The 57,671-nt window shown below is 45.2% G+C and carries 43 protein-coding genes (2 of these 43 running past the window's edge); 17 read left to right on the top strand and 26 right to left on the bottom strand.

The features are described from left to right. Positions 1-1,168, top strand: partial view of a HAMP domain-containing sensor histidine kinase gene (locus tag MHI25_RS04840; RefSeq protein ID WP_340395063.1) — the 3' portion only. Its footprint begins 248 nt before the window's first position; the window shows 1,168 of its 1,416 coding nt (coding positions 249-1,416); the start codon falls outside the window, past its left edge; its stop codon occupies positions 1,166-1,168. Between the two features lie 69 nt (positions 1,169-1,237). Beyond that, a complete protein-coding gene (locus tag MHI25_RS04835; protein WP_340395062.1) occupies positions 1,238-1,732 on the top strand; it encodes a hypothetical protein in 495 nt (164 codons plus the stop codon). Positions 1,733-1,828: 96 nt separating this feature from the next. On the opposite strand, the gene MHI25_RS04830 is transcribed toward MHI25_RS04835, so the two are convergent. Continuing rightward, positions 1,829-2,896 (bottom strand): copper amine oxidase N-terminal domain-containing protein, encoded by a 1,068-nt coding sequence (locus MHI25_RS04830; protein ID WP_340395061.1) that lies wholly within the window; start codon positions 2,894-2,896, stop codon positions 1,829-1,831. 170 nt (positions 2,897-3,066) lie between these two features. Here MHI25_RS04830 and MHI25_RS04825 point away from each other — a divergent pair, with 170 nt between their 5' ends. Next, the gene (locus MHI25_RS04825; protein WP_340395060.1) at positions 3,067-4,527 is read left to right on the top strand and encodes an amidase family protein; all 1,461 of its coding nucleotides are present in this window, start codon (positions 3,067-3,069) and stop codon (positions 4,525-4,527) included. A gap of 2 nt (positions 4,528-4,529) precedes the next feature. Here the strand turns inward: MHI25_RS04825 and MHI25_RS04820 are convergent, their stop codons facing one another. Together MHI25_RS04820 and MHI25_RS04815 are read right to left on the bottom strand one after the other, a co-directional pair. Continuing rightward, positions 4,530-4,853 carry a YciI family protein gene (locus MHI25_RS04820; protein WP_051491142.1) on the bottom strand — a complete coding sequence of 108 codons (324 nt, stop codon included), beginning with the start codon at positions 4,851-4,853 and terminating at the stop codon, positions 4,530-4,532. Between the two features lie 102 nt (positions 4,854-4,955). Further along, the gene (locus MHI25_RS04815; RefSeq protein ID WP_036680784.1) at positions 4,956-5,513 is read right to left on the bottom strand and encodes a DUF1273 domain-containing protein; all 558 of its coding nucleotides are present in this window, start codon (positions 5,511-5,513) and stop codon (positions 4,956-4,958) included. 199 nt (positions 5,514-5,712) lie between these two features. Here MHI25_RS04815 and MHI25_RS04810 point away from each other — a divergent pair, with 199 nt between their 5' ends. Beyond that, positions 5,713-6,396, top strand: a complete 684-nt coding sequence (locus MHI25_RS04810; protein WP_340395059.1) for a hypothetical protein — start codon at positions 5,713-5,715, stop codon at positions 6,394-6,396. A 100-nt stretch (positions 6,397-6,496) separates the two neighbouring features. Here the strand turns inward: MHI25_RS04810 and MHI25_RS04805 are convergent, their stop codons facing one another. Further along, on the bottom strand, positions 6,497-8,527 hold the full coding sequence (locus tag MHI25_RS04805; RefSeq protein WP_340395058.1) for a beta-galactosidase: 2,031 nt from the start codon (positions 8,525-8,527) through the stop codon (positions 6,497-6,499). Positions 8,528-8,646: 119 nt separating this feature from the next. Here MHI25_RS04805 and MHI25_RS04800 point away from each other — a divergent pair, with 119 nt between their 5' ends. Beyond that, positions 8,647-9,480: an AraC family transcriptional regulator gene (locus tag MHI25_RS04800; protein ID WP_254848824.1), complete on the top strand. Its 834-nt coding sequence runs from the start codon at positions 8,647-8,649 to the stop codon at positions 9,478-9,480. An 843-nt stretch (positions 9,481-10,323) separates the two neighbouring features. Here MHI25_RS04800 and MHI25_RS04795 read toward each other — a convergent pair. From MHI25_RS04795 to MHI25_RS04780, 4 genes are all read right to left on the bottom strand, one after another. Then, positions 10,324-12,315 carry a beta-galactosidase gene (locus MHI25_RS04795; protein ID WP_340395057.1) on the bottom strand — a complete coding sequence of 664 codons (1,992 nt, stop codon included), beginning with the start codon at positions 12,313-12,315 and terminating at the stop codon, positions 10,324-10,326. Between the two features lie 138 nt (positions 12,316-12,453). Further along, positions 12,454-13,755, bottom strand: coding sequence for an extracellular solute-binding protein (locus MHI25_RS04790; protein ID WP_094902687.1), 1,302 nt, complete (start codon positions 13,753-13,755; stop codon positions 12,454-12,456). A gap of 61 nt (positions 13,756-13,816) precedes the next feature. Then, positions 13,817-14,650, bottom strand: a complete 834-nt coding sequence (locus tag MHI25_RS04785; protein WP_036680774.1) for a carbohydrate ABC transporter permease — start codon at positions 14,648-14,650, stop codon at positions 13,817-13,819. Next, positions 14,650-15,531: a sugar ABC transporter permease gene (locus MHI25_RS04780; RefSeq protein ID WP_036680772.1), complete on the bottom strand. Its 882-nt coding sequence runs from the start codon at positions 15,529-15,531 to the stop codon at positions 14,650-14,652. Before MHI25_RS04780 ends, MHI25_RS04785 begins: the two co-directional genes overlap by 1 nt. A 136-nt stretch (positions 15,532-15,667) precedes the next feature. Between MHI25_RS04780 and MHI25_RS04775 the strand changes: the two genes are divergently transcribed. Beyond that, on the top strand, positions 15,668-17,488 hold the full coding sequence (locus MHI25_RS04775) for a sensor histidine kinase (protein WP_076129607.1): 1,821 nt from the start codon (positions 15,668-15,670) through the stop codon (positions 17,486-17,488). Continuing rightward, positions 17,485-19,146 carry a helix-turn-helix domain-containing protein gene (locus MHI25_RS04770; protein ID WP_340395056.1) on the top strand — a complete coding sequence of 554 codons (1,662 nt, stop codon included), beginning with the start codon at positions 17,485-17,487 and terminating at the stop codon, positions 19,144-19,146. Before MHI25_RS04775 ends, MHI25_RS04770 begins: the two co-directional genes overlap by 4 nt. Here the strand turns inward: MHI25_RS04770 and MHI25_RS04765 are convergent, their stop codons facing one another. Then, the gene (locus MHI25_RS04765) at positions 19,147-20,316 is read right to left on the bottom strand and encodes a GDSL-type esterase/lipase family protein (RefSeq protein WP_340393385.1); all 1,170 of its coding nucleotides are present in this window, start codon (positions 20,314-20,316) and stop codon (positions 19,147-19,149) included. 124 nt (positions 20,317-20,440) lie between these two features. Further along, a complete protein-coding gene (gene yicI, locus MHI25_RS04760) occupies positions 20,441-22,762 on the bottom strand; it encodes an alpha-xylosidase (RefSeq protein ID WP_038568831.1) in 2,322 nt (773 codons plus the stop codon). A 127-nt stretch (positions 22,763-22,889) separates the two neighbouring features. Between yicI and MHI25_RS04755 the strand changes: the two genes are divergently transcribed. The 3 genes from MHI25_RS04755 to MHI25_RS04745 all read left to right on the top strand — a co-directional run bounded on the left by MHI25_RS04755 (position 22,890) and on the right by MHI25_RS04745 (position 25,737). Further along, positions 22,890-23,780, top strand: coding sequence for an AraC family transcriptional regulator (locus tag MHI25_RS04755; protein ID WP_076129611.1), 891 nt, complete (start codon positions 22,890-22,892; stop codon positions 23,778-23,780). A 73-nt stretch (positions 23,781-23,853) separates the two neighbouring features. Further along, positions 23,854-24,741, top strand: a complete 888-nt coding sequence (locus tag MHI25_RS04750) for a helix-turn-helix transcriptional regulator (RefSeq protein ID WP_076302813.1) — start codon at positions 23,854-23,856, stop codon at positions 24,739-24,741. A 174-nt stretch (positions 24,742-24,915) separates the two neighbouring features. Continuing rightward, the gene (locus tag MHI25_RS04745; protein WP_280753470.1) at positions 24,916-25,737 is read left to right on the top strand and encodes a hypothetical protein; all 822 of its coding nucleotides are present in this window, start codon (positions 24,916-24,918) and stop codon (positions 25,735-25,737) included. 98 nt (positions 25,738-25,835) lie between these two features. On the opposite strand, the gene MHI25_RS04740 is transcribed toward MHI25_RS04745, so the two are convergent. From MHI25_RS04740 to MHI25_RS04715, 6 genes are all read right to left on the bottom strand, one after another. Next, positions 25,836-27,905: a class I SAM-dependent methyltransferase gene (locus MHI25_RS04740; protein ID WP_340395055.1), complete on the bottom strand. Its 2,070-nt coding sequence runs from the start codon at positions 27,903-27,905 to the stop codon at positions 25,836-25,838. Between the two features lie 129 nt (positions 27,906-28,034). Further along, positions 28,035-28,910: a radical SAM/SPASM domain-containing protein gene (locus tag MHI25_RS04735; RefSeq protein ID WP_076282120.1), complete on the bottom strand. Its 876-nt coding sequence runs from the start codon at positions 28,908-28,910 to the stop codon at positions 28,035-28,037. Between the two features lie 22 nt (positions 28,911-28,932). After that, positions 28,933-29,919, bottom strand: a complete 987-nt coding sequence (locus MHI25_RS04730) for a Gfo/Idh/MocA family oxidoreductase (protein ID WP_038568824.1) — start codon at positions 29,917-29,919, stop codon at positions 28,933-28,935. Between the two features lie 251 nt (positions 29,920-30,170). Next, on the bottom strand, positions 30,171-30,944 hold the full coding sequence (locus MHI25_RS04725; protein ID WP_036680744.1) for a glucose 1-dehydrogenase: 774 nt from the start codon (positions 30,942-30,944) through the stop codon (positions 30,171-30,173). A 77-nt stretch (positions 30,945-31,021) separates the two neighbouring features. Then, a complete protein-coding gene (locus MHI25_RS04720; protein WP_340395054.1) occupies positions 31,022-31,834 on the bottom strand; it encodes an acetoacetate decarboxylase family protein in 813 nt (270 codons plus the stop codon). A gap of 29 nt (positions 31,835-31,863) precedes the next feature. Beyond that, positions 31,864-33,804 (bottom strand): NAD(P)/FAD-dependent oxidoreductase, encoded by a 1,941-nt coding sequence (locus tag MHI25_RS04715; RefSeq protein ID WP_340395053.1) that lies wholly within the window; start codon positions 33,802-33,804, stop codon positions 31,864-31,866. A gap of 121 nt (positions 33,805-33,925) precedes the next feature. On the opposite strand from MHI25_RS04715, the gene MHI25_RS04710 reads away from it, so the two are divergent. Next, entirely contained in the window at positions 33,926-35,200 is a 1,275-nt protein-coding gene (locus tag MHI25_RS04710; RefSeq protein WP_076194388.1) for a helix-turn-helix domain-containing protein, read from the top strand. A gap of 87 nt (positions 35,201-35,287) precedes the next feature. On the opposite strand, the gene thrC is transcribed toward MHI25_RS04710, so the two are convergent. The 5 genes from thrC to MHI25_RS04685 form a co-directional block, all read right to left on the bottom strand. Next, the gene (gene thrC / locus MHI25_RS04705) at positions 35,288-36,679 is read right to left on the bottom strand and encodes a threonine synthase (protein ID WP_076276806.1); all 1,392 of its coding nucleotides are present in this window, start codon (positions 36,677-36,679) and stop codon (positions 35,288-35,290) included. 248 nt (positions 36,680-36,927) lie between these two features. Further along, the gene (locus MHI25_RS04700; RefSeq protein WP_076302808.1) at positions 36,928-37,431 is read right to left on the bottom strand and encodes a CYTH domain-containing protein; all 504 of its coding nucleotides are present in this window, start codon (positions 37,429-37,431) and stop codon (positions 36,928-36,930) included. 1,724 nt (positions 37,432-39,155) lie between these two features. After that, entirely contained in the window at positions 39,156-40,121 is a 966-nt protein-coding gene (locus MHI25_RS04695) for an alpha/beta hydrolase (protein ID WP_339282125.1), read from the bottom strand. Positions 40,122-40,446: 325 nt separating this feature from the next. Further along, positions 40,447-42,600 (bottom strand): alpha-galactosidase, encoded by a 2,154-nt coding sequence (locus tag MHI25_RS04690; protein ID WP_339171516.1) that lies wholly within the window; start codon positions 42,598-42,600, stop codon positions 40,447-40,449. A gap of 25 nt (positions 42,601-42,625) precedes the next feature. Beyond that, positions 42,626-45,178 carry a glycoside hydrolase family 2 protein gene (locus MHI25_RS04685; RefSeq protein ID WP_339189646.1) on the bottom strand — a complete coding sequence of 851 codons (2,553 nt, stop codon included), beginning with the start codon at positions 45,176-45,178 and terminating at the stop codon, positions 42,626-42,628. Positions 45,179-45,490: 312 nt separating this feature from the next. Between MHI25_RS04685 and MHI25_RS04680 the strand changes: the two genes are divergently transcribed. From MHI25_RS04680 to MHI25_RS04655, 6 genes are all read left to right on the top strand, one after another. Then, complete coding sequence (locus MHI25_RS04680) at positions 45,491-46,837, top strand: extracellular solute-binding protein (RefSeq protein WP_076130663.1); 1,347 nt, start codon at positions 45,491-45,493, stop codon at positions 46,835-46,837. A gap of 107 nt (positions 46,838-46,944) precedes the next feature. After that, complete coding sequence (locus MHI25_RS04675) at positions 46,945-47,838, top strand: sugar ABC transporter permease (protein ID WP_076105422.1); 894 nt, start codon at positions 46,945-46,947, stop codon at positions 47,836-47,838. A gap of 2 nt (positions 47,839-47,840) precedes the next feature. After that, complete coding sequence (locus MHI25_RS04670) at positions 47,841-48,674, top strand: carbohydrate ABC transporter permease (RefSeq protein ID WP_076130664.1); 834 nt, start codon at positions 47,841-47,843, stop codon at positions 48,672-48,674. A 35-nt stretch (positions 48,675-48,709) separates the two neighbouring features. Continuing rightward, positions 48,710-50,542: a sensor histidine kinase gene (locus MHI25_RS04665; protein WP_312149584.1), complete on the top strand. Its 1,833-nt coding sequence runs from the start codon at positions 48,710-48,712 to the stop codon at positions 50,540-50,542. Positions 50,543-50,559: 17 nt separating this feature from the next. Beyond that, positions 50,560-52,059 carry a response regulator gene (locus tag MHI25_RS04660; RefSeq protein WP_340395052.1) on the top strand — a complete coding sequence of 500 codons (1,500 nt, stop codon included), beginning with the start codon at positions 50,560-50,562 and terminating at the stop codon, positions 52,057-52,059. After that, positions 52,031-52,810, top strand: a complete 780-nt coding sequence (locus tag MHI25_RS04655) for a fused MFS/spermidine synthase (protein WP_081387266.1) — start codon at positions 52,031-52,033, stop codon at positions 52,808-52,810. Before MHI25_RS04660 ends, MHI25_RS04655 begins: the two co-directional genes overlap by 29 nt. 87 nt (positions 52,811-52,897) lie before the next feature. On the opposite strand, the gene MHI25_RS04650 is transcribed toward MHI25_RS04655, so the two are convergent. The 5 genes from MHI25_RS04650 to MHI25_RS04630 form a co-directional block, all read right to left on the bottom strand. Beyond that, positions 52,898-53,785, bottom strand: coding sequence for a sugar phosphate isomerase/epimerase family protein (locus MHI25_RS04650; protein WP_076194375.1), 888 nt, complete (start codon positions 53,783-53,785; stop codon positions 52,898-52,900). A gap of 36 nt (positions 53,786-53,821) precedes the next feature. Beyond that, positions 53,822-54,844, bottom strand: coding sequence for a LacI family DNA-binding transcriptional regulator (locus MHI25_RS04645; protein WP_036686912.1), 1,023 nt, complete (start codon positions 54,842-54,844; stop codon positions 53,822-53,824). A 68-nt stretch (positions 54,845-54,912) separates the two neighbouring features. After that, positions 54,913-56,490, bottom strand: a complete 1,578-nt coding sequence (locus MHI25_RS04640; RefSeq protein ID WP_076105428.1) for a DUF3502 domain-containing protein — start codon at positions 56,488-56,490, stop codon at positions 54,913-54,915. An 80-nt stretch (positions 56,491-56,570) separates the two neighbouring features. Then, complete coding sequence (locus MHI25_RS04635) at positions 56,571-57,467, bottom strand: carbohydrate ABC transporter permease (protein ID WP_076105429.1); 897 nt, start codon at positions 57,465-57,467, stop codon at positions 56,571-56,573. Positions 57,468-57,495: 28 nt separating this feature from the next. After that, on the bottom strand, positions 57,496-57,671 hold the end of the coding sequence (locus MHI25_RS04630; RefSeq protein WP_305953532.1) for an ABC transporter permease subunit. The gene runs 769 nt beyond the window's last position; the window shows 176 of its 945 coding nt (coding positions 770-945); the start codon falls outside the window, past its right edge; it ends in the stop codon at positions 57,496-57,498.

Below are 57,671 nucleotides of genomic sequence, written 5' to 3'. Positions count from 1 at the left end.
CCGGAAGCGGTTTTTCAAGTTAACCATAGAGATGTGCGTGATCATTACTGATCAACAAGGTCAAATGCTATTCTCCCTGCCACCTCTAACTGACAAGGAAATGAGATATAAGCTAAATGATAGCCTGAACGACTCCCGCAGTCCTGAGTTTAAGGCTGCTGTGGCTCCCATAAATTCGGATGACAAAACACTGGGACAGGTTATTGTCCTGCAATCCAAAAAATCGCTGCGGCATATTCCACAGGAGGAGATCATATTTTTCTCCATACTGCTGCTGTTTCTAATCATCTTAAGTTGGCTAACCATTTACCTCTTATCTCGTAAACTGGCAAAACCCATTCAGAAGGTAGTCGAGGCTGCGGCTCAAATCAGCCATGGCCGTTATGATATCGTTCTAGATAAGGATGCTAAAGAGCGGGAAATTCATGAGCTGATGATGTCTTTTGAAGAGATGGCAGGCAAGTTACAGCAATTTGAGCAGTCTCGAGCCGTAATGCTGGCCGGAGTCTCCCATGAGTTGAAAACACCCGTAACTTCTATTAAAGGCTTGGTGCATGCTGTACGCGAAGGGGTCGTTGAAGGTGATGAAGCTGCGGAATTTCTGGATATTGCCCTGCTGGAGACTGGACGGTTGCAGCGAATGGTAGCCGACCTTCTGGATTACAATGCCCTGACTGCAGGAATGGTTTCTGTTCGTCACGACCGACTGGATGCCGTACCACTACTATCAGAAATCGTATATCAATGGAAACTGACACAGGCGGAAGATGTTGCTGAACCCGTGCTTCATATGCCGATTAATCCCTTATTTTTGCGTGGGGACTCCCTTCGTATCCAGCAGATAATCGTCAATCTACTTAATAACAGTGTACAAGCCAAAGCTCCGGATCGAAAGGTGCAGCTTACAATAGAACTGCTGGATCAGCAAGGTCATGGCTTTGCCGAAATCCGTGTTCAAGATAATGGGCTTGGCATCTCATCCAATCATAGTGAGCATGTCTTCGAAGCCTTCTTCCGGGGCAGCGATAAGCAGAGCACACTGCGTGGTCTGGGACTCGGCCTAACCTTCAGCCGTCTGTTGGCCGAATCTATGAACGGAAGCCTCGTGCTTGAGGAGCACTCAGACAAAGGCTGCACCTTCGTGCTGTCTCTGCCGCTTGATGATTAAAAAATAGTCTGCGATCCATCGACATGGTATAATCATGTGCACAATCACACCGAAAACCGGAGGCTGTATATGCTTACTTTTGAACAAAAATTAGCGATTCTCGACTCTTACCCCCAGCTGGAACGCAAAAACGTATCCCTTGGGCGCGTGAACTATCACTATGAGGAAAGCCAGCATGATAAGAAAACCGTGGCTTTTCACCTGCATCCAAATGGTAATGGCTATGTGTTCGCAGGCTTACTGCGGGGCTACGAGACAGACGATAAGGGCTTCGTGAATATTCGCGACTACTCGGAATTCGAGCTGCGTAATTTGCTGGATGCCTCCATCACCTCACTGTCTATTTACATTCCTGATGCTCCTGTAGCCAGCAAAAGAAAGAAAAAGGCTGCGGCAACTGCCGATACACTCTGGACTAATGATGAGGGCCAAACCCTAACCCTAAAGCTTGAGGATGATTTATGGTATGTCTATGCCGACCTCAATCTGGAGATGGCGTTTGAAACGCTTGAGGAAGCTAAAGAATATTTAGCGGAAGAGGGATTTACAGCAGCGCAGGAGTAATTGTCAGACTTTAATCTACACACTCACAACAAAAGAGGTGTCTGAGCAGCCATTTATTTTGGCCGTTCGGACACCTCTTTTCTAATAAAACGATCCTTAATATACAGGTTCCGTATATATGTAACTATAAATACCCAAATCGAGCTCAGAAACCACTTCATAATCTAGTTGGAATTCTATAGTCTTATTTGATAGACCTCCTACAAAATAACTGCCCTCCACAACCAACCTATCCTTCCCTCCAACTGGGGCGACCAAGATCAGCTGTTCAGCTTTATTGGCTGGGATCACAAAGTTTTGCAGCCCACCCGTCTGATCTTGAATATATTTACGGACAGACACGAGGTTACTGCCTAATTCCGAGAGGCCGGAATTGTTGTTCCGCCATACATCAAGCGCATCTTGTTGGGATTGGTTGGAACTGACACACGCCTGATTAACTGAAAATTCCGGGATTTTATATATATTCCCGCCAATATTATCGATAACTACTTTATGGGTTACTTCCGTACAATTTTCAATTTTCAGAGTCGGCATGGGGTCCTTTTCCTTTGAGAATGTCTTTATGATTTTTTGATCACCGGACTTAAAATTTATTGAGATGTCTTTATTATCCATGTTAGAAAATTCGAGCAAGCTATACAACTGATTATTTTTAATTCCGTAGTGCTTTACGATTATAACAAACCTGTTTCTCTCATCTGATAACGATTTTGATTGCTCTTGGCTTCCTACTGAAATTGTTCTGTTGACCGGGGCAATAAGCTTCTCCTCGGCAACTGGTGAGGTTATGTAAATAGATTTTGTACCTTCATCCCAAGTGACACTACTACCCAACACTTCGCTAATAAATCTTAAAGGGACTAGTGTATTATTTTGAAAATTGATACCCTTAATGTTAATATCCCCTTTAACCGCTGAGACCGACTTCGCATGATTATCCCATTTAATAGTTGCGCCTAAAGCTTCAAAGATCGCCCGCATAGGTACGTATGTAACTCCATCTTTCAGTATAGGACTTACATAAAAATGTAATTGCTTACCGTCCAAATAACATTTGAGATCACTGTCTTCCGCAAAGGCTTGACTTGAAGATAAAACAGCAAAACTTATCATCACCACAAAAAAAGTGATAATTTTTGAAGCAAAGTTGTGGTTTTCCATGTTCTTAATTTAGCTCCTAATCTAGAAAAATAAAAAAATTACAATGCAGACCTGAATATATCAAATGGCCAATCAAAATGTAAGTCTAAAAAGAAAACTACCAACGACACCCAAATTATGGTTAGATGAAGGAGAAGCCATATCCTAGAGGGAAAGAAGCGTGAACGCATATGAGTTTTGAAATCGTAGAGGCCACCATACCGGACATCCAAGCTGCATTAGAAGCCGGAGAAATTACGTCAAAACAACTAGTTCTCATGTATTATGAACGCATTGCTGATCACGACAAAAACGGCCTGACGATTAACTCTGTACTGGAGATTAATCCTGATGCGTTGTTTATCGCAGAATCTCTGGATGTGGAACGGGCAATTATTGGCCCACGCGGCCCCCTGCACGGGATACCTGTGTTATTGAAAGATAACATCAATACTGGGGACAAAATGCATACAAGTGCGGGTTCGCTGGCTTTGGCGAATTCTTTTGCTGGGGAAGATGCGTTTATAGTTACCAAGCTGCGTGAAGCCGGCGCCATTATTATGGGTAAAGCCAATATGACCGAATTCGCCAATTTTATGACGAACGGCATGCCCTCCGGCTATAGCTCCCGTGGCGGGCAAGTCCTTAACCCCTACAATATTTCTACGCCAACCGGCGGCTCTAGTGCGGGTTCAGCAGTAGCTGTCGCTTGTAATTTCTGTACGGTCTCTGTTGGCACAGAAACTTCGGGATCGATTCTTAATCCCGGTAATTTGGGCTCCATCATCGGCATTAAGCCAACCGTGGGGCTGCTCAGCCGTTCAGGAATCCTGCCGCTCTCCAATACACAAGACACCGCAGGCCCTATGGCTAGAACCATTCATGATGCCGTGTTACTGCTAAACGCCATGCTGGGCAAGGATCAACGTGATGCAGCTATGGGAACAAATACAGGTAGAATCCACGAGGATTATACTGTATTCCTTGATCCGAATGGTTTGCAGGGCGCTCGAATTGGGATACCACGTGATTATTATTTTGAGGAGCTCACAGATGAGCAGCTTGCTTTGTTCAACGCTTCCGTCGACAGGATGAGAGAGCTTGGAGCGACCATCATTGATCCTGCGGATATTAAGACCGCCCGGGAAATTAGTTACTCTTCGGTGGTATTAAACGAATTCAAAACAGCACTGAATGCTTATTTGTCTCATTTGGGCCCCGGAGCACCTATGCGAACCTTGAAGGATATTATTGATTTTAATCATGCACACCCTGTGGAGACTTTGAGATTTGGTCAAGCTACATTAATAGATGCGGAATATACCTCCTCCGGCACACAAAGCGAAGCTCAATATTTACGCCATCGTGCGACTGACCTGAAGCTGTGCAAGGAAGAAGGGATCGATGCCACTATGAAAGAATACAATCTGGATGCCCTGCTGTTCCCTGCCGATTTTGGCGCCAGAATTACTTCCAGAGCAGGATATCCGTCCATCGTCGTTCCTTCTGGATACACGTCGGCCGGCGCTCCCTTTGGTGTAACCTTCTCAGCAAAAGCTTATCAGGAGCCTACGCTTATCAAGCTAGCCTATGCCTATGAGCAGCATTACAAAGTGCGAAAAGCACCTTCGCTAAAAAGCTTCATTGATTAAACCTATTCCTGGAGCGGAACAATACCTAAATGCCTGTTTCCCTCATGGGACAGACTCCATGTACGCACTTCATAGCTACGAATACCAGACAGCACGTAAGGATCTTTTTCGGCAAGGAGAACGGCTTCTTCGCGTGAGTTCGCTCTTACAATAACCATACCGCCAGGACAATCACTAAAGGGACCACACAGCACTAATTGTCCTTTACGGTCCAGCTCTTGTAAATGCTTAACATGACCACGAATAATCTCCATGTCTCTACGGTCTTGATTCGTCGGGCTAAGCAAAATAACATAACAAATATCTGCTTGATTGACCTCACTCATCCTATTCTCCGCCTCTCGTTCAAATAGAAATTAAAGCCCGTAACGGTGATTTCCCAATGCCGATTCGGGCTTTTTTATTTCGCGATGTCTTCGTTCGCAGCTTTATTCATAATCTCGCTGATTTTCTTCATCGGCAATATTTTGAATCTCATCAGAATGAATAAGAAACAGCTCGTAGTCCCCCTCTGCATGCAGCTTCAGCGCTCGTTCTTTAAAAAACTTCGGGCTGCCTTCCGCCGCATCCTCATCATAAAAGAGCAATATCCCGTCACTTTTGCGGAACAACAAGTCATCTCTGGCCCTGAACTGCCAGCTGCCGTCATAAGGGGCATTACTGACCGCCCTGCAAAAGTCCGCACCCGCAATAATACGTCGGTATTCCTCCTGCTTCTCTTCCTTCCACTTCTCTTCCTGTCCAGTATGCGCCGTAATGATCCCCAATTTCAATTCAGGATATTGAGTCTTGAGTTCACATACCACCTCACAAGCCCAAAGATCGACACCATACTGGCCGGGGGTAATAATCCATTCGACGCCTTCTTCAATTAGCGGCTTTAATCTGTTAGACAGCGCCTTTTTGATATAAGGAATTCCCGGATGCTTATTGTCAAAAATACCGAGCTCATGCGCACGGTAGCCTGTTACGAGTAAATTCTTCATGTACTGCCTCTTTCCTGAACGTTGGTTATCTCTTACCATGACTTACCTTTGTAGAGTTTTATCCCACTTATATGATTATTATATAGCATTTACATGATCTATTTCTTTAGGCAAACTTTCAGCTGATCTTAAGCAACCTTTCAGAACCGTCTGATATATTTCTCCTAATCAATCTAAAACTATTAAGGAGAGAAAATAAATGAAGAAATTAATACCGATTATGATCTCAGGAAGTCTACTCGCTTCTCTACTATTGGCTGGCTGCAGCACCAATTCGGAGTCCGAAGGAACAGCTGTTACTAATAACCAAGCGAACACGGCACCCGCAGATAACACTGAGGCACAGCAATCTCAAGGAAACGGCAATCAACAAAACGGCAGACCCGACATGTCCATGAATTTCGGCAAGATTAAGAGTATTAGCGACAACACAATTACAATCTATACGTCAGAAATGCCTTCCCCGCCCGCACAAGGCACTGGAGATACGGCTGGAGCCGATATGCAGAACGGCCAGGCTGGTACTCCACCGGAAAGACCCGAAGGTGATCAAGGCTCAGAAAACGGTACACCTCCAGAGGGGGGAATACCGGAAGGTGGAGCCCCTGACGGCGGTGGACAAGGTGGTGGACCACAGGGCGGCGGGATGCAGCAAACCTTCTCCGAGGAAACCACAGATATTACAATTGATGCTGATACCAAAATTGTAACGGTTACCTTCGACAATGGCACGCGTCAGGAGAACACGATCAGCTTAGCTGACCTGAAATCTGATGACATTATCCAATATACGCTTAAATCAGATTCCACTGTGGCGGAGAGCATTACCTTAAGCAGCGGAAACCCAATGGGGATGGCTGAAGGCAAAAAGAGCAGCGACTGAACCACCAAAAAATAACAGAAAAAATCCCCACCTACGATCAGCTTCAAAAAAGCGTTTTGTAGTGGGGATTTCAAATTTATATAGGTTAGACGAGACTCAACTATTTTTTGTCCGACAAAATCAATACTCCACGACCCGGTACAACTGCTGAACCACTGATTACATTACCTGTCAGTAGATCAGTACGCTCAGCTGGCCCAATATCCGCGCTTAAATCCCTGGCAGTGTGGTTCAGTAAGAACAAGTAAGATACGCCATCCTTCACACGTTGAACAGATTCGATACCTTCCGGTGCAGTTACCAGCGGCTGAATGTTCTTTTCGGCACATAGATTCGCTAGGAATCCTTGTAGGAATCCAGCTTCTGGGCTAGTCGCCACATAATAAGCTTTACCTTCGCCAAATTTATTCACAGTCAACGCAGGCATTCCTTTATAGAAATCAGAACCGTACTCTGCTAAAACTTCTGCCCCTTCGGCATGGATCAGATCGCAGAGCAGATCACATTTATAAGAACCACTCAAGCTACCCCACGTTTTATCCAGCACGAGTTCATTGCTCATACCTGGCAGTAATGCATCGATTTCCTCTGCCCAAATTCCAAGCACTTTACGCAATTCGCCTGGATAACCTCCAACCGTCACGAGGTCGTTCTCATTAACAATACCGCTGAAATAAGTTGTAATGAATGTGCCGCCCGCTTTTACAAAAGCTTCAACCTTCTCTGCAAAACCTGGTTTGACCATGTACATTACGGGTGCGATAACAATTTCATACTTGGACAGGTTCTCTTCGATCCCGATCATGTCGGCTTCGATATTTTGCTGATACAGCGCATCATAATATTTGTGGACTTCATTCACGTAATCCAAAGCAACCGACGGACCGCTTGAGAGATCAAGCGCCCAACGATTTTCCCAATCGTAGATAATCCCTACTTTAGCTGCACTGCGCGCATCCAGTAGTTGATCTCCAAGCTGCTCGAGCTCTTTACCCAGCTCAGCACATTCACGGAATACCCGTGTGTGTTCATGACCCACATGCTCAATTACCGCTCCATGATACTTTTCACAAGCCCCTATCGAACGACGCAGTTGGAAGAACAACACAGTATCTGCACCACGCGCCACAGCCTGGTAACTCCATAGACGCATAACGCCTGGACGTTTCAAAGAGTTGTACGGTTGCCAGTTCTGCTGGCTCGGTGTTTGCTCCATCAGCATGAATGGTTGGCCATTTTTTAATCCACGCATAAGGTCATGTGTCATTGCTGTAAAGCTGACCGGTGTGTCCAGTGAAGGATAGTTGTCCCAAGAAATTACATCCATATGCTTGGCCCACTCAAAATAATCCAGTTCCGGATAAAAGCCCATCAGGTTCGTTGTAACAGGTACGTTGGCGCTGTGTTCTTTGATCGCTTCGTATTCGATTTTGTAACATTCGAGCAAGCTATAAGACATAAAACGGCGATAGTCCAACGAGATTCCTTGGAAGTTAGTACGGTTACCGTTCCATTCTTCACTCAGCTCATTTGGCACCACAATTTCTTCCCAATCATAAAACGTATGTCCCCAAAAGCGTGTATTCCAAGCCTTGTTCAAAGCATCCAGCGAACCATAACGCTCCTTCAACCAGACACGGAAGGCAGCAGCGGACTGTTCGGAATAATCATAGCCACCATATTCATTAGAAATATGCCAAGCTACCAGTGCCGGATGATCCTTGTAGCGTTCTGCCAGCTTACCAGCCAGCTTCGCTGCATACTTGCGGTAAACTGAACTGTTCGGATTGGAGTTATGACGTCCGCCGAACTTACGTTTTCTGCCCTGCACATCGACACGGGTCACTTCAGGATAACGATGAGCCATCCAAGCTGGATGTGCTCCTGTTCCTGTAGCTAGACATACATAAGTTCCATTTTTATATAGTCTATCCATTAATTCATCCAATGAGGAGAAATCATAAGTATCTTCGGAAGGTTGGATTAAAGCCCAGGAAAACACATTAATTGTGGCAACATCAATTCCCGCCAGCTTGAACATCCGTTCATCCTCAGCCCATACTGGCGCATCCCATTGCTCCGGATTGTAATCTCCACCGTACCAAATTTTAGGTAATTTATCGTTAATCACACTTCGCACACCCTTTATAGTATAATTATATATCTATTGTAAATGGTTAAGGTTGCCCTTTAAATATAAAATAATATCTCATACATATAAGAATATAGAACTAACAGGAGAGGATAACATTGTCCGAAATCATGCATCGCAGGATCGTATTCGTCCATGAAGGTGGACAGCACTTGCCAATCACTTTAGACAGTATGGGGCACAATCATGATCAGGAAAAAGTATCCCGCCCCGATGGTTATGACACGTATCATTGGCTTCAAACCTCAGAAGGTGAAGGGATCATCCATTTTGACAATAAAACCTTTTCCCTGCCCGAAGGCAGCGGCGTATTACTACTTCCTTATACACCCCATCGTTATGAGGCTTCCACTAAAAACTGGGGTACCTATTATCTAACGTTTGGTGGCGATTCGGCACACTCTATTTTGGAGACCCTTGGGATGAATAGTAATTCTTTTTACCGTTGGGAAAATGAAGCGCCTCTCCCCAATTTGCTGAAGGAAATGCTGGATCGTCATGATGCCTATCAGGATATGTTTGGTCTCGGCGCCTCCACAGATGCTTATCGTTTTTTGCTTACTTTGAGTAAATATGGCCAGCTTCAAAATAATACGGCGATTTCCCGCAATGTAGATAAGCTGCAGCCACTGCTAAAATGGATGGACAGCCATTATGGCGATCCTGATCTTGGACTGAACGATCTAGCCGATGAACTAGGCGTATCTGGGCGCTATCTTAACAACCTATTCGTCCAAACTTTCGGACTCTCGCCTTATGCCTATTTCGTACGGTTACGCATCCGCAAAAGCAAAGAAATGCTCGTAAGCCAACCCGATCTTACGGTAAAAGCTATCTCCCAGCTAGTCGGCTTCCGCGATGTCAGCCATTATGTAGCCACATTTCGCAAGCAATCCGGGACTACGCCGGAGCAATTTAGACGCCTGCATTAAACATGCCCCGCCTACTGTGGAAAAATTGCTCGCTGGGAATATGCGGCTAGAACGTAGTAAGAGTATGGTATGCGCTACTATTGTGTAGAAATGGGCGGTACGGTGAAGTGCGGTACGGTACGGTGGCTGGGTGCATTTGGCTGCGAGTGTACGGCACCTCTGAGATGGATCGTGCAGATCTGCTCATGGTGGAGTCCTTGTGAAAATCTGCTATGTTGGGGTGCAGCTCTCTTCAGTCAGTATGAGTAAGTCAGACGAAATAATTGCACTTTGTACACTTAAAATAGCCTGCACGGCAGAAATTATCCATATAAGTGTATTCTGTGCAACTATATTCTCGGAATATGGCCTTGCAGCGGGATAAGCCAATTTTCAGCTGCACAAAGTGCAACTAAAACCAATTAAATACTCCAACACTTCAAATAAGTGTACGAAGTGCAACTATTTTCTGTTGTGCTTCTGTTGAAGTTTCTGCATGCCCTACTCCACTCATTTTTTACTCCACACTTCCACTTACTTCACTATTCCTACTCCACACATCCCTCACTCCATCTTCACCAACCTTCACTTCACCCTACTCCACACATTCCCCACTCCATCTTCACCAACCTTCACTTCACCCTACTCCACACATCCCATATTCCATCTTCACCAACCTCACTTCACCCTACTCCACACATCCCATATTCCATCTTCACCAACCTTCACTTCACCTTACTCCACACATCCCTCACTCCATCTTCACCAACCTCACTTCACCCTACTCCACACATTCCCCACTCCACTTTCCCCTCTCCTGCCACACTCCCAAACCCACTCCAAAATCTCTTTACTCAAAACCACTCAAATCTCCAGCACCTCTACGCCATACGGCTCGAGCTGGAGCTCTCCAGATCGAATCTTATTATCCAGCAGGCTACTGTATTCTTGTGGCAACGGAACAATCACGGACTCGCGGCTCAGATTAAGCAGGAACAAGAAGCTTCCCTGATCTCCAGTCCGCACGGAGGCTTGTACTCCGTTTGGCAATCCTTCAAAGCGTAACAACCCTTTTTCCTTAGCCAGGTTCTCCAATAGAACTGTCCAGTATTGCTCATCCGCATGGGTTCCAAAGTAATAAACCTGACCTTTGCCGAAGGAATTAACAGTTACAGCGGGTGTGCCGCGATAGAAATCATCACCATACCAGGCAATTGGCTGAGCCACTACAGGTCGGAGGATGTCGCACCACTGCGTACATTCATATGGGTTACCCTCCGCATCCACGATGACATGTGTTTCAACGCCAATCGGATCATACTCCAGCACTTCAACGCCGGTACAATAGCTCAGCTGCCCAGGCAGCGGTTGCATGACTGCGATGTTGTTTATATTTTTGACGCCACTACGGTTGGTGATCAGTAAGGTCCCGCCAGCGAGGGCAAAATCCTCCAGATTACGTACGATCTCCTCATCCAGCAAATATAAATTTGGAGCGATTACTACTTTGTATCCATCAAGCGGTTGTCTGAGGTCGATAACATCGCAGCCCATGCCAAGCTTGGTCACCGCCCGGTGAATCTGCTTAATGTTCTCATAATAATCAAAGCCCTCTGCCTGCGGCTGAATATCCAGCGCAGCCTTCTCTTCATGAGAATGGAGGATAGCCACTTCGTTTTTCAGCATCGTTCCTTGGAGCTTGTCGCTCAGCCCATTAACCTCATGACATAGCTGCGTGAACTCCGCTAATCTGCGTCCGGGAACATTGCTGTGATCAATCAGCCCGTGCCAGAATTGTTCTGCTCCTGAAGTTGCACTTCTCCAGCGAAAATGAACAACAGTATCCGCACCTCTAGCAATCGCCTGCCATGCATAGGCACGAATTAGTCCCGGATAAGGGGTTCGCCACATCGGCATCCAACAACCCGGAGATCCACTCAGCTGCTCCATGATCCAGAAGTTTTGGCGTTTGATGCCACGGGTTACGTCCAATGAAAGTGCTCCGCTATAAGGCGTTGTCTCTTGTTTGGTTGGCGAAGTATTCGGATAATAATCAAACGCAGCCACGTCCAGATCTGCACCCACTGCGTACATATCGAGACGCTGCGGATAGCTGTGAAAGTTATGGGTTATGAAATGCTCTGGACAAATCATACGCAAAATATTGATCTGCGCTGTCTGAAACGATACCACCGAATCCCACTGAAACCGCTGAAAGTCCAGCAGAAAAGATGGATTCTGATGAGGTGATCCGCCCAACGGCACGGTAAGCTCATTCCAATCGCTGTACTCCCCGCTCCAAACAACGGTTCCCCATTCTGCATTGACCTCAGCCAGTGTTCCGTATTTAGCTTGTACCCATGCTCGAAAAGCAGTATTACAAGCGTCACAATGACAATCCAACATGCCAAATTCATTATCAGTCTGCCAGCCTATGACGGCCGGGTGTTCACTGTAACGTTCGGCAAGACGCAGAATAATACGGCTGCCATACTCACGCAGTGATGTGCTGTTATAGCAGCGGTGTCCACGTACCCCCGGGTGAAAGGTCTCTCCATTAGCAAACACCGGAAGCACATCCGGAAATTTCGTCGTTAACCATCTTGGCGGTGTAGCTGTTGGCGTACCCATCACAACCTGCAGATCATATTGATGAAAAAGGTCCAGCGCACGGTCCAGCCACTCAAACTGGTAATTCCCCTCAGTAGGCTCCAGTCGGCTCCATGCGAACTCAGCAACCCGGACTACTTTAACACCTGTTTCTTTCATCAACTTGATATCTGGTTCCCACATGGATTCATCCCAATGCTCCGGGTAATAGTCCACTCCCATCTGAACATGATCATATCGTTTCATTGGCGCTTCTCCCCATCCCTTGATAATCAGCCCTGTTTCCCCAAAAAAGCGCTCCCCGTCTCAAATTGATGAGGTATACGGAGAGCGCTTCTGTTTAACCACTAATATCCATTAAATCTTCTCTATAATGTGCTTTACTTATTTTTTAAGCTTGTCCCATGCAGCTTGCATACCAGTCATCCAGCCGTTAACGTCAACCTTGTCAGCGATGAACTGTTGGATCACGCTGGCAAATTCTTGCGTTACACCATCAGGGAATTTGGAGGATTGCAGGCCATAAACTTTGTTTTCTTTTACATAGTTCCATACGTCTGCTCCAAGCATACCGATGTCTTCAGGTGTTGCTTCGATTGTGGACAAAGCAGGGATGAATTTCCATTTTTTAACGATGTACTCTTTACCCATATCGGAAGTTACCAACCAGTTCAAGAAAGTTTTTGCTTCTTCTTTAGAACCGGATTCTTTGTTGACTACAAGGTTCGCAGGGATACCAACAGTCATTTTGTCATTCTTCTCAGCATCTTCATTGATTGGCATAGGGAACATACCAATGTTCATATCAGGAGTGATGTTATCAACAAGAGTTTGTGCCCAGTTACCTTCTTGCATCATTGCAGTTTCGCCTTTTGCGAACATTGCCAGGTGAGTGTTAGCATCTGTGGTCAAAGGATTCTTTTGTCCGTATTGTAAAGTCAGTTTGAGATACTTGCTCCACTCTTCAAACGTTTTATTTCCTACAATTGTACCAGTTCCTTCATTCAAACCTTTGATGAATTCATCTACATTATCTTGTTGTGCAAAGGCTACGCTGATCCCTTGGTTACCTAGCAGCCACCATTCCTGATATGCATTACCAAAAGGAGTTACGTCGATAGCTTGCAGCTTTTTAGCTGCTTCTTCAAGCTGTGACAATGTTTTTGGAGTTTCAGTGATTCCCGCTTTAGCAAACAAGTCCTTGTTATACACAATACCGATACCCTCAAGGTTCATTGCCATACCGTATACTTTGCCATCTTTAGTCATAGGCTCTGCAGCCATAGGAATCAGATCTTTTACCCAAGGTTGGTCGGACAGATCTTCCATCTTGTCTCCCCAAAGTTCCATTTCTGCATATCCACCATTGGAAAAAATATCAGGCGCATCGCCGGAAGCGAATTTAGTTTTCAATGCTGCTGCGTAGTCCGCACCACCACCAACTGTTTGGATATCCAGCTTGATGTTAGGGTATTCTTTTTCGAATTCTACCTTAAGCTCATTGAGGCCTTCTACGATTTCAGTTTTGAATTGGAAGATCTTAACGGTCTTCACTTCACCTGAATTTGTGCCAGCGCTTCCATTTTGTGAGTTACTAGAAGCGTTATTATTACCACCACATGCCGTTAGAGCTAAACTCATTGCCATTACTGCTGATAGAGCAACTGCGGAGTGTTTCTTCTTCATTATATATTCCCCCTTAAAATAGTGGACTGCTTAAAAAATATTTGGAACGGAGGGCTCGGTGTTAACCTTTCACCGAGCCAGCCGCTATTCCCTCAACAATGTAACGTTGCATAAACAGGTAGAAAATGATAATTGGTGCGACCCCGATTACGAGAGCCGGAAGTGCCATATCCCATTGTTTGGTATATTGACCAAAGAAGGAGAAAGTCGCTAGTGGAATGGTCCGAAGCTCTGGTGCCTGAAGAATCAAGGATGGCAACAGATAGTCATTCCATATTCCAAGTGCATTTAGCACGATTGTTGTCATCACCATTGGCTTCAGCAAAGGAAGCACAATACGGAAGAACACGGTAATAGGATTACATCCATCTACTGTAGCCGCCTCTTCAATTTCAAGAGGAACGGACTTGATAAAGCCGTGGAACAGGAAGATCGCCATCGGAACACTGATTCCTAGATTCGTGATAATCAAACCAAGGAAAGAGTTGTTCACTCCAATAACATTTACGACCTTCAGAATTGGAATCATGATCGTTTGGAACGGAACTACCATTGCTGCTACGAAGATAAGCAGCAAGAACTGATTGAATTTCGTATTCGCCCGAACCATACGATAGGATGCCATCGCACTGAACAGAGAGATTAGAATAACACTGATCACTGTGATAATAACCGAGTTTCGGAATGCTTCACCGAAACGGGCTAATTTCCAGGCGGTTGAATAGTTCGACCACATAAATACTTTTGGCCAGCTTGCCGCATCACTCAGAATTTCACCGAAGGATTTCACCGAGTTTGCGAGCAAGAAATAGAATGGAGAGAGAAAGAGCAGGGCCAGAAGGATCATTATTACTTCCGTGCCAATATTCCATCTCTTTTTTTCTGTAGGTTTCATTACGCTTCAACCTCCTTGCTCTTCGTGATACGGACCTGAATCAGAGTAATGATGGCTACAATTACAAAGAACAGCAGCGCTTTTGCAGTACCCAGCCCGTAACGATTGTTCAGGAAGGCTTCATTGTAAATATTCATAGCAACGGATTCCGTCGATTTGAACGGTCCACCCTTCGTCAAGGACAAGTTAAGGTCAAACATTTTGAATGACCAGGAAATGGCCAAGAATAATCCGATAGTTACAGCAGGCATAATTAGTGGAACTACGATATTGCGTAGCACCTGCCAACGGGAAGCACCATCAATATCAGCCGCTTCTAGTACTTCTTTAGATACATTACTCAACGAGGCAATGTAGATAACCATTAGATAACCGGAAGACTGCCAAACAAAGACCATTACAATCGCCCAGAATCCTGTTGTAGCATCACCGAGCCAAGGAAGATTAAAGAAGGACCATCCTGTAAGGTCGCCCATAGTGGCGAACCCTTTGATGAAGATAAATTGCCAGATGAAACCAAGCAACAATCCCCCGATAACGTTCGGCATAAAGAAAATAGTCCGAAGCATGTTACGTGTCTTTAACGGTTTAGTTAACAGATAAGCTAAGAAGAAGCCTACCACGTTAGTCAAAATCACACCTAACACCGTAAATCTTACCGTGAACCAAAAGGAAGACCAGAAGTCAGGGTCATTTGAGAAAATAGTGGAAAAATTTTGAAATCCGACCCAACTTACATTACCGGATACACCGTTCCAATCTGTGAAAGAGTAATACATCCCCATCAAAAATGGGATAATCGTTATTAAGGTAAAAAACAAAACTGCCGGACCAACGAAAAAAAGCTGTTGACCTAACTGGGACAACTTAGTGCCGCGCATTTATTGCCCCCCCCTTTCTTTTGCTCACTTACTTGTTTATGCTTTATACACATATTATCTGTTTTTTTCAGGGTACCTCACACCTACTAAAGTGATCTTTCAGGTGTAAAATATTGATCGGATGTGACAAATTTCGATGAAATGGAACACGATTCGCACAAAATTGATCGTTTTTATCCTACTGCCAACGTTAATCTGTATTATGGCCACCATGTTTATTAGCTATCACTATAGCACTCAATCCCTAAGAACAAGGGCAGTAGATGAGAATACGAACCTCCTCTTTCAAGGCAATAGAAACATCGAAAGTCTGATTCAGGAGATCAATCGTCTCTCCCTTATCGTCTATTCAGATTCAGATTTCTACAGATTGCTCGAAGCGGGATACGAGGATATGGCAGCAAACACACGAATTTATTCTTCTCTAAATTACATTTCTTCATCCATGCCAGATATATCCCAGGTGTATCTTTACGGTGTCAAGGATAGAAAAGCCACTTTGCTCACCCAAAATACACCCAAACGTTGGCAGGGTATCCCCCCTTATGCCGACTCAGAGATCACTAGCAGTTCTCCTGTGTTTATACAAAGTACACATATAAGTCACAGCTATGGCCTAACTTCACCTATCCCGCAACTCATACCGGAGCCTGTGTTCACATTGCATAGACGAATTGAAAGGATTCCAACTACCACTCCACTCGGCTTCCTGTCGATCGATGTTAAGCTAACGGCTCTTACCGACATCGTCAGCCAGTTATATGATCAGAAGCAGGAGAACATTTGGCTGCTGGATGGCGATGGCAGGATTGTATACGGAAGCAACAGTGAGGAATACGGCAAGCGCCTACACGCTTCTTGGTACAACAAGCAAATCGCCACAACTCAAAGCTCGCAAGGGTATTTTGAAGAGGAAGATGCTGTGTTTATTTACCAAAGAATCGAAACCCAAGGTTTAAATTGGACCCTCGTGAAGCAGATTCCTACGTCCTATCTTTTCCGGGAAGCCAATGAGGCGGCAGCGATCAATATAATCCTCCTTGTTCTACTTTTGATTACAATTGCCACGTTAACGACCCTGATCTCTTTTCGAATCACGGCTCCTATCAAGCAGTTGACTCGTTACATGAATCAGGTGCAGACCGGTAATCTTGATGTTGAAATTCAACCTATGGGCAAAGATGAGATTGGCGTGGTTACCGAGCGATTCCGCAGTATGATGGACACGATCAACAACCTGATTTTAAGAGAGTACAAACTGGAATTGTCCAATAAGACCAATGAACTGCGGGCACTGCAAGCACAAATCAACCCGCATTTTCTGAATAACACGTTACAGATCATTGGCACGCTGGCCTTAGAGCTTAAAGTGCCCCAAATTTACTCACTTCTTTCAGCTCTAGCCAAAATGATGCGCTACAGCATGTACAATGAGGAGAAGATCGTAACTGTTAAGGATGAGCTGGATCATGTCAAAGCCTACATTGAACTGCAAAAGGAACGTTTTGAAAATAAGTTCAGTTTCCGCTACGATATGGAGGAATCACTTTTAGAGACGTTTATGCCGAAAATGATTTTACAGCCTATTGTAGAAAATTATTTCAAACACGGATTTAATCTTTCCCGCAGTGACGGATTCATTGAAATCACCGCAGCAAGAGTGGATGACAACCGGATGGAAATCTGTATCCAAAATAACGGAAATGCGATCCCTTCAGCGAAGTTAGATCTTTTAAAGCAGAAGCTACAGCATCCTACTAGAACAGATATAGATTTATTAAGAAATACAGAGCAAACCAAGGAAGCTACAGGATCAGGTATTGGTCTGCCGAACGTTCTGGCTCGACTCAAGTTTGTGTGCGGAGATAGCGCCACTTTAACTGTGGATAACCTTAGAGCGGGCGGAGTAGTAGTGAAATTGGAAATTGAAATTATAGCGGAGCGTGAAAAGATATGAAGGCGTTGATTGTTGATGACGAGGCAAGAGTTAGAAAGGCAGTCAGACTGCTTGTCGACTGGGACGCCCATCAAATAGATGAAATTCTGGAAGCCGGAAGTGGAAATGAAGCCATCGAGATCATCCGGCAGGCTAAACCAGCATTAGTCATTATGGATATGATGATGGAATCAGGTAATGGGATAGAGTTAATGACCTGGGTGAACGAATTCGCCGGCAACACTAAGTTTATTGTAGTCAGCGGACATAATGATTTTGAGTTCGTACGGCAGACTGTGCGGCATGGGGGTATTGATTATATCCTGAAACCTATCGAAGCCGAGGCAATCAATGTAGCGGTAGCTAAAGCAGTTGCAGCCTGGCGCTCAGAAGAAGACGACCGAAGCGAACGGCAGAAACAGAGTATTCAGCTTAATGAGTTCAAGCCCATTTATGGGGAAAAGCTATTATCTGCACTAATTGATGATCCGATCAATTCTGATTTATCTTTGCGGAGGTTATGCAGTGATGGTATCATTCCGGAAAACATCCATTCCGCTCGGTTAATATTGGTGCAGACAGATGCGGGTAACAATCCGTTGATTAAACGTTTTGGCGGAGACACCGAGCTAATGAACTACGCTATCGTCAATATTTGTAATGAATTTTTGCACAGTCCGCATAAGGGTGTTGCTTTTCGTTATTGGGGAGGTCCTCCGGAGATTGCGATTATTCTGTGGGATATTCAAACCTCTGTTGTCGAGCTAATAGGCAGAATCAATCATGGCATCTACTCTACCTTGCAGGTCCGAATGCATTTTGGAATCAGCAGCATCGGCAACTTACCTAAGCAGTTACCTTATCAGCGTGCAGAGGTGGCAGAGGCATTACAGCGCCGAAACTTATTAATTCATGAGGATTACTGCCATTTCTCCTCTTCCTCCGAAGAATTCAGAGATCGTAAAGAGATCGCCAAAGCAGAGGTTCGCGGTAATGTATCAACAACGAACTTTGCTGACGTCAAGGAAGATTGGAAAATGGCAGTCATCAGCGGAAGTCCAGAGATATTATCAACAGCTGCGCAGCACTGGGTAGATGAGCTTAGCCGAGGCGGAGTTGTGACACCAGAAATCCTAAACTCATGGAAAAATGATGCTCTACTATTTCGTTCCCAGCTGGTACGGGAAATGTTAGGCCCTGAAGCTGAAGGTGCACTGGCCGAGCTTGAACAGGCCGACCAGCTTCACCCAGCTCCTTATACGAACGGTTACTCGTTCTCCTTATTCGCTTGGCGTGACTGGTCGTATACCCTAATGCAGGAGCTGGCTGAAGTAATCGCCCTGAAACAAGCTAAAGAACGTAATCCGATGCATGATATCGTCAAATATATCGAGCTTAATTATGCTTCCGACCTGTCCTTACAGGAAGTGGCCGGAAAGTTTTTTGTTAGCCGTGAATATATTTCCCGCCGATTCAAACAGGAATACGGGATTAACTTTTCCGACTTTATTGTTAATATCCGAATAGATAAAGCTAAACTACTATTGCAGAATCCTCGTCTGAAGCTGACCCAAATCTCCGAAATGGTCGGTTTTCATGATGTTAAATATTTCAGCAAAGTGTTTAAGAAGCAGGTTGGATCTTCACCTAAGGACTACCGGGACACATTTAAGAGTTGATCAATACCAGTTTAAAAAGGCGTCCGCAACCGTCTTACCGGCTATGCCGTTCGGATGCGGGTCGTCTTGTCCACTCATATATTCCGGTCTGATCCGGTGATCGTCTGGTGCAGGCAACGATAATAGGCTTGCTATATCAAACACACGGTCTACTCCAGCGGGTGGGTTAGTCAGGATTTCATGATTCACTCTACGCCAAGTTTCTTCTCTTGCCTCCTGAAAATTAAACGGCGGCACCGTACTTAGAATAATACTAGCATCAGCATTTGCTGTTTTGATCTTAGCAATAATAGTTGTCAGATCACCAAGTAACTCATCTGCAGAGCGGCAGCCAATATCAATATCATTTACGCCGAGGACAATCATCAGTTCATCACTCTGTTTAGCTTTGTGAAGCCAAGGGCCATCCGCAGCCACATCATACGCTCTAGCCCAGCCTGAGCCCAGATTCCATACGCCAATCTCTGCACCAAGACCATCCGCAATTCTCGCTGCCCAATATTCGTATCCGTCCTTTAATGTCCGCACACCTTGAGTAATCGAATCTCCCAAAAATACTAGCTTCTTATGCACAGCTTTCTTATACCCGATATAGCTTGGCAGTACCAAAAGCTTGTCAGATTCTGTAAACCCATCGGCTGATTCCTGTGTAGCCAGATTTCCGGGCGCATCATAAGCGGTTGCCAGCATCCCTTCTACGTTGAAAGGAATGGATTTGCCCTCAGTAGTTGTCTTAATTGTCCATGTAAATGCTAAGTAATGGCCATCGGGAAGATTGATACTTGTCTCATCACTCCAGAAGCATTCACCGGCCGCTACTGACTTGGAGACATTGCCTTCAAAGGTGACAGCATGTTGTGTATGCTCAATAATAGCTCCGTTTGGCTCAGTCCCTCCATCCGCGATAAAAGCCGATTCGATTACCCAACTGCCCCCAGGCTCACTGCCCGAAGCTTCAAGCCCTTGGTCCCAGGTGGAATCCACCGCATTGCTATGCCAAAATTTCAGCTGCAACGGGCCGTTTTCCCGTAAACGAATATAAGTCCGGAAGGTATGTGTAAAAGGTTCTTGCCTATTCATAATAAAATTAGCGGCGGTTGAAAGAACCGTAGCAGAGGTATAGTCCGTCTGATTCAAAACTCCACTTCCCTTAATTAAATTAGTATTCATAACGTTTCCCCCGTTATTAGTTAAGATTGTAACACTAAAACCTCTCCTATAAACCAGGGAACGGATCATTCACCCAATCTACAAGAGAGGTTATGGCTATATCAATATGCTTTAAGAAATCATCTTATTTCAATGTAATGGTAAACGATGCGGATTTTGCACCTGCGTTTACTTTCACTGTAGTCTCATCTACTTGCTCTGCACCTTCTACGGAAGCGATAGCTCCCAGATCTTTAAGGGAAAGCGAGAATTCTTTACCGCTGCCTTCTGCAGTAACTGTTACGCTGTTGCCTTTGCGGGCAGCCTTCACAGTCAATTCTGGAGCACCTTTAAGATCACGTACGGTTGCAGAAGTAGTAGTACCTTCTTCAAGTGAATACAGGCCAAATTTCACGCCATCCGCAAAGTCGTAATCCGGTTTGTTATCGATGCTGCCGATTGCCAGCAAGGAGTTCTGACGAACGAACAGTGGCAGGCTGAAGAAATCATATTTCTCTTTGCGCCATGATCCGCCTTGTACAGTTTCACCAGATAACAGGTGAGTCCAGCGACCTGCTGGCAGATAGTATTTCACTTCGCCGTTTTCTTGGAAAATAGGCGCTACGAGCAAGGAATCACCCAGCATGTATTGGCGATCGAGCACTTCACATGTTGGATCTTCCGGGAATTCCATAACCATCGCCCGCATAGAAGCCCAGCCATGCTCTGCAGCCTGCCCAGCCACATCATACAGGTAAGGCATCAAGCTGCATTTAAGCTTCGTGAAGAAGCGGGTAACATCACAAGCTTCATCATCGTACGCCCAAGGCACACGATAAGAAGTGCTGCCGTGCAGACGGCTGTGGCTGGACAACAGTCCAAAAGCTAACCAGCGTTTAAATACATGTGCCGGAGCAGTGTTCTCGAAACCACCAATATCGTGACTCCAGAAACCGAAACCGGACAAGCCCAGGGACAAACCGCCGCGAAGGCTTTCTGCCATGGATTCATAATCTGCGTAGCAATCTCCGCCCCAGTGAACTGGGAACTGTTGGCCGCCAGCAGTTGCAGAACGTGCGAACAATGCTGCCTCATTCTTGCCAAGCTTCTCTTCCAATACTTCAAATACAACTTTGTTGTACAGTTGAGTGTAGTAGTTGTGCATTTTCATCGGATCAGATCCGTCGAAATAAACTACATCTGTAGGAATCCGCTCACCGAAGTCTGTCTTGAAGCTGTCTACGCCCATATCTACCAAATCACGCAGGTAGCCGGCATACCATTCACAAGCCGCAGGGTTAGTGAAATCCACCAGTCCCATACCCGCTTGCCACAGGTCACATTGATAAACATCGCCGTTAGGCTTTTTGATCAGGTAGCCGTTTTTCTTGCCTTCTTCAAACAAGCGTGAACGTTGACCAATATAAGAGTTGATCCATACGCAGATCTTCAGGCCTTTTTCCTTCAGGCGTTTCAGCATGCCCTCTGGATCTGGGAATACACGTTTATCCCATTCAAAATCAGTCCATTGATACTCACGCATCCAGAAGCAGTCAAAGTGGAATACATGCAGCGGCAGATCACGTTCTGCCATACCTTCTACGAAGGAATTTACAGTCTCTTCATCATAGTTGGTAGTGAACGAAGTTGTCAGCCACAAGCCAAAAGTCCATGCTGGTGGAAGCGCTGGTTTACCAGTAAGAGCAGTATAGTTGCTAATAACGTCTTTAATGGTAGGTCCATCAATCACGAAGTATTCCAAGCTTTCTCCAGCTACGCTGAATTGGGCTTTTTTCACTTTTTCTGAAGCGATTTCATAGGAAACCAATTCCGGATGATTCACGAATACGCCATAACCTTTGCTTGATACGTAGAAAGGAATGTTTTTGTAAGCTTGCTCAGAGCTAGTGCCGCCGTCTTTGTTCCAGATATCAACGGTTTGTCCATTTTTCACGAAAGCGGTAAAACGTTCGCCCAGACCATATACGAATTCGCCTACGCCGAGATCCAGCTCATCACGCATGTACGTGTTACCGTCTTGGTCGGTGATGTAAGCCATGGATTTAAAGCCACTGCCTGTAATACGTTCTTCGCCGCGATAGAAATCCACCGCCCATTGTTCGCCTTTGCGAATCACTACACGAAGTCCGCCGCTGATCAGCACGGTTTCGAGATCCGTTTCTTCAATCTTCACATGATCGCCAGTACCTTTAGTCAGTTCGAAAACCGGACCACGTTCCTGTACACCATCATGATGAATAATTTTAATGCCTACCACGCCTGGAAGCGGGGAATGGAATTTTACAGTAAGCAGGGTTGAATTCAGCGTTGCTGCGCGCCCTGTGATTGGAGTCGTTTGTGTAATTGCTGTTAATCCTTCGGGAGTCTTTTCTACAACATAATTTTGAACTGCGCCGTTAATCGTGATACCTTCACGAACCAGCCAGAGACCATCAGTAAATTTCATTGTGTACTTGCCACCTTTCAATTTGGTGTTTATAGTTGCATTATACCGATAAAAAATGAACAAAACTAATACTATATAGCTCATTTATAACACTATTTTGATGTTTTTTAAGAAAAGAGGCCTTTATATGGACCGTACAACTCAGAGTTTGCTAAAAGAAAACAGAGTTCATGGAGATAGTATGTTTCCACTCGCTGCTTATTGGATAGAACTTCCATCCGGAACGCATGTACTCGATACACATTGGCATGAAGAAGCGGAGTTCTTTATGCTGCTAGAAGGAGAAATTCTGTTCCAAGTAGACACAGAATATTTTCCACTCCGCGCGGGCGAAGCGGTATTTATCGAATCTGGCGATATACACGCCGCCTATGTGCTGAACGAAGACACCCCCTGCAAATTCTGTGCGCTTGTATTTCTGCCTGATCTTTTGGCTAGCGCCCAGTACGATACGATCCAGCAAAACGCGATTTTGCCACTGCAAGAGAAACGCCAGAGCTTTCCGAGACATATTACACCCGATGTCCCTTGGCAGCAGGAGCTGCTTCATCATCTGGAGCAAATGATGGAGGCATACGCTAATAAAATGCCCGGATTTGAGACCTTTATGAAAGGAACTTTGCTAATCATGCTTTCCAAGATTACCGCAGAGGGCCGATTTGAGAACCGCAGCCAATCGGATGATGCTGATACCACCAAAATTAACCGCCTTAAAAAGGTGATCCTTTATATCCAAGATAACTATCAGGAACCGATACGTACCCGTGATCTATCAGAGCTTATTCCCATGAGCGAGGGGCAATTCTGCCGCTTCTTCAAAATGATGACTCGTAAAACGCCAGTCGATTACATCAACTCATACCGGATTCGCCAGGCTGCCGATCTGCTGCAACAAAGTGAAAGAAAAATATCCGACATCGCATTCGAGGTCGGATTTGATAATGTAAGCTATTTCATAAAGGTTTTCCGTAAAGCGATGAAATGCTCGCCTTCGGAGTTCAGGAAAGGTGCAGGCTAGTTTCATCTACATCATAAAAAAACGATGGATTCCAACCTGATTTTTAGGAAATAAAACCTTTTGGAGGCTCGCGATGAACTCACCGATTCTTAGCTTTATCACACCGCCTATTCCTTATTTCATAGACTGTGGCCGTGCTCACTACAATGCTGGAGACTATCATATCAGTCGTAATTGCATCGGCGTATTTGATCTAATCATTGTTAAAAAGGGAATGTTGCCCATCGCCGAGAACGAGGTTTACTGGGAGCTAAAGGAAGGAGAATTCCTCATCCTTCGTCCAGATGCCCATCACTATGGCTTTGCCCCTTGTCCTATCGAAACAGAAATCATCTGGATTCATTTCCAGACCTTCGGCAGCTGGATCGAGTGTCAGGATATGAACGAATGTCTGGAGAATCAGAGCGAGCTCATCGAAAGCCATAAACAAAAAGCTTATTTAAATCACTGCGATGTATGCTCGATCTTTATTCCGAAGTATACGGAAATATCAGAGAAGGCAATGGAGGTATTAGAGTTCTTTTTCCATCTGGAACAAGAACCCCAGTCGATGCGCAACTGGAAGCGCCAAGCCTCCTTTCAACAGTTCCTGCAATTCTTGGACCGCGATCTGGCCGAGGCATCCGATGCAACCGCCATTCATCTTGCCGAGAAGATTGAATTGTTCATTCGGCAAAATTATACTCGTGATGTCTCTAACTCCTTACTTCAAAAAGAACTTAACTATCATCCCAACTATCTCGCCAAAAACATGCTAAAAATATACGGTGTGACCCCTATGGCCTATCTCCTGTCCTATCGTCTAGAACAATCCAAACGGCTGTTAATTCAAACTTCCTGGTCCATTGCCCGCATCGCTGAAGAGGTTGGCTTCCATCATATTACTTACTACTCTTCCTGCTTCTCCAAGAAAGAAGGCATTTCTCCCTCTAACTTTCGACAAAAATTCACCGGTAAATAGACATTACAAAGCCTGAAATGGAAAATATCTTCCTCTTCCGGGATAGTTTGGACAAAAAAGCTGTTAAGCGTCCATCAAACAACGCTGCGGCTAACAGCTCTCTTTATTAAATATTACTGCTGATTTGCCGATATATTATAGATAGATCTTATCGTCGTAGGAGGATAATGAACCATGCATATAACGAATATGACCTCATCTATGGGAACGAGGTTTAATGTATCTGTTAGTCACCAAACTCATGATAAAACTATGAAATCAAACAGCAATACTAGTGGTAATGGTAATGGTAATGGAGATAAATTATCAATAAGTAAATCTGCAAAAGCTGCTTTTCAAAATCAATCCAAAATGGACGGAATGGTTAACTCCCTGCTTAAACAAAAACAAAATATCATCGACAGTAAGAACAGTCTGATTGAAAGAACTACCAAAAGTTCACATAATCTCGAATCTATTCAAGATCAACTTAAGGAGTTCGACAAGCAGCTCCAAACGATTGACCAACAAATTGCAAAATACAGCTTCGAAGAGCAACAAAAGAACTTAGAAGATGCTCAAAAAGCTAATCCCAAGGATGAACCTAAAACCGAGCAAGAGATACAGAATGAAAGATTGAATACGATTGTTTCTGTAAGCCAAGATGTTAGCCAAATGGAGGTAGTTTCTTCTACCCACACTAAGATGCGTGGCGAGGCAAAAGTTCTGACCAAGGAAATAGAGCTGGACGAGGCTCGTTCTACTCATTCCGCAACAGCCAAACGGGAGCAGTTATCCAAAATCGAAACTAAACTATCGGAAATGAACGAAACGTTAGGCGATGCCATGAAAGACACGGGAGATAAAATTAAAGATCAGATCGATAAAGCAGGTTCAACAGAAATTAAACCTTCTGAAGAGAACACCAATGAGCGGACAGAACAATTAGCTACCTATCAAGAAATTCAACGTTTAGCCGAAGAATCTGATAAGTCGCAGCTAGAAATACTACTCTAACAAGGACAAGATTCCCTATATAAAAAAGCAATCGGATCTCCTCCGCATCAGAGGGTCTGCCGATTGCTTTTTTAGATGCAGCTGATGTTACTTTTCGGCTATTCCTTCCGAATCACAATAAAGCAGGTGCTGTCCGGCAGCGCCACTTCCTGTCCGCTCTCATCCATGAACCTTACTCTATCACGCAAAGCTTCGGTATAACCTTCTTGCAAGTAATGCCGGAAGACCTCAATCTTTGCCTGCTCTCCTAAAATCTGTTCAATAAATGAGGCAAACTCCGTAGGGGTGAAATAACCAAACTGTTCTTGGACTTCGTGAATATAAGCCTCTTCGCCCCAGGTATAAGTATATAAAAATTCCATGGCATCATTAACGGGCATGAGCACTTCTTGTTCCCCTAATCTCTGAAACTGAATCTGACGTCCAGCAAAATCCTTCGCATAACGCTCCAGCCACACCAGACCGTCCTCTTCCAGAAAGCGAACTCTCCGCAGCAATGATGCAGGTTCAGTCATGATCCCATCGCGGATAATGATAACCCCGCCAGCTGACAATACAGCAAAGGCACTTCGCAGAGCTGCGGAGACGGTGTCGTGATTGAACTTATTACCATTTAGCGGCACATAAGAATATAGCTCATGCAAAATCGAAGAGAAAATTACCGTGTCCACCGTTCCGGCCTCAACGAAATCTTTAAGGTTCAACGCATCTCCCTGCAGCACCTCCCAGTGGCGACCTTCCCGCTGCTTGCGTTGTCGCAAGGCTTCCACTACATTGCTTGATATATCAATGCCGATAGGAGTAACCTCGGGCATACGCTCTTCCAGTAAATCCAGCAGCACACCGCCGCCCGGACCGATATCCAGCACTTTTTGTCCAGTGACATGATCTAGAATTACAGCTTTATAATCTGCTGTATTATTCATTTGGCTTAAGTAGGTATCTTCATTATGAAAACGGTCAAAAGCATCCCTGCGCAACTCGAATAGGTCGAATAACAGCAATACAGCACGTTCATACAAGGGTGATTTTTCAGCTTCCATACAGAATTCGATCAGCTTCTCTGCCGCTGCCGAGAATTGGAATTGAAAAAATACCGTGTCTGGCAGATGTTCCTTAGAATATTGCCGCAAGAGTAGGTGAGGGTTCTCAGCAGGCAAAGTCCCTTGCTCGATATCCTTCCATTTAAGCTCCGCTAAAGATTTTTCGATAATCCGCTTCTTATAAACATTGGTCTTCTTAACACCCTTGTAATCGTAGTAAATGCTGTTCATGACATGCTCGAAGCTGATATGGCTTAAGGATTGATTCTGCGCCCTCTGGGCAGCAAGCACCATCACCTTCAGAAATTGCTCCAGCGAAAAGGTCTGTAATGCAGATTCTACATACCAGAAGGTAATCTTACTTAATGACTCCAACCGTTCAGCATGGAAACCTTCCTGCGTCAGCTTAGCCCATTCCGTAGTGAAATCCTCTCCTCTAGAGATCGGACCCAGCCGCATTCTGCGCAGCCGTTCCTTCATCGGCATAGGACTAGCAAGATTGCCTGAAGAAATCAGCTCAATAAGCTGCTTCACTTCATGCTGCACATTCTGCCATAACTCGGGAGACACAGCTCCGATGATGCAATGATTGAGCACGGTCAGCAGGCGTTCCAGTTCCTCCGCGGTCAGCAGCTGATCTTCCACTATATCATGGAGTGGCTTATTGACTTCCGGCGGCACTTCTCCGCGAATTTGCTGTCCTATAAGTCCATGAGTCTCAATAAGCCGCTGAATCATCGCACCTTTCTCGGAGACAGCCCTCCCTAAATATCTCTCATATAACTGCGCGGAACCTAAATTATGTACAAAACAATTGATCCCTTCCTCCTGCCAAACCAGCCGCTCCTTTGCTGTACCTCCCTTAGCCGTTTCTGACCAAATTAACGTTTCTTCCACCAGCTCTTTTATCCAAATAGAACGGGGAAGTTGGTCCAGAATCTGCAAGCTACGTTCCACATAGTCCAGTACGGGATTCCTGCGATCCAGCTCCTCCAGAGATTCCACACGTTCCAAATTTACAATCTGCTCCTCCGCTTGGACAATAAGCTTCAGCCAGAGGTGATCCTCCAAATGATCTTGCACACCTTCACGGTATAAGGCGATGGCTTCCAGTGATTTCAGCATATGCTCCTCCTTCGCTCCAAAGTGGAGACTATAAAGACCTATTATTATATATATACAATCCCGTTAATTAAAAAACAGAACCAGGACTCATGAAATAGCCATGTCCCGGTTCTGTTTGCATTCCTATCATTAGGTTCCGAACCGCTGCCGATACCCACATTTGCGGCACAGCTCCTCCACCGCTTCTCTACGTGAGAAGCCATAGAATAAATTGTTCGCCCGCTCCCCCTCTACAATCTCTGAGAACGGAGTTTCATGGATGTTGCCTAGGTTAATTACTCCTTCACCATCCAGACAGCATGGCACAACCGTGCCATCCACAAGGATTGCCGCTTGGCTCCGCAGGGCATGACAGAACCCTTTTCCGTCATCTTCCGGCTCATTCAGCGCTGGCCAACGGAACTCATGATCCTGATTAAGGTAGATGCGTGGGGCAATCTTGACACCACTGCCAGGCACAACCTTTTCTTCGATCTTGAAATCCAAGTTGAAGGCTTCCTCCAGCAGGGCAAGGGTTTCACGGTTACGGTTTCTCTCCAGATTCGTCAGATTATCCTCCGTCAAATTCCACAAGCGGAAAGAAATAATAACCCCTTGCGCTGAGGCTTCCCGTACAAAAGAAATTATCTCTGAAAGATAGCCTTCACGGTTCTCTGACCCTTCATGCCCATCAAAGCTGTGCAGAGAAAAGTTCATCTGACGCAGTGCGGGCTTACCAAGAATTTTAGGTCCGGCTTTATGAATTAACGTGCCATTGGTTGTAATATTAACCTTGAACCCTTTGGCATGAGCAGCATCCAACAGTTCACCGATCTTGGGATGCAGCAACGGCTCCCCTTTGACGTGAAGATAAATATGATTGCTGTGTGGTTTAATTTCATCCAATATCGTATTAAACGTATCAAGCTTCATGAAATTTTTCGTCCGGGCGGTTTGTGGACAAAAGCTGCAGGCGAGGTTGCAGACGCTCGTTATCTCAATATAAACCTTTTTAAAAGTCTTCAAGTCCTGCTCCCCATTCTATTTATTATAAATCTGAGGCATAGCGGAGACCGATCTGTGCTCTGGCTTCCTCCATAATCTCTGCTGCGGCCATGGAGTTCTCATGAGTATTAATTCTGCTCTCCCGTTCACCATTCTTAATCAAGTTGATGAATTCTTCAACCTCATAATACATAGGTTCAAACACCTGAGGCAACGTAAGCTCCTCAACTGTACCATCACGATAGTAAATTTTCACCTGATAAGGCTCATTGATCTTGTCGATCACCATCGTACCGTTCTCTCCATGAATCTCAGCTGGCAGATAGGAGTCGGAAATCTTGGAGTGCATAACTACCGCATCCATATCGTCATACTTCATAATGAGACTTCCTTCACCATCCACACCTGACGAGAGCATGACACCCACTGCCTGTACTGATTGAGGCTTGCCAAAGAGCACTACCATTGGATACAAACAGTACACTCCAAGATCCATTAACGAGCCATTGGAAAAAGCGGGATTAAACGCATTTAACACAGTCCCCTGCCGGTAGGCATCATATCTGGAGGAGTACTTACAGTAACTTGCAAAATAACGGCGAACTTGGCCGAGTTTATACAAATTATCACGAATCACTCCAAAGTTCGGCATAAAGGTCGATTTCATCGCCTCTACCAGTAGCACATCATTTGTGCGCGCAGCTTCAATCATAGCTTTAAGCTCCGTACTGTTGGATGCAGCCGGTTTCTCGCAGAGCACATGCTTGCCGTGATTTAAGCACATAATCGCTTGTTCTGCATGCATAGAATTTGGGCTGGCAATATATATAGCATCTACATCTTTGCTTTTCACCATATCTTCCAAATTCGTATAAATTGTAGCTCCCGCATATTTAGCAGCAAAGGCCTGACCTTTCTCCATTGTGCGAGAGTACACGGCTGTCAGGATAAACTCCTCATTCTCCAAGCCGGCTTGCACGAAGCGGTCTGTAATAAAGTTTGTTCCAATGACCCCGAAACGAATTGTCATGATGTTATCCCGTCCTTTTTAGTTATTACTAACTCTACATGCTATTTTCTCACTCATAGGTAGTCATGTCTACTTTTTAAGGCAAATTAACGACAATTTCTGATAAATTCAGCAATTCTCTTGTTACTGGCGGAGCACCGCTCATCGTACAACGCAAAAAAAGGCGTATCCCAGCCACCCTTTCATGGCTTTTGAGATACCCTTTTTTTGGAGTTACAATCATTCCCCGAGCTTACAGAACCAGATGAACTCTATATAATTGTCCAGCCGCCATCTACAAACAAAGTCTGACCTGTAGTGTAGCTGGAAGCATCTGAAGCAAAGTAGAGCACGGCGCCGTTTAATTCTCCCGGATTACCAGGGCGCCCCATCGGACACACTGCGTTGTACATTTTTAGCGCTTTTTCTGCAAATAACGTATTCTCAGTCATTTCAGTTTTGAACAAGCTTGGTCCAATCGCATTAACAGTGATACCATGCTTAGCATAAGTTGCCGCCACCCCTCTTGTCAGATGGATCACTCCACCTTTAGCAGCATTGTAAGAATGCGTAGGGACCGAAGCTGAAGCTGTAAGGCCTAGCATTGAGGCTGTATTGACGATTTTGCCGTAATTCCGTTCCTTCATATGCCGGATCACATGTTTCGACATCAGGAAAACACCTTTTAAATCCGTATCCAGTACCCGATCCCAAGCTTCTTCTTCCAGCGCCTCAATCGGAACCGCATCCACCACACCAGCATTATTCAGCAGAATATCAATTTTTCCAAAGGCTTCCATAACCTTTTGAACAGCCACAATAATCTGGTCCTCTTTTCTTACATCACACTCGATAGGAATTATTCTGCGTTCAGGGTATTTAGCCCGGATATCCTCGGCTACTGCTACAAGCTTGTCATATCTTCTGGCCAAAATAGCAATGTCTGCTCCTTGCTCAGCAAGCATCTCTGCGAATTGTACCCCGATCCCACTGGATGCTCCTGCGATAATAGCTGTCTTACCCGTCAAATCAAAAAGGTTAGTCATTCTAATTCCTCCTAATGTTTGGTTAGCCGATCCTTCTTCGGTTTCATTTCGCACAAACTCACTTCAAACACGTAGGCTTATACTGAGGAAACAGGTTGCAAATTGTTCTCCCACCAGTCCCAGCGGAGATAGCAGTATGGAAGATACTCCATTGGATTCAGAGGCTCCAGAATTTTACCTTTTTCAAGCACATTTGTACTGACGGTGTAAACCGCGCCCAGCATATTCACAACTTCAAGCTCACTCCAAGGATCATGCGGGGAGTCTTGGAAGGTGATAGAGGCTTCAGCCGCTTTATAGACTTTAACCTCACTTACTAAACGCTGTGTGACCAAGGTTGGCATCAGATCGAAGCCGTTTCCGTCAATTGCATTGGCATATTTGATGTTATACAAAGGGATATCTTTGCCGTAATATGCCTCCAGAATCTTCTCGGCTCCATTGTCATTGAAGTGTCCATCCATAGTGGCTTTTACGTTGAAAAAGTCAATGCCATGCCGGCCGATTGCCCCATCAATGCCATCTTCTGAGGTGTTCATACGCACATCGGCCATTTTCTTAGGCAGCCCACATACTTCCCGGCCCATAGCCATCCCGATATCGCTTGTAATAGGCATCGACAGGCAGTAGTTGCCTAATTGTCCGTTATAGTCCGCTAGAACGAACAATCCAGCTTCACGATAAGGTGGACAAAAGTTCGTAGCTGGGTAATTGGCGATAAAAGCATTTACCAACGGCCGGCTTGTTGGCTTCAGTGGCTTCGGCAACAAACGCTCGATAATCTCTGGTGTGGTCTCCCAATACACCGTCAGCATCTCTGCATCATAAAAGGTGGTTGGCTTGCCTCCGTATTTCTGCATATCTGCGAAACTTTTCACAAAACTCACCATGAATGAACCCTCCTTAGATTAGTAACCCTTTAGTTCAGCACAAAAGCCGTTTCGAATCCAGATTGAATGGCCTGTCCGATTCGGCCTGGCTTGCCTGCATCGCCGATCACCTTCACATTAGGCAGTACCTGCTTCAGCTCATCAACGAATGAGCGATCGGGTGTAACACCAATGGATAATACAACAGCATCCGTCTTTTTCAGCGAAGTTTCCCCCGTGGACGTATTCTCAAGCACAATCGCGCCATCCTGCACTTCTACCAGCTTGGTTGATGCTAAGAGCTCCACGCCGTTCTTTTTCAGTCTAGTCACAATGTCGATCAGATTTGGCAGATAGGCATCTGGACCAACCCTCGGCTGCATTTCCACCACCGTGACCTGATTTCCCATATCGGCTAAATATTCAGCCGTTTCCAGCCCTGTCATGCCGGAGCCGATGACCACAGCCTGCTTGTTCTTAATCACAACTGATCCACTAAGTACGTCAACAACGGTGCAGACCGCTGCCTTCTTCACTCCCGGAATAACAGGCACTATAGGCTGTGCCCCAGCGGCAACAAATACCGCATAAGGGTTCAGTTGCTTCAGTTGTTCCAGCGTAGGTTTCGTAGAGAGACGGACATCAACATCCAGTTCCTCTAACTGATGCTGCATATTATCAATAAACCAGTTCAGCTTCTCCTTCAATGGTGGCCGGCTTCCCAGCTCCACGCTGCCGCCTAGCACATCTCTGGCTTCGAACAGTACAGGTTTAAAATCTCTGAGCGCCAGAATCCGTGCTGCTTCCATACCTGCTGGACCCCCGCCGATCACAGCTACTACTTTGCCAGCGCCATCTTTTGTTGGTTCTGCAAATTCAAGCTCACGGCCCACTCTGGCATTGACAGCACACTTGATTACCTTGCACTCCATTACTTCCTGAATACAGTACAGGCAAGAGATACAGGTTCTGATCTCTGCTTCTTTGCCTGCTGCCGCTTTGTTACCCCACTCCGGATCGGCCAGTTGGGCTCTTCCAAGGGCTACAAAATCCGTATTTCCTTCCTGTAGCAGACTCTCAGCAAATTCAGGCTTACGGATCACATCACAAGCAATCACTGGAATTTGCACCGCTTGCTTAATGGCTGCGGAGAGATGTTTTTTCCAGCCTTGCGGGTAGGATATCGGCTCAATGATCGTATTGGATGATTCATAAGTGCCGGAGCTTACATTTATGCAATCCACTCCGATGCTTTCCAGATGTTTCGCAGTCTGGATAGCCTCATCCAGTGTAATCCCGCCTGAGACAAATTCATCGCCGTCGATTCGCACCGATACAGGGAATCCTGCGCCACAGGTCTTTTTGATGCCAAGCACAATTTCGTTCAGGAATGACATTCTACCTTCCAGTGAACCGCCATATTTATCAGTTCTCAGATTGGTAAGTGGGCTCAGAAACTGTCCTACGAGATAGCCGTGGGCACCATGGATCTCCACACCATCAATACCTGCTGTTTTAGCTATATAAGCTCCGAACACAAATTTACGAACTAACTCTTCTACCTCTTCAGTAGACAGCTCCCGGGGCATTTCCCCAATCGCTGAAGACATCACTGCGCTAGGAGCAACAATTTGTTTGCCTCCAATAAGCCGTCCGTGATTTTGCCGGCCCGGATGCTGGAGCTGAAGGAATATTTTGCTGTCATGACGATGCACAGCTCTTGCCAGTTTCTCCAGACGCGGCACAAACAGCAAGTCACTTGCATTCAGCTGGTTCGGTGTACCTACTCCGGTCTCATTATCCACACGCGTAATTTCCGTAATGATTAGACCACAGCCACCTGCGGCACGTTCCTCATAAAAAGCAATCATTTCATCCGATGCTTCACCACTGGCCGCAGCCAGTGACGTTCCCATAGCCGGCAATACAATTCTATTCTTAAGTTCAAGGCGTCCAATTTTACCTGCTGCAAACAGTTTTTCATATTTCATCTGCTTAGCACCTCCACCTTTAGTTTAAGGCGTCCAATACTTTGTGAATATATTTACAAGCACTAAAAATCACTTCTTTATAGTGCATATTGCACTATTATTGAACCAGGGGGCGATATGAATGGATGTTTCCTTAAATGAGCAAGTATCAGGTAAAATCGAAATGGAGCATTATACCGCATCTTTGTTTACTGCATACATTTCAGGTGCAGGCCTTTCAGCTATCGTACAGACAGCTGCCGAGCTACTGCAGAATCCCGTCATTGTATTTGATTGCAGCTTCAAAATTGTAGCTCACTCTGACCTTTCCGATATCGACGATTACATATGGAGTGATAATATCCGCAAAGGTTATTGCTCTTACGACTTCATTGCGGCCGTGAGCAAAATGAACAGTGTCCAGCGTGGGAAACAAAGCGATGAATCTTATGAGGTAACCTGCGAGGAAACATCAAACTCCAAACTGATCTCCAAAATAAAAGTAGCCGGCAAACAAATCGGCAATGTATTGCTTCTAGGATGCACAAATCCTTTTCGCGCCAGAGATAACGAGCTGCTGTCCATCACCGCTACCATACTTGCCGAAGAGATGGGCAAAAATAGCTACTATCGCAACGCCAAAAATATAAAAGTTGAAGATTTTATCTGCGCATTGCTAGAGGAACAGCTTCAGGACAACCGGATTATTCAGGACAGGATGCGGAGTGCAGGACTAAAGTTCGGGAATCAGCTGCTTGTGCTGCTGTTCGATCTTACCTGGTATGAGGGTTCAGGCCGTTATGATGATTATTTAAGAGAACGTTTGCAACAGCTTTTTCCGGGCAGTCCTTCCACCTATTATGACGGGCAGATTGTAATGATCCATGATGGAAATCTCTCCAAAGAGCTTGTAAATAAGCAGCTGCAGGAATTTCTAGCCCAAACCGGCATTTCACTTGGCATCAGCAATATGTTCACTAATCTTACGCAATGTAGGAGACACTATCTTCACTCCCGAAACGCTATTCGGATCGGTACCATTCTCAGCCCGCAGCAGCAGCTGACTTACTATTCAGATATCCAGCTCTATGAGATGCTCTCTGCTGATGTTGTGTTTAACGAGGATAATAACTACTACCATCCAGAGCTGCTCAAGCTTCAAGAATACGATACTGTGCACCAGTCCAATCTATATCATACCTTTTACGTTTATCTCAAAAATAACCGGAACATGCAGATTACCTCAGACGAGCTGTACATTCACCGGAATACACTCAGATATAAGCTCGATCTTATCAGCAGACTCCTGGACACCGACTTTACCGATTCTGAAAAAATGCTGTCGTACTATGTCTCTTACAAGGTCGCTGCTTTTTGTGAAAAAGCTAGGGAGCAGACCCGTACGCCGCAACGTTAATGTTAGAAGCTACTATAAACGCACAAACAGCCCCCGTCCTTATCCCAAGAACGGGGGCTGTGCTGTGAAGTAGGACTGTATATGATATTACAATCCGTAAAAAGCTTGCAGCTGACGCACGATTTCATCCTTGTCATGATCCACTACGGTTTGATGTTGTGGCATCTCGAACAATGCTTTAATCTGTGCCGGGAATTCCTGCTTAATATCGATCAAAGTAATTGCCTCATCGAACTTAGCTGGATGTGCAGTCGCAAAGGTAATGCCAATCTCATCCGGGCCATTAAAAGCTTCGTAAGCCGCGATTCCACATGCTGTATGTGGATCAAGCAGGTAGCCGTATTCTTTTTGATACTTAGCGATCGTATTCAAGCATTGATCATTCTTCACACCCAGCGCTGCAAAATCCTTCTGCACCTGCTGAAGCGCCTCGCCTTCAACCGTAATCTTGCCTTCGGTTTGCAGCTTGGACATATACGCGGATAACTTCTCAGAATCCTCGCCTACCAGATAATACAGATACCGTTCGAAATTACTTGCCACTTGGATATCCATCGAAGGGCTGTAAGTGCTTGTGAAATTACCTGGTTTGTATTCGCCAGTATTCACAAAACGCTCCAAAATATTATTTTCATTCGTAGCAATGATTAGCTTGTTAATAGGAAGCCCCATTTGCTTAGCCAAATAGCCCGAGAAAATATTACCGAAGTTACCGGAAGGCACGCTGATATTAATCTTTTTCTCGTTGCTGCCATCGACATGCAGATATGCATAGAAATAATAAACAGTCTGCGCCAGAATCCGCACAAAGTTAATGGAATTAATTGCACGCAGATGATACCGACCTTTAAAGTCCAGATCTGCGAACAGATCCTTAATCACCTTCTGGCAATCATCAAAGTTACCATGAACAGACAGATTCAGTACATTGCTGTCGTCCACCGTAGTCATCTGCAGCTCCTGCACTTTACTTACCTTGCCATGTGGATGGAGAATACAGATCTTGATGCCTTCTTTGCCGCGTACACCTTGAATGGCCGCCGCTCCAGTATCCCCAGAGGTTGCACCGAGGATGTGGATGATTTTGTTTTGTTTTTTGGAAATATATGAATACAGCTCACCCATAAACTGCAGCGCTACATCCTTGAAAGCAAAAGTAGGCCCATGGAACAATTCAAGGACATATAAAGAATCATCCACTTGGTGTATAGGTGTTACTTCAGGTGTGCGGAAATTGGCATAACTGGTGTTGACCATTTCCTGCAAATCCTCGTAAGGAATCTCATCATTGGTGTAATAGGCAACAATCTTCAGGAACAACTCCTGATAGCTGAGACTTCTCCACTCTTCCAACGTTGCTGCTGAAACCACTGGAATCTCGGATGGAACCATCAGCCCACCGTCGTCCGCAAGTCCCATCAACACCGTATCAATAAAACCTTTAGGTTCCACATTACCTCTTGTGCTTATAAACTTCATGCTCATCCTCCTGAACCCCTCGTTAATATATGACAAGAATATATGATAAGAAGAAACAACGTTGTCGTCCTATATAGAAGACAACTGTTTCTCGCAGAAATATAAGGCTATTATAGTTGTACCACTTATAAATTCTTATAATTAACTATAAGTTTCACCCTAAACGTTATCCTTAAGCTAGTTAGGGATGATAAAGCTATTTCTGCTTGTTTTCCCTATATACTACCACGTTTACGCGCTAAAGTCCGTTAATTCTTTGTCTTATTTTGCAGCTCTCTCCAGACCGTTTTGTTGCTGTACTGCCGTTCTGTACTAACATCCTTACCGAACCATTCCGGCTCTTTAAAGCTTTCCGCTTCCTCCAGAGATTCAAATTCAACCTCCAATACGGACAATTTCAGCTGGGAATATACGTCGATCTCAACCGTTATGCCATTCCACACCGCTGTAATTCGCTCTTTGACCAAAGCTACCGCATTTACCGCTTCGATCATCTGATTATATAAACCCTCTGAGATAAAATATTCGATCTCTTCGCGTTTGATCCCTTTGCCATCCTTAAACGTATGCGTGTAGGTTACCTCACCTGAGTCCAGATCCGTAATTTTACGCACACGAAGCTCTTGACCACCATCTATCGCCAGATATGTCTGATCGATATTATGACGGGTAACAATCTTCAATTCTCCCTTTTGAATCAGCTGCTCCGGAAATTCCGGCAGCAGAAACTTGCGTTCGATCTCCAAAGCCATGATGTTTCGCTCCTCTTCGTGTCATATATTTTTATATTAATAATCATCATAGGGGTGTGACAAACCCAAGTCAATGTGGATTATAGGGAAATAGGACATGCTCTTGCTTAAAAAAGGCTACCGTGGGGCTCATTGTGGGATTTATGGAGGTTGTGGAAAGATAGGGCTCACCATAGATTACTGGAAACTACGGATAATTAGTGAGTCAGCCGGCGATCATTGGGAAGCACCATTCGATTAGTTGATCAGTGTGCCACTGGTGAGGCTCCCCCATTCGATGAGTTGGTTCCGCTCCACGGGTCGCACTCACCTATTCGATTAGTTGGTCACGCTCCACGGGTCGTACTCACCCATTCGATTAGTTGGTCACGCTCCACGGGTCGTACTCACCTATTCGATTAGTTGGTCACGCTCCACGGGTCGTACTCACCCATTCGATTAGTTGGTCACGCTCCACGGGTCGTACTCACCTATTCGATTAGTTGGTCACGCTCCACGGGTCGTACTCACCCATTCGATTAGTTGGTCACGCTCCACGGGTCGTACTCACCCATTTACTTACGGACCGTATAGCCACTATTTGCGAAAAAAACGCATATTTGAGATGGTATCGGACCCAGGTGCAGCTATTTACTCCAAAACACCCCATATGGTCGCGATAATTAGCCAATAACGTCGCTGGGGTCCGAAAGTAGCCTCAATTGCCTCTTTTCTAGCAAATAAGGACTCCTGAGTCCGATCCGAAGCAGGGTACCTAGGAACCTAGCAGAAACCAAGGGAACTCTCCATTAAAAGTAGCTGACGCCTTCTCATTCTTAACCCAGACCAAACCCTAAAGATTAGACCATCGTTAACTGGTGGCACTCCCCCATACTTTCTCATACTTCCTCATACTTCCTCATACTTCCTCATACTTTCTCATACCACCCCTACTCCCCATTCACTTACGGACCGTATAGCCTCTATTCGCGAAAAAAACGCATATTTGAGATGCTATCGGACTCAGATGCAGCTATTTACTCCAAAACACCCCATGCGGTCGCGATAATTAGCCAATAGCGTCGCTGGGGTCCGAAAGTAACCTCAATTGCCTCTTTTCTAGCAAATAAGGACTCCTGAGTCCGATCCGAAGCAGGGTACCTAGGAACCTAGCAGCAACCAAGGGAACTCTCCATCATATGTAGCCGGCGCCTTCTCATTCTTATCCCAGACCAGACCATAATGATTGGAGCATCGTTAACTGGTGGAACCCCATCATACTACCTCATACTCCCTCATACTCCCTCATACTTTCTCATACTTTCTCATACTCTCTCATACCACCCCTACTCCCTATTTACTTACGGACCGTATAGCCACTATTTGCGAAAAAAACGCATATTTGAGATGGTATCGGACTCAGGTGCAGCTATTTACTCCAAAACACCCCATATGGTCGCGATAATTAGCCAATAGCGTCGCTGGGGTCCGAAAGTAGCCTCAATTGCCTCTTTTCTAGCAAATAAGGACTCCTGAGTCCGATCCGAAGCAGGGTACCTAGGAACCTAGCAGCAACCAAGGGACTCTCCATTAAATGTAGCCGACGCCTTCTCATTCTTATCCCAGACCAAACCTAAAGATTAGACCATCGTTACTGGTGGCACTCCCCCATATCTTACGGACTAATAAAAAACCGAACGAAAATCAGAGGAAATCCTGAAATCCGGTCGGCTCGACGGCAGCACTTATTTTATTTCTTTCATAAATGCCTGAAAGTCTTTTACGATTTCTTTTGCTTTAGTGCGATATAAATAATGTCCCTCTTCAAACTTCACTATTTTTCCATGCACAGAGTCCTTGATTTGCTTTTCATGCTCTGGTATCCATCTATCCGTTGCTGGTTGATTCGCTTGTATAAAGAAAATAAGAGGAAGATTTTTAGGAAATGTTAAGCTTTCAGCTGATTTAAAATTAGAATACATCATTCCAGCTTCATTTAATTGGGTGGGATTAAATATGTTTTTGCGATTGATCAGTCTCATTTGTTCTTTTGTTTTATCATCAAATGGTAGTTCAGCAATTGGGTCAGCACTAAATTTCATTTGCAATCTGATTAAACCTGATTTTTTGAGCAGATTTATAGTTCTTAACTCCGAAGCTTCGATCTTCCTCTCGCTTATCGATGGGACACTACTATCAAGCCCGACAAATGCACTCACTTCATTTTCATACTTGTTAACATAATCTAGTCCATATATGCCTGAAATAGAGTGGCCCATTAGAATATAACGGTCAATATTAAGAGCCTGTAAAGCTTCATGAATTTCACTTACAATATTCTCCGTGCTGCGCTCCTTTTTGGTCAGATCACTTAATCCATACCCAAAAGGCTCAATCATGACAACTTTGTAAAACGGCGACAGTTCATCTATTAATGCTTTAAAATCAAGAGCTGGCGCTGCTGTGCCATAACCCGGTAGTAGCACGACTGTTTCTTCACCTTTTCCTTGAATATAAACATTCATGTTTTTCCCATCTACGGGCACTAACTGACCATAGGGTTCTATTTTATTTTGTTCCGATTTATTGCTGATCAAATTAACTGTATAGACAATAGCGAGAAAAAGCACGATTGCGATGATTATTGCTCCTACTACTTTAAGTAGTATGTTTAGTGTTTTACTTGTTCTCGTGCCCGCCTTCATTTTCATTCTTTCTTTTATTTCCACTCGTATCTTCTCCTGTCATCAGCTGTGTTTTGGACTACCATAACTAACTGCTAAGCTAAGATTAACCAATGAAGATGTACTCTCTATGACCTCAATATGAACGGAATATGAACATGCAAAAAAAGCTATAGTGTCATGCACAAGGGTAGCTGCACAGGATGCCATAACAGGAGGAATATATGTGTGGAGGTGGATACGATCAAGGCTGCCTTGCCATCCGCAGCTTCAGCTGATTCAAATTCATCTTTGAACAAAAAAAGCAAACCACGAGCTAGGCTCATGGCTTGCTGATGACTTGCAATAAACTCTATTCCTGCACCTTCAATTTATAACATCCGCTAACAAAATCCTGCTGGATATCCGGCAGAGCCAGCCCAGCCTGCATTAGCCGATCACCACCGTAAACCTCACCACTTGCCTCCAGAATGTAATCCAGCTCCGGATTTAAACCATTCAGCTTCAAGCTACGGCGGGGCGGGTGCGGCACAGCCATTACCCGGAAGTAATAAACTAATGCCTCACGCTGATCATCGGACACGAACATCCATGCTGTCTCATTGCCCTCAAACGGGCTTTGCAGCCGGTACAGATTCCCTTGCTGCACAAGACTGCGGATTTGTTTATAGTTCGCAACCTGTTCCTTCACAAGTTCCTTCTCTTCGTCTGTAAACTTCGTAAGATCCAGCTCATAACCGAAATTACCGGACATAGCTACATCTCCACGAAAAGACAGCGGGGTGATCCGTCCTACCTGATGATTCGGCACGGCAGACACATGCGCGCCTATCGAACTAACCGGATACACCAGACTTGTTCCATACTGAATCTTCAGTCGTTCCACAGCATCTGTATCGTCACTAGTCCAGGTCTGCGGCATGTAATGCAGCATGCCTGGGTCGAAGCGGCCACCACCACTACAGCAGCTCTCGAACAGGATATGCGGAAACTCTGAAGTTATTCGCTCCAATAGCTCATACAGACCAAGCACATAACGATGAGCGGTTTCCCCTTGGCGTTCAGAAGGTAACTCTGCAGAGCCAATCTCCGTTAAACAACGGTTCATATCCCATTTCACATAACTAATGGGCACGGTCGAGAAAATCCGGGACAGTGACTCATAAATGTACTGACGTACATCCTCCCGAGTATAGTCCAGCACCAATTGCCAGCGGGCTTCGCTACGGCGGCGTCCCGGCACATGCAGACACCAGTCGGGATGCTTACGATAGAGCTCGCTGTCTGGCGAGATCATCTCCGGCTCGAACCAGAGGCCAAACTGCAAGCCTAGATTGTTCACACGCTGCGCCACATCAGACAATCCGCCTGGAAGCTTGCGCAGATCCTCTACCCAGTCTCCGAGAGAGGAGTTATCTGCGTCTCTTTTGCCAAACCAACCGTCGTCCAGTACGAATAGCTCTATCCCGAGTTTCGCTCCTTCCGCGGCAATCGACTCCAATTTATCCGCATCGAAGTTGAAATAGGTGGCTTCCCAATTGTTGACCAGAATGGGCCGTTCCTTATCTCTATATAACCCTCTGCATAAACGGGTCCGGTACAGGCGATGATAGGTTCTCGACATTTCCCCGATCCCCTCGGAAGAATACACCATCACTACTTCTGGGGTCTGGAATTGTTCGCCCGGCTCCAGCAGCCAGGAGAAATCAAAAGAATTCAGCCCCATCGTAAACCGGGTCATCCCGAAGGAGTCGACCTCTGCCTCAGCTTCAAAGCCTCCACTATATACAAGACTGAAGCCGTAGGCCTCTCCATGATTTTCATCCGTTTCAGGTTTCACCAGCGCTGCAAATGGATTTAACTGGTGGCTGCTCATCCCTCTGCGGCTCCCAATGGTCGTACCCCCTTGCACCAGACGTCTACGGGTCAGATTACCTTCCCTTGACCAAGCTCCTGCCAAATAGATCATATCCATATCGCCAGACGAGAAATCGACACTAGCACTCAGTGCACGCTGCAATCGCAGCTGTGTTTCCCCCGCATTGGTGAACTCCACAGAGCGGGTGATTACGTTGGTATGTTCAAAAACCGTATAGCGCAAAATAACACTCAGCTTGGCGTAATCATCCTTAAGTGTAAGCTCCAACGTCTGTGCTTCTTGCGCAGACTCAACATATACAGATGGCAGACCCGGCAGTGAGGGTTTACCCTCAACTACCCGGTACCCGCTGTATTTCAGCTCTGTAATACGAGTGCCGTCTTCGAGCCGAACTTGATAAGCTGGTGTTCTGAAATCTCCCGTGCCGTATTGGGGATATTCCTGCGGGAGCCGGTCGAGACCCGTATTTCCTCCCAGATTCAACAGCCCTTCCAAATTGCTGTCACTCCGCAGCTTCTTGCCCCAATACACATGTGCAGGATAATCATTAACAAGCTGAAGAATATAACTCATCCCTGCGCTCTGTAAATGGAATAATCCCTTATCTTCCTGAATTAAAATCCCCATGTGCCAGTCCTTCTCTCCTTAGGATTTACAGCAAATCTTCGCTCACAAAATCAACCATCGATTGAACCTTTAGCCCCTTAGGTGCGGCAGGAATCCAGTCTCTTCCATCGTTCCCGCGTTGTGAGAACTCTATCGTCTTGGTCTGACCTGGGAGAAGGTCAAAATAATTGTCAGAGAATATTCCTTCCTCTTCCGAAGTCAGGTATACACCTCTAGCCAATACATCACTGGTCACGGTGAAGCTTAATCCACCGCTCTCTGGAGTTTCCAGCACGGTAATTACTGAGCGCTGCAATGGAATTTCTTTTTCCGGAGTAAAATAATGCAGCTTGTGATCTATCACCTGGCCATCCGCCTGCAAGCAAATTCCAAGCAATACATCACCCACCCCTTGACCTTCTAGCAGCTCTGCCACAGGAGACGAGAATACGATAGCAGCAGAATCAGCTCCCAGCTCAACGGGATGTGCCCACTCTCGCAGCACCGAACCGTTAAACTGATACAAAGTAAGCACCAACTCAGCGCTCACTGCTGTTCTTAAATCAGATACGACATGAATGTCTACCTTCTCACGGTCTGTACCGTCGATAGACAACAAAACATCTTGGAAGCTTGAACGCACGGTATATTGCAGGGCTTTCCAGCGCCCGTTATAATCCATGCCCGCCCAAGAAGCCACCGGCCAGCAATCATTCATCTGCCAGTATAAAGTGCCCATACAATAAGGTTTATTTCTTCTGTGGCTTTCAATCGCGATTCGGATCGCTTCGGCCTGCAGGATTTGACTCATATATAAAAAGGCTTTGAAGTCCTTTGGCTGCGGCAGATACATATCCATATATTCTTTGATCAGCAGATTACCGCGACCATTCTTCTGATGCGCCAGCATCACCTCTGAGGTAAGCTCCAAATCCTGCTCTTCTGCATAGCTCATTACCGTTTTTAGTTCCGGGAACGACTGGAAGCCATATTCACTCATGAAGCGGCCAACCTTTGTATTATAGTTCTCAAAAGGCTCGATTCCGTGCCACACGCCCCAGTAATGCACATCCCCTTCGCCCACAATCCGCGTCGCATGCTGATTAATATCGCCAGTCAGCTCCCGCAGCGGCGAAGACGGCCAATAGTCCACACCTGGATGGAACGCGGCTACAGCCTCCGGCAGAATACGGTGGAAGATTTTAATATAATCGGCCCACATTGTCGTTCTTTGCTCAGCGCCGAGTTTTTCTTTCCAGCCCCAGCCCATATTTTCCTCGAACTGTGACCAGGCCGAATCAATCTCGTTGTTGCCACACCATAAGGCGATGCAGGGATGATTGCGCAATCTTTTAACGTTGTATTCGGCTTCTTTTTTCACATTTTCAAGGAACGCCTCGTCCCCGGGATACATACTGCAAGCGAACATAAAGTCCTGCCAGACCAGCAGTCCGTATTCATCACAGAGCTGATAAAAAATATCTTCTTCATATATACCGCCGCCCCAAACGCGCAGCATATTCATATTCGATTCTACTGCCGTGGCAATTTCATGCCGATACCGCTCCTCGGTTACTTCTGTGGTGAAGCTGTCATTTGGAATATGATTGGCACCTTTGGCGAAGACGGAAACTCCATTCAGCGCAAAAGAAAACGAAGCTCCTTTGGCATCACGCTCCCGAATCAATTCAATACTGCGGAGTCCGGTTTTTACACTTTTGCTAACCTCTACTTCCGCATTTTGTACCAATTCTGCCTGGAATGTATATAAATGAGGCTCTCCGAACCCTCTGCACCACCAGAGCTGTGGCTCGGATATTACAATATTCATCTCTAATTGCTGCATGCCTTCTTCTAAAGTAACCGCTTGCATCCACTCCAAACCATCGGCACTTATTCGCAGCATTCCCCGCCAAGCAGCAGGAGCATCCACTTCTACAATTGCGGTCAGGCGAGCTTCTTCCTTAGCAATCACATTTTGACGGATATAGAGGTCTGTAATTTGAACGGTGTCACGTCCCACCAGAGCTGCCGCACGCCATATTCCACTGGTCAAGAAACGCGGGCCCCAATCCCAGCCGTAATGATAAGGTGCTTTGCGCGCAAAAATACTAATCCGTTGTTCATCTAATCCCCCAAGCTCGGATTGATCATTCGAGGCAGGCAGCGCGTAACCCAGCTTCGCTAATTTCGGTAAATCTTCCTTAACCACAGAGCGGAACTTCACCCGTATATTATTTTCTCCAGTCTTTAACTGATCTTTGACATCCACTTTCCATGCCAGAAACATATTATCAGCAGCGAGCACATGTACATTATTCACGTACACATCTGCATAAGTATCCAGTCCCTCAAAAACTAGCTCCGTACAAGCAAGCTCCTGCCACTCTTCCCCCAACTGCAACGAGGTTTGATATTCCCAGTCCTTCTTATCGATCCACTGTAGATCATGTTCATTTGTTCCATAAAAGGGGTCTGAAATCTTCCCGTTCTTTAGTAAATCCGTATGGACTGTACCTGGCACAGTCGCCGGAAGCCACTCCTCATCACCACAGCCTCTAAATTCCCACTTCGCAAGATTCATATGCAAATGTTTCATAATACCTCCTAAAAGTTTTGTAAGCATAGACTTCTCTGAATGACTTCGCGCAAAACTCGCTTCGGAAGCAGATGCCTAAAGTTTTGTAAGCATAGACTTCTCAAAAATAGCATAAGACTTCAATTAATTCATTGAACCCTTTTGATATTCTTTGTATTTTGTTATCTGATTGTTAGGTACATGCTAATTATAAACGCAGAAACAAAACAAATAAAGACAATAAATAATAATACAATACATTTATTAACGGCTTCGATAAAGCTATAATGTTCATGTAAACGCTAACAATAAAAACGAAAAGGGGATTAAGCTATGAGAAATAAGTTATTTTCGTTATCCTTTGTTATGATTATGGTCTTATCTTCAACACTTGCTGGTTGTGGTTCGAATAATGACAACACCACGAATAACGGTGCTGCCGCAACTGAAAAGCCCGCAGCAACTAACGCAGAGAATACCGGCGGTGACACGAATGCAACTGCCGAACCTGCAGCAGGAGCTGATATCAGCGGCAAAATCACCTTCCTAACTAACAGAACAGACATGATCGGCAAAGAATATGACGAATATTTAAAGCGCTTTAATGAAAAATACCCGAACATTAAAGTCGAATTCGAAGCTTCCCAAACCGACTATAACCAACAGGCTAAAGTCAGAATGGCCAGCGGCGAGCTTCCAGACGTTATGTTTATTCCTTCTATTCCTAACTCGGACCTGCCAAAATATTTTGCTTCACTGGATGATCTCGGCTTGAACGATCAGATCACCTTTAAAGACTTCAAATCCTTTGATGGTAAGCTTTACGGAATTACTACAGGGAACTCTACTTCCGGTATTGTTTATAACAAAACAGCATTCACTGATGCCGGCATCACCGAAACGCCTAAGACTTGGGATGAATTCCTGGCTGCCTGCGAGAAGCTGAAAGCAAAAGGTGTTATTCCAATGTCCTCTAACTTTAAAGACAAATGGCCACTTGGTACTTGGGCTTATGACACACCACGCTTAATTGAAGGCAATCCTGATTTTCCAAATGCTAAGCTGAACTCTGAAACACCATTCACTATGGACAACGGTTATGGCAAAGCCTTCAGCCTACTTAGAGAGCTCAATGAAAAAGGCTATCTGGAAAAAGACATCAACTCCACCAACTGGGAGCAATCGAAAAAGGACATCGCTTCCGGCAAATTCGCTATGTACTATCTTGGCAACTGGGTTATTAACCAAGTTATCGGAGCAGGCGCTTCTTCAGACAATGTTGGCTTCTTCCCATTCCCTTATGACAATTCGGGTAAACCATCTGCTACCCTTAGCCCTGACTTCTTCTATGCCGTTGCCAAAAACAGCAAAAATTTAGAGGCAGCTAAAGCCTTCGTAAAATGGATGATTGAAGATTCAGGTTATGAGGATTTCGCCGGCTTTATCTCTCCATTAAAAGGCAAGGAATCCAATCTGACTCAGCTGAAAGAATTCCAAGCTACCGGAGTAGAACTGGTAGAAGGAACTGTTGACGATGCAAAGGTTACAGAAATCGGCAACAAGGCACAGCTGGATCTCCCTGCTGTTGTACAGGAATTTGTACTTGCCAAAGATCCACAAACCGTATTAGACAAGTGGAATAAAGCTTGGGCTAAAGCCAAGAAGGACCTCGGTTATTAATTTGAGCTTTTGATTCGAAGTACACTACGGAGCAAAATGGATTATTGCTTTTACGGATAATCCATTTTGCCTTTCCATACCACGTTTTTATGAAAGAAGGGCTAGCGATGTTCGGAACACTTTCCTATAACAAACAGAAGACGATTATCATTGTATCCTTCCTCACGATTCCTTTGTTGCTGCTCGCAACATTCACGTATTATCCGGCACTCAAGCTGATTTATTACAGCTTTACGAACTGGGATGGCTATAGCCCTGAGAAGCCTTGGGTCGGTCTCGATAATTACCGCGAAGTCTTCTCCAACCCCGATATTTTCAAGGTATTTACCCATAACTTTGCTTATTTCGCGATGGGAATTCTCCAGAATATCGTCGCTATTTATTTTGCGATTGTGCTCAATAGTAAGTTGAAAGGAAAAAATGCATTTCGAATCTTACTGTTCCTCCCTTACATTATGAACGGTGTCGCCGTCGCCTTTATGTTTGGTTATGTCTTTGACACCACCAATGGCTCTCTGAATATGTTCCTGAATAGCATCGGTCTTACCGGACTAGGACAGACCAGTTGGCTTGGAACAGAAGGACTGGTTAACTATTCTCTGGCGTCCACAGGATTTTGGCGTTTCATGGGTTATAACATGGTAATCTACATCGCCTCCTTGCAGGCCATTCCAAACGATATCTATGAGGCCTCAAAGATCGATGGTGCCGGACCTTTTCAAACACTTTGGAGAATTACTTTACCGAATATGAAGCCAGTCATCCAGCTTAACTTATTTCTTACCGTCACAGGGGCACTGGAAGTATTCGATCTCCCCTTCGTGTTGACCAAGGGCGGCCCCGCAGGCGCCAGCGAAACATACGTACAAAAAGTTGTAGATACTGCATTTGCTTACAATAATTACGGCCTCGCTTCTGCCATGAGTATTATCTTGCTTTTCTTTGTCGTCATCGTACTGTTAGTACAGCAACTAGTTCTAAGCCGGGGAGGGGACAAATAGATATGACATACTCCAAATTTCGCTTCACAGATGTTATTAAATACTTCTCGCTGCTTATCGGCGTATTTGTTGTACTCTTTCCTCCGTATGTGGTCATCGTCAATGCCTTTAAATCCACTGACGAATTTAACAGCAGCAGCTCCATGGCACTGCCAAAAAGCTTTTTGAATTTCGATAATTTCACTGCCGTTTTCCAGCGCGGGGGTCTACTTAACGGATTTGGTAATGTGTTAATCATTATAGCTATTACTTTAATTCTGAACATTCTGTTCGGCACTATGGTAGCATTTGTATTGGGACGCTTCTCTTTCAAATTGAAACCCGTAGTCTTCGGTGCATATCTAGTAGCCACCATTATTCCTAGTATCACGACACAAGTGGCGACTTTTGGTATCATCAAAAGCATGGGGCTTTACAATACACTTGGCGCCCCGATCGTGCTTTATATTGGAGCGGATGTAATTCAAATTATTTTATATCTGCAATTTATCCGTAATATTCCCGTGGATCTCGATGAAAGTGCGATGGTAGAAGGTGCCTCTCTGTTCAGAATCTATCGGTCGATTATTTTCCCTTTACTTACGCCAGCTACGGCTACTTTGATTATTCTGAAAACCATTAGCATTTACAATGACATGTACATCCCTTACCTCTACATGCCGAAACAAAGCCTTGGTGTAGTTACGACGATCCTAATGCGTTTTCAAGGGGTCAATTCGGGGGAATGGAATTTAATCTGTGCGGCTATTCTGCTTATCCTGCTGCCAACAGTAATTCTATATTTCTTCCTGCAGCGTTACATCTTTGAAGGCGTAACCAGTGGAGCGGTCAAATAAGGTAGGTAGCTTATTACAGGAAAGGAACAACGCAAATGCTATCATACATCCGGTTAACTTTACGCAAAATGTGGTTGTTCCTTGCCAATCTACCGATGGAGCGCAAGCTGATCGTTATCTTTGTCTTTCTGATCTCTCTGCCGATCACTTATGTAAGTTATCTATCGTCCCGCTCCATGTTCAACTCGGTTCTTGTGAATGCGACTGACGGTGCGGGTCAAATGACATCGAATGCTTCAGATACCATCGACCGATATATTGCCGACCTCAAAAGATATACAGCCCTGCCGCTGTATAACACCGATGTGCAAGTCTACCTGACACAGCAAAATACCGACTGGGAAAAAAATACGGGCATGGCGATGTTCCTTAGCTATTTGAATCATACTAAGGAAGAGATCATTGCCGTGTATTTGGTGGATCAGTACGGTTCTGTCTTTTATGATAAAGACGCTGGAATTAATGAACTGTATCCCGAGGAACGATTAGCCAAATGGAGAACCATGAGTGAAGATGCCGGAGCAGCGCCTGTCATTCAGGGCAGACATACGATCCGCACCAACTCGAATGTCCATAAAGAGGTCTTTAGTGTTCTGCGTACGATTAACTCTGTAAGCACATTGCAGAATATAGGAATTCTCGTTTTCGATGTAGACATCAATCTGTTTAAGGGCATTATCGATCCCGTAAATGCAGTTACGCAAGGAAACACGTTCATTGTAGATAACAATGGAGATCTGATTTATGCCAGTGAAGATTCCGCGGTTCCGAATCTGGCTGCCGATACACAAACTCTGAATACAAAGCTGTTGCTGCAGCAAGTAAATCAGCAGCAGGATCATTTTCAAATAGACTTGAATGGCCAGTCTTATCTTGCAGTGTATACCGTCTCGAAACAGACCGGGTGGACCACTATGGTTACGATTCCTTTAACACGTATCCTGTCCCCTGTACAAAAGAATCGTAATACGCTTATCTTGACCACACTGATTATCATTGCTTTTGCACTTTTTGTTGCGACTATAATTTCCCATGCCCTGACCAAACCCCTTAAATCCTTGGTCCGCTTAATGAAACGGGTGCAGCATGGTAATCTGGATGTCTGGCAGCATTCCAAATATAATGATGAGATTGGGATGCTGGGCAGTCATTTTAATCGGATGATCATAAGGATCAAAGATCTGTTACAAGAAGTGTCCATCACGGAGAAACGGAAGCAAAAGGCTGATATGCGGGCGCTTCAAAACCAGATTAATCCCCATTTTATTTATAATACGCTGGAATCCATCCGCATGCTTGCAGAGAGCAATGATGATCCACGTGTGGCGAAGCTAACCTATTTACTTGGACTTCAAATGCGTTACAGCATTGTCCGAAACGAAGAGGCTGTTACAATTAGACAAGAGCTGGATCATGTGAGAAATTATTATCAGCTGCTGGAAATCCGATTCCCAGACAAGTTCAGACTTAACATCGACGTGCCGGACGAATTCCTTCATCTTCCTGTTATTAAGCTTGTCTTTCAACCGATCGTAGAAAATGCTGTCTTTCACGGTTTGGATCAAAAGGTAGGACCGGGCACCTTGAGCATCACCGCATGGAGCGAGCATGGAGATGCCGTATTCTGTGTAGAAGATGATGGGATCGGTATGGATGAAGCCACCCTTCGTTCCTTAAACAATAGTCTGCAGACTGGAACGGACAATGAAAGGTTCGGGATTGGACTACGAAATGTAAATGAAAGAATTCGCCTGCATTACGGCAGTTCGTTTGGTCTGCTTGTTGAGAGTGAGCTTGGAATCGGCACTCGTGTTACCCTGCGCATTGCGGATATTAACGCTAAATACAGTGAAGATGAATTTATTTAGGAGAGGGGCTGCTCAGATTGCTGCGTATTGCGATTGTGGATGATGAGATCTTAATCCGCGAAGGACTGGCCCGAATGATCAGTAAAGAAAGCGCCGAATTCCTGGTCATCGGCACCTACTCCGATGGAAAACATCTATTAGATAAGTTAAGCACACTTCAACTTGATGTTGTGATTACAGATATTCGTATGCCGCAAATCAATGGCTTGGAGCTGATTAAACAGTTAAAAGCCACCCATCCGCAGATCTACTCTATTCTAATGAGTGGATTTGTTGAATTTAATTATGCCCGAGAAGCCATCCGCAGCTCAGCTGTAGACTATTTATTAAAACCAATTAATAAAGAGCAGCTGTTCGAGCTGCTTTATCGGCTAGACAAAGAACGGCAGCTCGCGCGCGACAAGGAAGAACGCCACCGTTCCGGGCTTTTATTGACAGTCTTACATATCGAAGAGCCCTCTTCCCCTCTCCTATTATCCAGCCTTACCTTGCCCCAGCCTTATTTCTCGGTCTTTGTCCTCAAAGGGAGCGCCAGAGAAACCGTCTGCTCCTGCGCAGACAGTCTGCGGCAAGAGAAGGCGTTGAGCTTCGACAGCTTGGAGATTCAAAAAGGACTCTACGTCTGGATTGTATATTCTGCTGAGCCGCTGTCAGACAACGATTTAAAAGATATCGGTGACATTATGCGGATATCTGCACACGGAAAGATCCTACATGTAGGTACCAGCGGTTGTTATAATGAGGTATCCAAGCTTAGACAGGCATACCTAGATGCTAAACAAGCCTGCAACATGGGCATATATAATCCGGAGCCTGTACATTACGCGAATATTCAGAATATTCAACAGCCGGAGATGAACCTCCTGGATCACTTTAATACAATTAGAGAACCGCTGATCCATAACCTGCAGATTCTGAATGTGACAGGCGTCTTAGAATGGATTCATGACCTGTTCTCAGTGCTGAAAGCACAACAAGCCGGTCCTGACCAAATTCTCCAGATCTGTCGCTGGGTTGAAGAAACTGCACAAAAGGAACTGCAAGAATTCGAGGCCCGCAATAAAAGTGCTCCCGACCTCAGGTTGGACGACAGAATCGCGTCCAGTATGAGCTTTTGCGACATTGAGGAGATGTTTACCGCTCATTTCACAAACATTCTGACCGAAATCAGAACCCATCGTCTGGAGATGTCCGGCACAGCCATAGAAACCATAAAACGCTGGATATCCGCTAACTATAATCAGCATGCGGATCTGAACACTTTGGCGAATATGGTTTTTTTGACTCCAAGCTATTTAAGCAAGCTGTTCAAGCAAGAGACCGGACTTACACTGACGGACTACATCACGGAAATTCGGCTGCGCAAAGCCAAACATCTACTCAAGAATGCTCCGGACCTGAAGGTTCACGAGATTGGGGCAGAGGTTGGATATGGCGATCCTGCCTACTTCAACAAGCTTTTTAAACGTGTTGTCGGGGTTACACCCAATGAATATAAACGAATTAGTATTGTATAAGGAGATCGATCACTTGCATTCAGAGCTTCAAAGAAATAGCGAAAATCATGAAATAACCGTCTACGACACAACAGAACTATATGGTGAAAAAGGCTCCTTCCGTGTTATGCAGTTCTCGAATCATGCCACTCAAGGTGCGATGGATCTTAATGACCCGCAACGAATTCTCTTTGAATATCCGCGGGCCATCATTCACTTCATGGAGTTCAACCTCCCTTCTTTTGAGGATGTTTTTCTTATTGGGCATGGAATTGGAACAATTGCCGGACATTTTCCGGACAAAAGATTTAAAGTAGCCGAGCTAGACAAACAAGTAGTCGAATTAAGCCGCCGCTGCTTTGGATATAGTCAAGATAACGTAGTGATCGGTGACGGACGTCAGATCCTTGAAGGCGAAGCCCCGCAGGTATATGATTACATCATTTTGGATGCCTTTACTGCCGCTGGTACACCAAGGCATTTGATCTCCCGTGAATTTTTCAGTATTACCCGTTCGAAGTTGAACACAAGCGGATATATTCTCATGAATCTAATGGGAAAAGGTGAACATGACCCGCTGATCAACGCGATTTATACAACGCTAGCCGAAGAGTACGCCTATATCAGAGCCTTTTCCCTGCCTTCAGAAGGGGCCGCCGATATCCAAAATATCATTATGGTTGGCGGCAGCACCCCTATCCGCTTTCAAGCCCGCCATTTGGCTGGCTTCAAAGAAATACAGCTGGGACAAGGATATCTGATTCAGGATTAAATCAGGATTAACTATAAAAAATGACCTCATCCTCCACTTCACTGTGGATTTCGAGGTCATTTTTGGGTTGTTTTCATACGGCACCATTTAAACCGGATTAGGCACAAAGCTGCCACCACGGCAATATTTCAAGTAATTCAATGCATGCACCTGGCCGGTCATTTCCAGCTCATCACGATACACTGGATCATGCCAGCCTTCGATATCAATCGTACCTTTATAACCCGCTTGGCGCAGGATGGTGATTACATCTACCCAATTGGTATCCCCGAAGCCAGGGGTCCGGTCCCATACATAAGGTTTGGGGCCATGAATACCGTATTCCTTGACGATGTCCCAAGCGATGGTCGCATCCTTGCCATGCACATGGAATACTTTATCCATCCATTTGCGCAGCTGCGGAAGCGGATCAATCAATGCGATCATCTGGTGGCAAGGCTCCCATTCCAATCCCAGATTATCCGCCGGAACGGCATTGAACATCTTCTCCCAGGCCGAAGGATTGTGAGCGATGTTCCACTCTCCGCTCTGCCAGTTTCCGCCCATAGCGCAATTCTCAAAAGCAATCCGCAGGCCACGATCTGCCGCTCTCTTCGCCAGTTCTCCGAACACCTCTGTAAACTTCGGGATGGACTCATCAATGGACAAACCTGGCAATCGCCCAGTGAACCCGCCTATAATATCTGTGCCAAACAAATGTGCATGATCAATCAGCCGCTCCCAGCTTGCCAACGTGTCGGCATTGTCGCCGCTGCCTGCGAGCGGATTGCCATAGATGCCCACAGAAGAGATGACAAAATCATGTTCAGCAGCTAACTCCCTCAGTCGTGCAGCCGTTTCGATCAAATCGGTTTCGCCGGTGGTCTGCCAAAAGTTCAGATTAAATGATTCAAATCCATGCCCCACAATTTGTGGAATGACCTTAACGGCTTCTCCACCACGTACAATCGTACCTATTCTCAGTGTATCTTGCATTTCGGTTCCACTCCAATAAAGGTTTATAGTGTGATCTTAACGAGGTTTAATCATCTTGCAGGAACCACGCTTGAGCAATACCGCATCATAGACAATATGCTGATGGTTTGAACGTCCGGAAATGAGGTCGAACAGAACACCTACACTGGATAAGGCCATTTCCGTACCCGGCTGGCTGATTGTATCAAGAGAAGGATGATAATATTCAGCCATCTCGATCCCGTCAAAGCCAATGATCGAAATGTCATCAGGGATAGATAACCCCGCGGTAAGCACCGCTTTGGCAGCACCGATGGCAATCGTGTCGGAAGCGGCAAATATAGCTGTAATTCCCTTGTTCTTGTTGAGCAGTCTCCGCGCAGCATTAAATCCCGAGCTGGGACTGTATTCGCAATCCTCAACCAACCCTGAATCATAGGGCAGACCCTGCTCTTCGAGTGCTTTTTTGTAGCCTAAATACCGCCGGTTGCCCGTGGTTTCATCCAATAATGGAGACTTGGCTAAAAAGCCGATATTCGTATGACCTAATGAGATCAAATAATTGGTAGCCTTATAGGCTTCCTTCGTTTCATTGATAATAACGCTGGAAAAAATAAGCGGGTTCACCTCCTGCGTTGAGGTGATCGTTGTCAGCACAAACGGAACCGTCAGCTGTTTGAACTTCTCTTCAGAATGATCATAGGTTCCACCCATGAAGATAATCCCACACAGATTCTTCTCCTTCACCAGTTGAATTGCAGCATTGATTTCATCGGTCCCATCCTCTACTTGCTGGATAAGAAACGGGTAGCCCCGCAGATTGACCTGCCGTTCAATTTCTCTGATCATATTAGAGAAAAAAGGATTGGTAATCCCCTTGACCATAAGTGCAATGTTCTTAGATTGTGTAGTTTTCAAATTCCGCGCGTTGGAATTGGGAATATAATTGTATTCCTTAACCACACTCATCACTTTCTCACGTGTAGACTTGCTCACCGGTCCCTTGTTATTGATTACCCTGGAGACCGTCGAGATGCCCACACCGGAAATCCGCGCGATATCCTTGATATTTACATCCACTTTACTCCCCCATTTATGGGTAAAGGAGCTATATCGAATTATAGCTCCCTTACACCCCTTAACTTTCTTTAGTTGACAGGAACAAACGCAGCCAATTGCTTCTCTACTTCGGCAATGACCTTGTCAACTCCTGCTTTTTTCAGCTGATCGCGGTACTCTGCAACAGCTGCTTTTGGATCTTTGCTTGTTTTACCAAGCATCAATTGAATACCGAGCTGTGAATTCACGTTGGAAATCGAAGCAATTTCAGTTGTAACATTGGTTGGATCAAAGCTGAAGCCATTGTAAGGATCATCGATAGCCACTTTATCCCATTCTGCGAATAAGGAGTTACGGATTGGGTTTTCTGTATCCGTAGGAACTACGAATTTGTCATTACGAAGTGACCAAGCAGCGAAACCTCCGCCGTCCGTTTTATCGTTGAAGCCTGCAGGCTGCTTTTTAACACCATTTTCCATAACATATTGTTTGCCTTCAATACCGTTTTGGATGAGGTTGTAGTAGCTTTCATCGGTCATGAACTTCTCGATCACCATCAGAGCGCGCTCTGGATTAGCTGAGTTCGTGCTGATTACAGTCGAGTTGTCAACGCCCATCTTACGTTTGATCTTCTTATTAGCTTCCGCAAAAGTAAAGAAGTAAGGATCTGATTCCGGTTGTGCCTTCAAATCCGCACCGTATTGGCCGATCCAGTCCTGAGCATGAGTCAAATAACCTGCGGAGTTAGCTGCTCTGAAGTTATCCTTGCTGCCTAGGGTCGCAGACAGCACATCTTTACTCCAGTAACCCTTATCCGCCCATTCACGCATCTTCACAGCCCAATCTTCAAATTCCTGAGTGAAGGCTGGATGGAAGACGGTCTTGTAGTCCTCTGGACTTTTGGTCACAAGATTCAGCTCATTCAAAGATATACCAGGAGCGTTAAGCCACATCCCTGTAGTATCTACGAGCATTCTGAACATATTGGCTGCATCTTCTGCCTTGCCGTTAATTGGTGGGAAGGACTCATTAGCAACCACATTATCCATGTATTTAACCATATCATCAATGGAAGTGATTTTGTCCATTCCATATTTCTTCAGCAAGTCAGAACGATAGGCATAACCGGCAGGTGTGTATTCGCTATAAAGACTTGGTACACCATAAATTTTGCCTTTGTATTTTGTATTCTCCCACACACTTTCCGGGATTTCCGCTTTTAGCTTAGGAGCAACTTTATCCAGCATATCTGTAAGGTCCACTAGAGCGCCTTCACTAGCCAATGTGAAATAAGACACCGGAGCTCCGGGAGATGCATGCGACATATCAAATTCTTCGCCTGAAGCAAATAGCAGCGGGTACTTAGTAGCGATATCCGGCCAGTCAATATACTTCACTTCAATCGTAGCGTTTAGATCAGCCTTGAGCTTCTTGTTAATCTCAGCGAGGATTTCTTTATTTTTAACTCCTTCGCTGCCCCACAGGTAGTACACCAGCTTAGCTTCCTTGGAAGTATCCACTCCGCCTGCATTGGCTGAAGCCTCTGGAGCTTTCGTGGCTGCCGGATCATTACTCGGCTCATTATTGTTCTTGGATGTGCAGGCTGTCAGTGCTCCAGTAAGCATGAGGACAGCAATTAAAGAAGACGCGATCTTTTTACCTTTCATTTAGGTAAGCCTCCCTTTTCTCTTCTATTTATGAAACTTTCATTTATAATAAACGCTCTTCGAAAAGAAGATTGCGTCCATTAACCCTTTACAGCCCCGATGGTGAGGCCTGTTACGAAATAACGCTGTACAAATGGATACAGGAGAATAATCGGTCCAGTGGCCAGCACAGCTGTAGCCATCTTGATGGATTGCGTCGGAAGATCAGCAGTATTGATGACCGCTCCCGAGTTGATTAGCGCTCCTAAGTTCGTCTGATTGACCATTCGCTGCAAAAAGTATTGGAGCGGATATTTCGTCGGACTGTCAATATACAACATCCCGTTATACCACTCATTCCAAAAGCCTAGTGCTGAGAAAAGCCCAATAGTAGCCAAGGATGGAACCGCCAGCGGAATAAATATCCGCCAATAGATGCGAAAGTCGCCAGCACCGTCAATGGTAGCGGATTCATATAAGGAATCCGGAATCGCCTTCATGAAATTACGCATCAGGAAGATGGACCATGCACCAACTACACCCGGAAGAATCATGGCGAATAAGCTGTCCTTCATATGCAGGTGCTTAACCATCAGGATGTATGTCGGAATCAAGCCACCACTGAATAGTGTTGTAAAGTAAATCAAGAAGGAAAAGAAGTTGCGGTACTTGAAATCCTTACGGTTGAGCACGAATCCGGCCATCGACATCATAAACAGTCCGAGTACCGTACCCACTACGGTGATGAAGATAGTTACCTGATAAGCATTCACCAGCTGAGTAGAGTTGTTGAATAGCATCTCGTAAGCCTTAAAGGAAAATGCCTTCGGCAGCAGCTTGTAGCCTTCACGAACAATTTCCTGCTCGTTCATGAACGATGAGGAGATCATCAACGCGAAGGGAAATAAACAGAATAGCGCAAAGATAGCGATACAGATATAACTGACTGCTTTTATGAGAATGCTTCCGGAATCCTGTTTGATTGTACTCTTTTCCATATTTATCACCCCTGTTTCGTGTCTAGTCTTAGAACAAAGCGCTGTCCGGTTCTACCTTGCGTACAATAAAGTTAACTACAAGCACCAGGATCAGACCGAATAAGGATTGGTAGAAGCCCACTGCGGCACCCATAGAGAAGTTGAATTGTCCCACCAGTGAACGGAAGACATAGGTATCGATGATATCTGTCTGCGGATACAGTA

It is taken from the genome of Paenibacillus sp. FSL E2-0177 (genome assembly GCF_037992975.1).
GTDB classification, from domain to species: domain Bacteria; phylum Bacillota; class Bacilli; order Paenibacillales; family Paenibacillaceae; genus Paenibacillus_AQ; species Paenibacillus_AQ odorifer.
Note: the sequence above shows the minus strand (reverse complement) of the source record. Positions and strands in the feature narration are given on the sequence as shown.

Coding starts and splice junctions, on each gene's coding strand:
- MHI25_RS04755 (WP_076129611.1), top strand. CDS start 22,890: ATGGACCGTACAACTCAGAGTTTGCTAAAAGAAAACAGAGTTCATGGA.
- MHI25_RS04685 (WP_339189646.1), bottom strand. CDS start 45,178: ATGAAACATTTGCATATGAATCTTGCGAAGTGGGAATTTAGAGGCTGT.
- MHI25_RS04635 (WP_076105429.1), bottom strand. CDS start 57,467: ATGGAAAAGAGTACAATCAAACAGGATTCCGGAAGCATTCTCATAAAA.
- MHI25_RS04690 (WP_339171516.1), bottom strand. CDS start 42,600: ATGGGGATTTTAATTCAGGAAGATAAGGGATTATTCCATTTACAGAGC.
- MHI25_RS04835 (WP_340395062.1), top strand. CDS start 1,238: ATGCTTACTTTTGAACAAAAATTAGCGATTCTCGACTCTTACCCCCAG.
- MHI25_RS04795 (WP_340395057.1), bottom strand. CDS start 12,315: ATGAAACGATATGATCATGTTCAGATGGGAGTGGACTATTACCCGGAG.
- MHI25_RS04820 (WP_051491142.1), bottom strand. CDS start 4,853: ATGAGTGAGGTCAATCAAGCAGATATTTGTTATGTTATTTTGCTTAGC.
- MHI25_RS04720 (WP_340395054.1), bottom strand. CDS start 31,834: ATGGTGAGTTTTGTGAAAAGTTTCGCAGATATGCAGAAATACGGAGGC.
- MHI25_RS04780 (WP_036680772.1), bottom strand. CDS start 15,531: ATGCGCGGCACTAAGTTGTCCCAGTTAGGTCAACAGCTTTTTTTCGTT.
- MHI25_RS04790 (WP_094902687.1), bottom strand. CDS start 13,755: ATGAAGAAGAAACACTCCGCAGTTGCTCTATCAGCAGTAATGGCAATG.
- MHI25_RS04785 (WP_036680774.1), bottom strand. CDS start 14,650: ATGAAACCTACAGAAAAAAAGAGATGGAATATTGGCACGGAAGTAATA.
- MHI25_RS04775 (WP_076129607.1), top strand. CDS start 15,668: ATGAAATGGAACACGATTCGCACAAAATTGATCGTTTTTATCCTACTG.
- MHI25_RS04655 (WP_081387266.1), top strand. CDS start 52,031: ATGAATATAAACGAATTAGTATTGTATAAGGAGATCGATCACTTGCAT.
- MHI25_RS04675 (WP_076105422.1), top strand. CDS start 46,945: ATGTTCGGAACACTTTCCTATAACAAACAGAAGACGATTATCATTGTA.
- MHI25_RS04725 (WP_036680744.1), bottom strand. CDS start 30,944: ATGACTAACCTTTTTGATTTGACGGGTAAGACAGCTATTATCGCAGGA.
- MHI25_RS04765 (WP_340393385.1), bottom strand. CDS start 20,316: ATGAATACTAATTTAATTAAGGGAAGTGGAGTTTTGAATCAGACGGAC.
- MHI25_RS04640 (WP_076105428.1), bottom strand. CDS start 56,490: ATGAAAGGTAAAAAGATCGCGTCTTCTTTAATTGCTGTCCTCATGCTT.
- MHI25_RS04710 (WP_076194388.1), top strand. CDS start 33,926: ATGGATGTTTCCTTAAATGAGCAAGTATCAGGTAAAATCGAAATGGAG.
- thrC (WP_076276806.1), bottom strand. CDS start 36,679: ATGAAGTTTATAAGCACAAGAGGTAATGTGGAACCTAAAGGTTTTATT.
- MHI25_RS04680 (WP_076130663.1), top strand. CDS start 45,491: ATGAGAAATAAGTTATTTTCGTTATCCTTTGTTATGATTATGGTCTTA.
- yicI (WP_038568831.1), bottom strand. CDS start 22,762: ATGAAATTTACTGATGGTCTCTGGCTGGTTCGTGAAGGTATCACGATT.
- MHI25_RS04815 (WP_036680784.1), bottom strand. CDS start 5,513: ATGAAGAATTTACTCGTAACAGGCTACCGTGCGCATGAGCTCGGTATT.
- MHI25_RS04825 (WP_340395060.1), top strand. CDS start 3,067: ATGAGTTTTGAAATCGTAGAGGCCACCATACCGGACATCCAAGCTGCA.
- MHI25_RS04700 (WP_076302808.1), bottom strand. CDS start 37,431: ATGGCTTTGGAGATCGAACGCAAGTTTCTGCTGCCGGAATTTCCGGAG.
- MHI25_RS04745 (WP_280753470.1), top strand. CDS start 24,916: ATGCATATAACGAATATGACCTCATCTATGGGAACGAGGTTTAATGTA.
- MHI25_RS04730 (WP_038568824.1), bottom strand. CDS start 29,919: ATGACAATTCGTTTCGGGGTCATTGGAACAAACTTTATTACAGACCGC.
- MHI25_RS04750 (WP_076302813.1), top strand. CDS start 23,854: ATGAACTCACCGATTCTTAGCTTTATCACACCGCCTATTCCTTATTTC.
- MHI25_RS04665 (WP_312149584.1), top strand. CDS start 48,710: ATGCTATCATACATCCGGTTAACTTTACGCAAAATGTGGTTGTTCCTT.
- MHI25_RS04695 (WP_339282125.1), bottom strand. CDS start 40,121: ATGAAAATGAAGGCGGGCACGAGAACAAGTAAAACACTAAACATACTA.
- MHI25_RS04770 (WP_340395056.1), top strand. CDS start 17,485: ATGAAGGCGTTGATTGTTGATGACGAGGCAAGAGTTAGAAAGGCAGTC.
- MHI25_RS04740 (WP_340395055.1), bottom strand. CDS start 27,905: ATGCTGAAATCACTGGAAGCCATCGCCTTATACCGTGAAGGTGTGCAA.
- MHI25_RS04650 (WP_076194375.1), bottom strand. CDS start 53,785: ATGCAAGATACACTGAGAATAGGTACGATTGTACGTGGTGGAGAAGCC.
- MHI25_RS04670 (WP_076130664.1), top strand. CDS start 47,841: ATGACATACTCCAAATTTCGCTTCACAGATGTTATTAAATACTTCTCG.
- MHI25_RS04810 (WP_340395059.1), top strand. CDS start 5,713: ATGAAGAAATTAATACCGATTATGATCTCAGGAAGTCTACTCGCTTCT.
- MHI25_RS04830 (WP_340395061.1), bottom strand. CDS start 2,896: ATGGAAAACCACAACTTTGCTTCAAAAATTATCACTTTTTTTGTGGTG.
- MHI25_RS04715 (WP_340395053.1), bottom strand. CDS start 33,804: ATGAAATATGAAAAACTGTTTGCAGCAGGTAAAATTGGACGCCTTGAA.